Source organism: Kitasatospora sp. NPDC058478, from assembly GCF_042720345.1.
In the GTDB taxonomy this organism is placed as follows: domain Bacteria; phylum Actinomycetota; class Actinomycetes; order Streptomycetales; family Streptomycetaceae; genus Kitasatospora.
The window spans coordinates 25,167-73,299 of record NZ_JBHXML010000051.1 but is presented as its reverse complement, the minus strand read 5'-3'; the positions used below and the strand labels follow the sequence as shown (position 1 = coordinate 73,299).

At 72.6% G+C, this 48,133-nt stretch carries 57 protein-coding genes and 1 pseudogene; 37 read left to right on the top strand and 21 right to left on the bottom strand.

Annotated features, from left to right (window positions below):
* Positions 1–120: 120 nt before the first annotated feature.
* On the bottom strand, positions 121–663 hold the full coding sequence (locus tag ACFWPT_RS26730; RefSeq protein ID WP_380484803.1) for an AAA family ATPase: 543 nt from the start codon (positions 661–663) through the stop codon (positions 121–123).
* 61 nt (positions 664–724) lie between these two features.
* Positions 725–1,372 carry an AAA family ATPase gene (locus tag ACFWPT_RS26725; RefSeq protein WP_380484801.1) on the bottom strand — a complete coding sequence of 216 codons (648 nt, stop codon included), beginning with the start codon at positions 1,370–1,372 and terminating at the stop codon, positions 725–727.
* 173 nt (positions 1,373–1,545) lie between these two features.
* Here ACFWPT_RS26725 and ACFWPT_RS26720 point away from each other — a divergent pair, with 173 nt between their 5' ends.
* Complete coding sequence (locus tag ACFWPT_RS26720) at positions 1,546–2,202, top strand: carboxymuconolactone decarboxylase family protein (RefSeq protein WP_380484799.1); 657 nt, start codon at positions 1,546–1,548, stop codon at positions 2,200–2,202.
* Positions 2,203–2,287: 85 nt separating this feature from the next.
* On the opposite strand, the gene ACFWPT_RS26715 is transcribed toward ACFWPT_RS26720, so the two are convergent.
* Positions 2,288–2,809 (bottom strand): DUF6328 family protein, encoded by a 522-nt coding sequence (locus ACFWPT_RS26715; protein ID WP_380484797.1) that lies wholly within the window; start codon positions 2,807–2,809, stop codon positions 2,288–2,290.
* Between the two features lie 171 nt (positions 2,810–2,980).
* Here ACFWPT_RS26715 and ACFWPT_RS26710 point away from each other — a divergent pair.
* Positions 2,981–3,232: pseudogene (locus tag ACFWPT_RS26710) on the top strand (zinc ribbon domain-containing protein); the annotation flags it as partial.
* Between the two features lie 38 nt (positions 3,233–3,270).
* Here the strand turns inward: ACFWPT_RS26710 and ACFWPT_RS26705 are convergent.
* Complete coding sequence (locus tag ACFWPT_RS26705) at positions 3,271–3,864, bottom strand: MarR family winged helix-turn-helix transcriptional regulator (protein WP_380484795.1); 594 nt, start codon at positions 3,862–3,864, stop codon at positions 3,271–3,273.
* Positions 3,865–3,912: 48 nt separating this feature from the next.
* Between ACFWPT_RS26705 and ACFWPT_RS26700 the strand changes: the two genes are divergently transcribed.
* The 6 genes from ACFWPT_RS26700 (at position 3,913) to ACFWPT_RS26675 (ending at position 10,071) form a co-directional block, all read left to right on the top strand.
* A complete protein-coding gene (locus ACFWPT_RS26700) occupies positions 3,913–4,815 on the top strand; it encodes an EamA family transporter (protein ID WP_380484793.1) in 903 nt (300 codons plus the stop codon).
* Between the two features lie 248 nt (positions 4,816–5,063).
* Positions 5,064–5,960, top strand: coding sequence for a neutral zinc metallopeptidase (locus tag ACFWPT_RS26695; protein ID WP_380484791.1), 897 nt, complete (start codon positions 5,064–5,066; stop codon positions 5,958–5,960).
* 161 nt (positions 5,961–6,121) lie between these two features.
* A complete protein-coding gene (locus ACFWPT_RS26690; protein WP_063352941.1) occupies positions 6,122–6,496 on the top strand; it encodes a hypothetical protein in 375 nt (124 codons plus the stop codon).
* Between the two features lie 341 nt (positions 6,497–6,837).
* Positions 6,838–7,932 (top strand): sugar ABC transporter substrate-binding protein, encoded by a 1,095-nt coding sequence (locus ACFWPT_RS26685; protein ID WP_380484789.1) that lies wholly within the window; start codon positions 6,838–6,840, stop codon positions 7,930–7,932.
* Between the two features lie 73 nt (positions 7,933–8,005).
* The gene (locus ACFWPT_RS26680) at positions 8,006–8,791 is read left to right on the top strand and encodes an ATP-binding cassette domain-containing protein (RefSeq protein WP_063352939.1); all 786 of its coding nucleotides are present in this window, start codon (positions 8,006–8,008) and stop codon (positions 8,789–8,791) included.
* Complete coding sequence (locus tag ACFWPT_RS26675) at positions 8,788–10,071, top strand: sugar ABC transporter permease (protein WP_380484787.1); 1,284 nt, start codon at positions 8,788–8,790, stop codon at positions 10,069–10,071. The genes ACFWPT_RS26680 and ACFWPT_RS26675 overlap by 4 nt, the downstream gene beginning before the upstream one ends.
* Before the next feature lie 306 nt (positions 10,072–10,377).
* Here ACFWPT_RS26675 and ACFWPT_RS26670 read toward each other — a convergent pair whose 3' ends face one another.
* Positions 10,378–10,935 (bottom strand): hypothetical protein, encoded by a 558-nt coding sequence (locus ACFWPT_RS26670; RefSeq protein ID WP_380484785.1) that lies wholly within the window; start codon positions 10,933–10,935, stop codon positions 10,378–10,380.
* A gap of 13 nt (positions 10,936–10,948) precedes the next feature.
* Positions 10,949–11,389: an ATP-binding protein gene (locus tag ACFWPT_RS26665; RefSeq protein WP_380376121.1), complete on the bottom strand. Its 441-nt coding sequence runs from the start codon at positions 11,387–11,389 to the stop codon at positions 10,949–10,951.
* A 144-nt stretch (positions 11,390–11,533) separates the two neighbouring features.
* Here ACFWPT_RS26665 and ACFWPT_RS26660 point away from each other — a divergent pair, with 144 nt between their 5' ends.
* From ACFWPT_RS26660 to ACFWPT_RS26645, 4 genes are read left to right on the top strand one after another with little or no spacing between them, the layout of a single operon-like run.
* Positions 11,534–12,361 carry a helix-turn-helix domain-containing protein gene (locus tag ACFWPT_RS26660; RefSeq protein ID WP_380376119.1) on the top strand — a complete coding sequence of 276 codons (828 nt, stop codon included), beginning with the start codon at positions 11,534–11,536 and terminating at the stop codon, positions 12,359–12,361.
* Entirely contained in the window at positions 12,354–12,551 is a 198-nt protein-coding gene (locus tag ACFWPT_RS26655) for a DUF397 domain-containing protein (RefSeq protein ID WP_380376117.1), read from the top strand. Before ACFWPT_RS26660 ends, ACFWPT_RS26655 begins: the two co-directional genes overlap by 8 nt.
* A gap of 35 nt (positions 12,552–12,586) precedes the next feature.
* On the top strand, positions 12,587–12,769 hold the full coding sequence (locus ACFWPT_RS26650) for a hypothetical protein (RefSeq protein ID WP_380376115.1): 183 nt from the start codon (positions 12,587–12,589) through the stop codon (positions 12,767–12,769).
* The gene (locus ACFWPT_RS26645) at positions 12,756–13,223 is read left to right on the top strand and encodes an NUDIX hydrolase (RefSeq protein WP_380484783.1); all 468 of its coding nucleotides are present in this window, start codon (positions 12,756–12,758) and stop codon (positions 13,221–13,223) included. Before ACFWPT_RS26650 ends, ACFWPT_RS26645 begins: the two co-directional genes overlap by 14 nt.
* Positions 13,224–13,326: 103 nt before the next feature.
* On the opposite strand, the gene ACFWPT_RS26640 is transcribed toward ACFWPT_RS26645, so the two are convergent.
* Positions 13,327–13,512, bottom strand: a complete 186-nt coding sequence (locus tag ACFWPT_RS26640; protein WP_380484781.1) for a hypothetical protein — start codon at positions 13,510–13,512, stop codon at positions 13,327–13,329.
* 445 nt (positions 13,513–13,957) lie between these two features.
* On the opposite strand from ACFWPT_RS26640, the gene ACFWPT_RS26635 reads away from it, so the two are divergent.
* Positions 13,958–14,782: a S41 family peptidase gene (locus ACFWPT_RS26635; RefSeq protein ID WP_380484779.1), complete on the top strand. Its 825-nt coding sequence runs from the start codon at positions 13,958–13,960 to the stop codon at positions 14,780–14,782.
* A gap of 137 nt (positions 14,783–14,919) precedes the next feature.
* Here the strand turns inward: ACFWPT_RS26635 and ACFWPT_RS26630 are convergent, their stop codons facing one another.
* On the bottom strand, positions 14,920–16,557 hold the full coding sequence (locus tag ACFWPT_RS26630) for an alkaline phosphatase D family protein (protein WP_380376111.1): 1,638 nt from the start codon (positions 16,555–16,557) through the stop codon (positions 14,920–14,922).
* A gap of 512 nt (positions 16,558–17,069) precedes the next feature.
* Between ACFWPT_RS26630 and ACFWPT_RS26625 the strand changes: the two genes are divergently transcribed.
* Positions 17,070–17,519, top strand: coding sequence for a hypothetical protein (locus ACFWPT_RS26625; protein WP_159398753.1), 450 nt, complete (start codon positions 17,070–17,072; stop codon positions 17,517–17,519).
* 132 nt (positions 17,520–17,651) lie between these two features.
* On the opposite strand, the gene ACFWPT_RS26620 is transcribed toward ACFWPT_RS26625, so the two are convergent.
* Positions 17,652–18,647 (bottom strand): helix-turn-helix transcriptional regulator, encoded by a 996-nt coding sequence (locus ACFWPT_RS26620; protein WP_063352933.1) that lies wholly within the window; start codon positions 18,645–18,647, stop codon positions 17,652–17,654.
* Positions 18,648–18,821: 174 nt separating this feature from the next.
* Between ACFWPT_RS26620 and ACFWPT_RS26615 the strand changes: the two genes are divergently transcribed.
* From ACFWPT_RS26615 to ACFWPT_RS26580, 8 genes are all read left to right on the top strand, one after another.
* The gene (locus ACFWPT_RS26615; RefSeq protein WP_380484777.1) at positions 18,822–19,136 is read left to right on the top strand and encodes a hypothetical protein; all 315 of its coding nucleotides are present in this window, start codon (positions 18,822–18,824) and stop codon (positions 19,134–19,136) included.
* Positions 19,137–19,331: 195 nt separating this feature from the next.
* Positions 19,332–19,643: a hypothetical protein gene (locus ACFWPT_RS26610; protein WP_380484775.1), complete on the top strand. Its 312-nt coding sequence runs from the start codon at positions 19,332–19,334 to the stop codon at positions 19,641–19,643.
* Between the two features lie 183 nt (positions 19,644–19,826).
* On the top strand, positions 19,827–21,593 hold the full coding sequence (locus ACFWPT_RS26605; RefSeq protein WP_380376104.1) for a hypothetical protein: 1,767 nt from the start codon (positions 19,827–19,829) through the stop codon (positions 21,591–21,593).
* Positions 21,594–21,726: 133 nt separating this feature from the next.
* Positions 21,727–23,157, top strand: a complete 1,431-nt coding sequence (locus tag ACFWPT_RS26600; RefSeq protein ID WP_380484773.1) for a transglycosylase family protein — start codon at positions 21,727–21,729, stop codon at positions 23,155–23,157.
* Between the two features lie 319 nt (positions 23,158–23,476).
* A complete protein-coding gene (locus tag ACFWPT_RS26595) occupies positions 23,477–24,346 on the top strand; it encodes a sphingomyelin phosphodiesterase (protein WP_380484771.1) in 870 nt (289 codons plus the stop codon).
* 72 nt (positions 24,347–24,418) lie between these two features.
* Positions 24,419–25,576 carry a hypothetical protein gene (locus ACFWPT_RS26590; RefSeq protein WP_380484769.1) on the top strand — a complete coding sequence of 386 codons (1,158 nt, stop codon included), beginning with the start codon at positions 24,419–24,421 and terminating at the stop codon, positions 25,574–25,576.
* Between the two features lie 251 nt (positions 25,577–25,827).
* Entirely contained in the window at positions 25,828–26,370 is a 543-nt protein-coding gene (locus tag ACFWPT_RS26585) for a hypothetical protein (RefSeq protein WP_380376098.1), read from the top strand.
* A gap of 135 nt (positions 26,371–26,505) precedes the next feature.
* Positions 26,506–27,192 (top strand): 2OG-Fe(II) oxygenase, encoded by a 687-nt coding sequence (locus tag ACFWPT_RS26580; protein ID WP_380484767.1) that lies wholly within the window; start codon positions 26,506–26,508, stop codon positions 27,190–27,192.
* A 3-nt stretch (positions 27,193–27,195) separates the two neighbouring features.
* Here the strand turns inward: ACFWPT_RS26580 and ACFWPT_RS26575 are convergent, their stop codons facing one another.
* On the bottom strand, positions 27,196–27,768 hold the full coding sequence (locus ACFWPT_RS26575) for an SMI1/KNR4 family protein (protein WP_380376095.1): 573 nt from the start codon (positions 27,766–27,768) through the stop codon (positions 27,196–27,198).
* Between the two features lie 175 nt (positions 27,769–27,943).
* On the opposite strand from ACFWPT_RS26575, the gene ACFWPT_RS26570 reads away from it, so the two are divergent.
* Positions 27,944–28,684, top strand: coding sequence for a hypothetical protein (locus ACFWPT_RS26570; RefSeq protein WP_363378152.1), 741 nt, complete (start codon positions 27,944–27,946; stop codon positions 28,682–28,684).
* Positions 28,685–28,693: 9 nt separating this feature from the next.
* Positions 28,694–29,125 carry a hypothetical protein gene (locus ACFWPT_RS26565; RefSeq protein WP_380484765.1) on the top strand — a complete coding sequence of 144 codons (432 nt, stop codon included), beginning with the start codon at positions 28,694–28,696 and terminating at the stop codon, positions 29,123–29,125.
* Between the two features lie 31 nt (positions 29,126–29,156).
* Here the strand turns inward: ACFWPT_RS26565 and ACFWPT_RS26560 are convergent, their stop codons facing one another.
* On the bottom strand, positions 29,157–29,900 hold the full coding sequence (locus ACFWPT_RS26560; RefSeq protein ID WP_380484763.1) for a class I SAM-dependent methyltransferase: 744 nt from the start codon (positions 29,898–29,900) through the stop codon (positions 29,157–29,159).
* A gap of 270 nt (positions 29,901–30,170) precedes the next feature.
* Here ACFWPT_RS26560 and ACFWPT_RS26555 point away from each other — a divergent pair, with 270 nt between their 5' ends.
* Positions 30,171–30,485, top strand: coding sequence for a hypothetical protein (locus ACFWPT_RS26555; RefSeq protein ID WP_380484761.1), 315 nt, complete (start codon positions 30,171–30,173; stop codon positions 30,483–30,485).
* Here the strand turns inward: ACFWPT_RS26555 and ACFWPT_RS26550 are convergent.
* Positions 30,469–30,960 carry a Ser-Thr-rich GPI-anchored membrane family protein gene (locus ACFWPT_RS26550; RefSeq protein WP_380484759.1) on the bottom strand — a complete coding sequence of 164 codons (492 nt, stop codon included), beginning with the start codon at positions 30,958–30,960 and terminating at the stop codon, positions 30,469–30,471. The genes ACFWPT_RS26555 and ACFWPT_RS26550 overlap by 17 nt on opposite strands.
* A gap of 241 nt (positions 30,961–31,201) precedes the next feature.
* Between ACFWPT_RS26550 and ACFWPT_RS26545 the strand changes: the two genes are divergently transcribed.
* The gene (locus tag ACFWPT_RS26545; RefSeq protein WP_380484757.1) at positions 31,202–31,462 is read left to right on the top strand and encodes a hypothetical protein; all 261 of its coding nucleotides are present in this window, start codon (positions 31,202–31,204) and stop codon (positions 31,460–31,462) included.
* Between the two features lie 50 nt (positions 31,463–31,512).
* Here the strand turns inward: ACFWPT_RS26545 and cynR are convergent, their stop codons facing one another.
* The gene (gene cynR, locus ACFWPT_RS26540; protein ID WP_380484755.1) at positions 31,513–32,421 is read right to left on the bottom strand and encodes a transcriptional regulator CynR; all 909 of its coding nucleotides are present in this window, start codon (positions 32,419–32,421) and stop codon (positions 31,513–31,515) included.
* A 123-nt stretch (positions 32,422–32,544) separates the two neighbouring features.
* Here cynR and ACFWPT_RS26535 point away from each other — a divergent pair, with 123 nt between their 5' ends.
* The 3 genes from ACFWPT_RS26535 to ACFWPT_RS26525 all read left to right on the top strand — a co-directional run bounded on the left by ACFWPT_RS26535 (position 32,545) and on the right by ACFWPT_RS26525 (position 34,265).
* The gene (locus tag ACFWPT_RS26535; protein ID WP_380376084.1) at positions 32,545–33,159 is read left to right on the top strand and encodes a carbonic anhydrase; all 615 of its coding nucleotides are present in this window, start codon (positions 32,545–32,547) and stop codon (positions 33,157–33,159) included.
* A gap of 89 nt (positions 33,160–33,248) precedes the next feature.
* On the top strand, positions 33,249–33,719 hold the full coding sequence (gene cynS / locus ACFWPT_RS26530; RefSeq protein ID WP_063352917.1) for a cyanase: 471 nt from the start codon (positions 33,249–33,251) through the stop codon (positions 33,717–33,719).
* Positions 33,720–33,764: 45 nt separating this feature from the next.
* On the top strand, positions 33,765–34,265 hold the full coding sequence (locus ACFWPT_RS26525; RefSeq protein ID WP_380484752.1) for a nucleoside deaminase: 501 nt from the start codon (positions 33,765–33,767) through the stop codon (positions 34,263–34,265).
* A 126-nt stretch (positions 34,266–34,391) separates the two neighbouring features.
* On the opposite strand, the gene ACFWPT_RS26520 is transcribed toward ACFWPT_RS26525, so the two are convergent.
* The 3 genes from ACFWPT_RS26520 to ACFWPT_RS26510 all read right to left on the bottom strand — a co-directional run bounded on the left by ACFWPT_RS26520 (position 34,392) and on the right by ACFWPT_RS26510 (position 35,801).
* A complete protein-coding gene (locus ACFWPT_RS26520) occupies positions 34,392–34,583 on the bottom strand; it encodes a DUF397 domain-containing protein (RefSeq protein WP_380484750.1) in 192 nt (63 codons plus the stop codon).
* A 185-nt stretch (positions 34,584–34,768) separates the two neighbouring features.
* Positions 34,769–34,975 carry a DUF397 domain-containing protein gene (locus tag ACFWPT_RS26515; protein WP_063352952.1) on the bottom strand — a complete coding sequence of 69 codons (207 nt, stop codon included), beginning with the start codon at positions 34,973–34,975 and terminating at the stop codon, positions 34,769–34,771.
* A complete protein-coding gene (locus ACFWPT_RS26510; protein ID WP_380484747.1) occupies positions 34,965–35,801 on the bottom strand; it encodes a helix-turn-helix domain-containing protein in 837 nt (278 codons plus the stop codon). The genes ACFWPT_RS26515 and ACFWPT_RS26510 overlap by 11 nt, the downstream gene beginning before the upstream one ends.
* A gap of 118 nt (positions 35,802–35,919) precedes the next feature.
* On the opposite strand from ACFWPT_RS26510, the gene ACFWPT_RS26505 reads away from it, so the two are divergent.
* The 3 genes from ACFWPT_RS26505 (at position 35,920) to ACFWPT_RS26495 (ending at position 36,911) form a co-directional block, all read left to right on the top strand.
* Positions 35,920–36,120 carry a hypothetical protein gene (locus tag ACFWPT_RS26505; protein ID WP_380484745.1) on the top strand — a complete coding sequence of 67 codons (201 nt, stop codon included), beginning with the start codon at positions 35,920–35,922 and terminating at the stop codon, positions 36,118–36,120.
* Positions 36,120–36,368 (top strand): hypothetical protein, encoded by a 249-nt coding sequence (locus tag ACFWPT_RS26500; RefSeq protein WP_380484743.1) that lies wholly within the window; start codon positions 36,120–36,122, stop codon positions 36,366–36,368. The genes ACFWPT_RS26505 and ACFWPT_RS26500 overlap by 1 nt, the downstream gene beginning before the upstream one ends.
* Before the next feature lie 75 nt (positions 36,369–36,443).
* On the top strand, positions 36,444–36,911 hold the full coding sequence (locus tag ACFWPT_RS26495; RefSeq protein WP_380376074.1) for an NUDIX domain-containing protein: 468 nt from the start codon (positions 36,444–36,446) through the stop codon (positions 36,909–36,911).
* A 175-nt stretch (positions 36,912–37,086) separates the two neighbouring features.
* Here the strand turns inward: ACFWPT_RS26495 and ACFWPT_RS26490 are convergent, their stop codons facing one another.
* Positions 37,087–37,809, bottom strand: a complete 723-nt coding sequence (locus tag ACFWPT_RS26490) for a histone deacetylase (protein ID WP_380484740.1) — start codon at positions 37,807–37,809, stop codon at positions 37,087–37,089.
* Between the two features lie 323 nt (positions 37,810–38,132).
* On the opposite strand from ACFWPT_RS26490, the gene ACFWPT_RS26485 reads away from it, so the two are divergent.
* From ACFWPT_RS26485 to ACFWPT_RS26470, 4 genes are all read left to right on the top strand, one after another.
* Entirely contained in the window at positions 38,133–42,116 is a 3,984-nt protein-coding gene (locus ACFWPT_RS26485; RefSeq protein WP_380484737.1) for a Pls/PosA family non-ribosomal peptide synthetase, read from the top strand.
* 97 nt (positions 42,117–42,213) lie between these two features.
* The gene (locus ACFWPT_RS26480; protein ID WP_063352910.1) at positions 42,214–42,426 is read left to right on the top strand and encodes a DUF4287 domain-containing protein; all 213 of its coding nucleotides are present in this window, start codon (positions 42,214–42,216) and stop codon (positions 42,424–42,426) included.
* Positions 42,427–42,746: 320 nt separating this feature from the next.
* Positions 42,747–43,334, top strand: coding sequence for a hypothetical protein (locus ACFWPT_RS26475; RefSeq protein WP_063352909.1), 588 nt, complete (start codon positions 42,747–42,749; stop codon positions 43,332–43,334).
* 101 nt (positions 43,335–43,435) lie between these two features.
* The gene (locus tag ACFWPT_RS26470; RefSeq protein WP_380484735.1) at positions 43,436–43,942 is read left to right on the top strand and encodes a DUF6882 domain-containing protein; all 507 of its coding nucleotides are present in this window, start codon (positions 43,436–43,438) and stop codon (positions 43,940–43,942) included.
* 83 nt (positions 43,943–44,025) lie between these two features.
* On the opposite strand, the gene ACFWPT_RS26465 is transcribed toward ACFWPT_RS26470, so the two are convergent.
* The 4 genes from ACFWPT_RS26465 to ACFWPT_RS26450 form a co-directional block, all read right to left on the bottom strand.
* Positions 44,026–44,667 (bottom strand): flavin reductase family protein, encoded by a 642-nt coding sequence (locus ACFWPT_RS26465; protein ID WP_380484733.1) that lies wholly within the window; start codon positions 44,665–44,667, stop codon positions 44,026–44,028.
* 196 nt (positions 44,668–44,863) lie between these two features.
* Positions 44,864–45,496 carry a carbonic anhydrase gene (locus tag ACFWPT_RS26460; protein WP_380484731.1) on the bottom strand — a complete coding sequence of 211 codons (633 nt, stop codon included), beginning with the start codon at positions 45,494–45,496 and terminating at the stop codon, positions 44,864–44,866.
* Positions 45,497–45,724: 228 nt separating this feature from the next.
* Complete coding sequence (locus ACFWPT_RS26455) at positions 45,725–46,363, bottom strand: PASTA domain-containing protein (RefSeq protein WP_380484729.1); 639 nt, start codon at positions 46,361–46,363, stop codon at positions 45,725–45,727.
* Positions 46,363–46,902, bottom strand: a complete 540-nt coding sequence (locus tag ACFWPT_RS26450) for a SigE family RNA polymerase sigma factor (RefSeq protein WP_380376134.1) — start codon at positions 46,900–46,902, stop codon at positions 46,363–46,365. Before ACFWPT_RS26450 ends, ACFWPT_RS26455 begins: the two co-directional genes overlap by 1 nt.
* Positions 46,903–47,248: 346 nt before the next feature.
* Between ACFWPT_RS26450 and sigK the strand changes: the two genes are divergently transcribed.
* Positions 47,249–47,842, top strand: coding sequence for an ECF RNA polymerase sigma factor SigK (gene sigK, locus ACFWPT_RS26445; protein ID WP_380484807.1), 594 nt, complete (start codon positions 47,249–47,251; stop codon positions 47,840–47,842).
* The last annotated feature ends 291 nt before the right edge of the window (positions 47,843–48,133 follow it).

Genomic DNA, 48,133 nt, shown 5'->3' with positions numbered 1-48,133 from the left:
ACCACGACTCAACCTGCTCAACCGTCAACCCATAGGCACACAGTCAAGACAACGAACACCTACACCCACAGTCACGCCCAGATGCGGTTGCAGTACTAGGCCGAGCAGTTCGACAGCCCGTCAGGTTCCGGTGCCGGCACCGGCACCGGTGGCGAAGGCGGTGATGTCCGCCAGCGGCGGCCGGTAGCCGTGGGTGGTGTCCACGTGCAGGTGCGGCACCGGCAGGGACGGCGGGGTGAAGTCGTCCAGCAGGTTGCCCGGGCCGGGCGGGGCGGCGAGGAGCGCGCGGTCGGCGTGCGCGGCGCGGCGCGGGTGCGTCGTCAGGCGGGCCCGGATCCGGGCGCGGGCCACTGCCGGGTCCACCCGGCAGTGCACGATCCGCAGTTCGGCGTGCTCGGCCAGCGGGGTCAGGCCGGGCCGCCACAGCCGGTCCTGGAACGCGGCCTCCGCCACCACGCTCACCCCCGCGCGCACCAGGACCTCCAGGACGTCGAAGAACGCCGCGCGCACCGCCTCGTCGGGGTTCCCGGCCCGGGTGCCCGCGTGCACCAGGCCCTCCTTCAGCTCGTCCCGGCACACCGCCGGGCAGCCGAGGGACTGCGCCAGCGCGTGGGCCAGCGTCGTCTTCCCGCTGCCCGGCCCGCCGCTCACCACGATCAGCACCTGTGGACCCCTTTCGTCAGGTCGGGCCAGGTCAGCTCAGGCCACGTCAGGCCAGGTCAGGTCAGGCCAGGGCGCGGAGCAGGCGGTCGGCGAGGGTGGGGTAGGGGCGGCAGTCCAGGACGGGCAGGTGGTGGGTGCGGGCCTGGTCGGCGAGCCAGTGGGAGTAGCGGGCGCTGACGGCGGCGCGGCGTTCCTGCGGGCCGCAGTCGGGCTCCCGCCGGGCGTAGTTGGCGCTGATGCCGGCCGCGTCGCCCTCGTGCAGGAACACGGCGCGCACGACGCGGCCCTGCCCGGAGGCCTCGGCGGCGGCGCGGGCGGCGGCGGCCGGGGTGAGGTAGTCGCCTTCGACGATCGCGGGCACGTCGACGGTGAGGCGGTTGCGCACCACGCCGAGCAGGGCGTCGTCCAGGGCGCGGGCGGTGGCGATCTGCAGTTCCAGGACGCGGTCGGCGGGCAGCGCGTCGGGGTCGTCGAGGCCGTCGAAGTGGTGCAGGCCGGGGTGGCCCTCGGCGGTGGTGGCGGCGTGCAGGGCGGCGACGACGTCGTCGAACTCGACCACGAACGCGCCGCTGTGCCGGGCGAGTTCGGCGGCGGCGCGACTCTTGCCGAGGCCGGAGGCGCCGCCGAGCAGCAGGACGTCCCAGGTGGGGGCGCTGCCGTCGCCGTCCCCGTTGACGCTCCCGCTGCCGTTGGTGCCGTTGCTGTGCATCCGGGCACGGTACCCGCCGCGCGGGGTGGGGCGGTAAGCGGTTTCGGTGGCGGGCGGGCTCTGAGGGGTGAGGGAGGTGTGGGCCTTCCCCGCCTGGCCCCCGGCGCCCGACAGCCGGCCCCGGCCCGGTCCCGTCCGTCACCCGCGCCGCACCCGCCCCCGGCGCGGCGCGGGTGACGGGAAGCGGGTCGCGGGAGGCGGAAGCGGGCGTCAGGCCTCAGACGCCGCGCGGCGCCCCGTGCCCCGCCGGCGCGGCCCCGAGGCTCGCGCCGCGGCCCGCCTCCGAGGTCGCCGCCCTGGCCGGACGCCTGGAGGGCCCCGCGGCGCAGGTCCTCGCCGGCGGCGCCGGGCCGCTGGCGGGCCGTCCGGTGCTCAACGTCCTGGCGACCATCGGCCACCACCCCGACCTGCTGGTCGCCCTGGTGCCCCTGCTCACCCAGCTCGCCCAGGGCCTGATCCCGCCCCGCGAACGGGAACTGGCGATCCTGCGCACCGCCCACCGCACCGGCTGTGCCTACGAGTGGCACCACCATGCCCGCCTCGGCGCCGCCGCCGGCCTGACCGGGCCCGAGATCGCCCGCGTTCTCGGCGGGCCGGACGCCCCCGGCTGGAGCGAGGGCGACCGGGCGCTGCTGCGGGCCGTGGACGAGCTGTGCGGGGACCGCGCGCTGTCCCCGGCCACCTGGCGTGAGCTGGCCGCCCGCCACTCCACCCCGCAGCTGCTGGAACTGCTCGCCCTCGTCGGCGCCTACGCGCTGGTCGCGGGCATCGTCAACAGCTGCGGCGTCCCCCTCGACGACTGGCTCACCCCGCCCGTGGCGGCGGGCTGACCGTCGTCGACCGCCGTGTGGGGAACCGGAGTTCACCACACGGCGCGCCCGCGGACCGGCCCGCGGTTCGGCCGCCGCGTCCGGTTCAGTCGTCGTGCAGCGGGCGGCGCACCGCCCAGGGCAGGACGAACCACAGCCCGGCGAAGATCAGTGCGACGACGGAGGTGATGGCCAGGGCCGTGGCGGTCCCGAGCACGACGTCCAGGACGAGCAGCACGGCGCCGGTGAGCGCGCAGGCCAGCAGCACCAAGCCCAACTGGGCGATGTGGACGGAGACCTTGACGATCCGCGCCTTGCCGGGGTGGCGGAACAGCCCGCGGTGCAGCGCCACCGGGGTGGCGAACACGGCCGAGGAGATGACGGCCAGCAGCAGGGTGGTGACGTAGACGTCCTGCTGGCCGTCGGTGAGGGTGGCGAAGCGCGGGGTGAAGGCGACCCCGAGCAGGAACGCGAACACGATCTGCACGCCGGTCTGCAGCACCCGCAGCTCCTGCAGCAGTTCCACCAGCCGCCGGTCGGCCCGGGCCCCCGGGCTCTCCGGGCCGGACGGGGACGGGGCGACGGGCGGCCCGGGTTCGGGCTGGGGCGGCGGCGGGGTGCTGGTCATGCGTCACCTTGATGTCGGAGGATGCCCCGGCCTTCAGGTCGGGGAGGAGCTCGGTTTTCCGCGTGGCGGGTCGGGGGCGGCCGTTTTGCCGCTCACCGGGCCGGTGTCCACCGCCCCGGTCCAAGCACCTTTGTCAGACCGTCAGGCTATGTTGCCGGTCATGGCGATCACGGCGCAGGACACGGACGGGTGTACCGGGCATACCCGGTACACCTACCGGCTGCGATGGACTGCGCGCACTGCGATGCGAGAACCAAGCACGCACTGCGGCTGGGACTGCGCACCTATACCTGCACCACGTGCGGAGCCGTGTCCCCCAGGGACAAGAACTCCGCTTACGTGATGCTCAACCGGGCAGGTCTGAACCCGGCTGACGCTGATGGCAGAAGACCTGCCGGGACGCCGTCCCGGAAGGCGGCCTGAGTCACCAATCCACCCGACAGAAGCCGGAATCCCCGGCGTCAGCAGGGGGAGCAGTCAAATTCTGCTGGCCCGCCGCCCGGTGCGGTGCCGCCCGGCGCGGTGCCGTCCAGACGGTGCTGCCAGGCGGTGAGGAGGGTCTGCAGGGCGGCGGCCTCCTCGGGGGACAGGAGGGCGAGCAGGCGGTGCTCGTTGCGCAGGTGGGCGGTGAACGCCTCGTCGATCAGCCGCAGTCCGGCGTCGGTGAGGGCGACGACGCGCCCGCGCCGGTCGCCCTCGGCGAGGCGGCGGGTGACGAGTCCGGCGCGTTCGAGGCGGTCGATCCGCTTGGTCATCGCGCCGGTGGTGACCATGGTGTGGGCGGCGAGTTCCCCGGGGGCCCGTTCGTAGGGGGCGCCGGTCCGGCGCAGCGCGGCCAGGACGTCGAAGTCGCCCTCGCCGAGGCCGTAGCGGGAGTAGACCAGGGCGAGTTCGCCAGTCAGCCGGGCGGCGAGGCGGTGCAGGCGGCCGATGACGGCCAGCGGGGAGACGTCGAGGTCGGGGCGTTCGCGCCGCCACGCGGCCTGGATCAGCGCCACGTGGTCGGCGTCCGCGTCCGGCGGGGAGGGCGTCCGGGGGTGCTGCTGGTGCTCCATGGGGCCATCCTACCGCCAGTACCTTCCCGGGAAGGTATATTGCCTTCCATGGAAGCCAATCTGCGGTGGGTCCTGCTGACCGCGGTCGCGCCACTCGCCTGGGGCGCCAACTACTACGTCACCCACGCCTACCTGCCCGCCGACCGGCCCCTGTGGGGCGCGGCCCTGCGCGCCCTGCCCGCCGGACTGGTCCTGCTCACCCTGTCCCGCCGCCGCCCGCACGGGCCCTGGTGGTGGCGCAGCGCCCTGCTCGGACTGCTCAACACCGCGGTGTTCTTCGTCCTGCTCTACCTCGCCTCCCAACTGCTGCCCACCAGCACCGCCGCCACCGTCATGGCCGCCTCCCCGCTGGCGATGCTGCTCACCGCCTGGGCACTGGCCGGGCAGCGCCCGCACCGCGCCCACCTGGTCGGCGCGGTGGTGGGCCTGGGCGGGGTGGCGCTGACGCTGCTCGGCGTGGGCGGCGCGGTCAGCGGGGCGGGGCTGGCGGCGTCGGCGGCGGCGATGCTGGTCTCCTGCGTCGGCTACGTGCTGGCCGCCCGCTGGCGCGAGGGCGCGGACCCACTGGCCGTCACCTCCTGGCAGCTGACCGCCGGCGGCCTGATGCTGCTGCCCCTGGCCGTTGCCGCGGAGGGCGCGCCCCCGGCGATGGACGCCCGCACACTCCCGGCCTTCGGCTACGTCGCCCTGGTGGCCACCGCCCTCGCCTTCGCCCTCTGGTTCGCGGGCCTGCGCCACCTGCCGGCCGGCACGGTCGGGCTGCTCGGCCTGCTCAACCCGCTCGCCGGCGTCCTGCTGGGCGCCGGCCTCGCGGGGGAGGGGCTCGGCACGCGCCAGGTGTGCGGGCTGGCCCTGGTCCTGGCCGGCGTCCTGCTCGGCCACCCCCGCGGGCCCGCCCGCCCTGCCGAGCTCTCCTTCGCGGCCGAATCCGGTACCCGCGTCGGGAATTGACGATCCGTCAGTCCATCGGCCGGGTCGGATGGTGATCCAGGACGGCACACGCGGCCCCGGGGGAGCGGTGCCCGATCGCCACGGCCACGGCCACGTCCGCAGTCGCCGCCCGACCCCGCCCCCGCCCGGCCCCTGCCGCCCGCGCCCCCGCTGCGCCGCGCCGGCGCCCGCTGCCCGTAGGCTGGGCGGGCCGTCACCGGCACAGACCGTCACCAGTACTGACAAACACGATAGAAGCGGGCAGGGGCATGCAGTTCGACGACCAGGGCGACCTCGACACCTCGCAGGTGGACGACCGGCGCGGGATCCCGGGCGGGAAGGTCGCCATCGGCGGCGGGGCGGTGGGCCTGATCGTCGTGCTGTTCGCGGTCGTCCTGGGCGTGGACCCCCAGCTGCTGGGCCTGTCCTCCGGCGGCGGCTCCACCACCTCCAACGGCGCGCACACCGCCGGCGAGGTGCAGCAGGCCTGCAAGACCGGTGCGGACGCCAACCGGCGCCAGGACTGCCGGATCGTGGCGGTCACCAACAGCGTGCAGGAGTTCTGGCGCGCCGAACTGCCCAAGCGCACGGGCGCCGCGTACCGCAACGCCGAGACGGTGCTGTTCACCGGTCAGGTCTCCACCGCCTGCGGCCCGGCGACCTCCGCCGTCGGCCCGTTCTACTGCCCCGGCGACCGCAAGGCCTACTTCGACCTCGGCTTCTTCAACGAGCTCTCGGCCCGCTTCGGCGCCAAGGGCGGGCCCTTCGCCGAGTCCTACGTCGTCGCCCACGAGTACGGCCACCACATCCAGAACCTCCTCGGCACCATGCAGAAGGTGGGCAGCGACCGCCAGGGCGCCAACAGCGCCTCCGTGAAGCTGGAACTCCAGGCCGACTGCTACGCCGGGGTGTGGGCGCACCACGCCACCACCACCCCGCAGCCCTCCACCGGGCGGCCGCTGATCGCCTCCCTCACCGACCAGGACATCGCCCAGGGCCTGGACGCGGCCGCGGCCGTCGGTGATGACCGGATCCAGAAGCAGGCCACCGGCCGGGTCAACCCGGAGGGCTGGACCCACGGCTCCTCCGAGCAGCGCAAGACCTGGTTCACCACCGGCTACCGCACCGGCGACCTCGCCCAGTGCGACACCTTCGGCAAGCTCTAGCCCCGCGAGCTCTAGCCCAGCGAGCCGGCGGGCCGGCTCCCGGAGTGCGGCGGCGCGCCCCTGTCAGATGTCAGGGACCGCCGCCGGGCCCGCGTTCCTAGGCTGCTGAGCACCGGCCGGACCCCACGTCAGGCCGCCCACCAGCCAAGGGAGAACCATCCATGCGCAGGATCACCCACGCCGTCGCCACCCTCGCCCTCGCGACCGCGGCCCTGACCACCCTGACCACCCTGGGCGCCGGCAGCGCCGGCGCCGCCGACGGCTCCTGGGCGGGCTGTCCGTACGGGGCGGTCTGCGTCTACCCGCAGAACCAGAACCCGGCCTCGGCCCCGAGCGAGGTGTACTGGAGCTACGGCGCGCACAACCTGAGCAACCAGTACGGCAACCACTGGGTCCTCAACAACCAGTCCGGCGGCGCCCACGCCCACCTGTGCAAGGGCTCCGGCGGCGGCAGCTGCGTCTACGACATCCCGGCGCAGAACGGCGTCTGGTACGACCTGGGCCCGATCAACTCGATCACCCTCGACCGCCCCTGACGCGTCGTTCCCGACGCACTGCCCCTGACGCACCGGTACCACCGCGCACCGGTACCACCGCGCACGGGGGCGCCCGCCGCACGGGGGGCGGCGGGCGCCCCACCTCCCTGACACCTCGACAGGTTGATCGACTCTTGAACGGCGGGCCCCGCAACGGGCGCCGCCGTTCCGTCATTTGGAGCTTCCTCCAGGTTTCAACTCCCCGTCAGTGTTCATGAAGATAACGAGTAGAGGCGCATCGCCCGCAGTCTGAATTTACTTATTGACGTCATGTACGCGTTCAGGTTTAACTCCCCCCACCCCGCCGCAGAGCCGCGGCGACGTCAGGGAGAGGCACCCCCATGAACGCAGCACTGCGTCGCGTCCTCATCGCCACCACCGGCATCTCACTGGCCCTGTCCATGGCCGCCTGCGGCAAGGCGGGCGGCGACAAGAAGGACGCGGCCGCCGCCGGAGACGGCAAGTCCATCGGGCTGCTCCTACCCGAGAACGCCTCCTCCACCCGCTACGAATCCTTCGACCGCCCCTTCGTCGAGGCCAAGGTCGCCGCCCTGTGCGCGGACTGCAAGGTCCTCTACAACAACGCCGAGGGCAGCGCCGCCAAGCAGAAGCAGCAGTTCGACACCCTCCTCGCCCAGGGCGTGAAGGTGATCATCCTGGACCCCTACAACGCCAAGTCCACCCAGGGCTGGGTCCAGGAGGCCGCCGCCAAGGGCGTCAAGGTCGTCGCCTACGACCGCCTGGCCACCGGACCGGTGGCCGCCTACGTCTCCTTCGACAACGAGAAGGTCGGCGAACTCCAGGGCCAGGCCCTCGTCGACGCCCTCGGCCCGCAGGCCGCCGACGCCAACGTCGCCATGATCAACGGCGACGAGGCCGACCCCAACGCCGCCGACTTCAAGACCGGCGCCCACAAGGTCCTCGACGCCAAGGTCAAGAAGATCGTCTACGAGCAGTCCGGCCAGTGGGACGCCACCATCGCCGGCCAGAAGATCGGCGCCGCCGTCACCCAGCTCGGCAAGAACGGCTTCCAGGCCGTCTACTCCGCCAACGACGGCATGGCCGGCGCCATCATCACCCAGCTCCAGGGCGCCGGCATCAAGGTCCCCGTCGGCGGACAGGACGCCGGCCTCGACGCCATCCAGCGCATCGTCAACGGCGACCAGGCCTTCACCATCTACAAGGCCTACCGCCCGCTCGCCGACTCCGCCGCCGAACTGGCCGTCGCCCTCCTCAAGGGCAAGGACGTCAAGACCGTCGCCACCGCCACCGTCGACAGCGCCACCGACAAGGCCATCCCCGCCAAGTTCCTGGACGCCAAGGTCGTCACCAAGGCCAACATCGCCACCACCGTCGTCGCCGACGGCCTCTACAAGGTCTCCGACATCTGCACCGCCGACTACGCCGCCGCCTGCGCCGCCGCCGGCCTCAAGTAGCCCGGCCCGCCCAGCCCGCCCGGCCGCCCAGCTCGACCCGGGTCCAAGTCCACCACCGCAGAAGAAGGTTCACTTGACAGGCGCACCCGTCCTCCAGCTGCGCTCGGTCTCCAAGCGCTTCGGTGCCGTCCAGGCCCTCACCGATGTCGGCCTCGACGTCCACCCCGGCGAAGTCCTCGCCCTCGTCGGCGACAACGGCGCCGGCAAGTCCACCCTCGTGAAGACCATTGCCGGTGTTCACCCCGTCGACGAGGGCACCATCACCTGGCACGGCGAGCCCGTGCGCCTGACCCGCCCCCAGGACGCCCAGGCCCTCGGCATCGCCACCGTCTACCAGGACCTCGCCCTGTGCGACAACCTCGACGTCATCGCGAACCTGTTCCTCGGACGCGAGAAACGCCGCCACGGGCTCCTGGACGAGGTCGCCATGGAGCAGCACGCCCGCGAACTCCTCGACACCCTCGCCATCCGCATCCCCGACGTGCGCACCCCCGTCGCCGCGCTCTCCGGCGGCCAGCGCCAGGTCGTCGCCATCGCCCGCGCCCTGGTCGGCGAGCCAGCCCTCGTCATCCTGGACGAGCCCACCGCCGCCCTCGGCGTCGAACAGACCGCCCAGGTCCTCGACCTCGTCGAGCGGCTGCGCGAACGCGGCCTGGCCGTCGTCCTCGTCAGCCACAACATGGCCGACGTGCGGGCCGTCGCCGACACCGTCGCCGTCCTGCGCCTGGGCCGCAACAACGGCGTCTTCCCCGTCGCCGGCACCACCCAGGAGCAGATCGTCTCCGCCATCACCGGAGCCACCGACAACGCCCACGCCCGGCGCCAGGCCCGCCACACCGAGGAGGAGGACGCCGCATGACCACGCCCAGCACCCCCGCCGACACCCCCGCGGCCCCCGGCGCCGAGCCTGCGGCCCCCGGTGCCGACCCCCGCCTGCACACCCGGGCCGCCGGCCCCGCCGGCTACCTGGAGGCCGCCCGCCGGCGCCTGGCCGCCGGCGAACTCGGCTCCCTGCCCGTCGTCGTCGGCCTCATCCTGATCGCCGTCATCTTCCAGTCCGTCACCGGCCACTTCCTCCAGGCCGACAACCTCACCAACATCACCCGCTTCATCGCCGGCCCCGGCCTCATCGCCGTCGGCGTCGTCTTCGTCCTCATCCTCGGCGAGATCGACCTCTCCCTGGGCTCCGTCGCCGGCGCCAGCGCCGCCCTCGCCGCCGTCCTCGCCGTGCGCCAGGGCATCGCCGAATGGCTCGCCGTGCTCGCCGCCCTCGCCGCGGCCACCGTCATGGGCCTGCTGCACGGCCTCTTCTTCGCCCGCGTCGGCGTCCCCGCCTTCGTCGTCACCCTCGCCGGCATGCTCACCTGGAGCGGCCTGCAGGAGTACGTCCTGGGCGACCTCGGCACCGTCAACAACCGCCACGGCGGCCTCATCGCCACCCTCGACACCACCTTCCTCGGCGACGGCGACATCGCCTACGCCTGGGCCCTGGCGGTCCTCGCCCCCGCCCTCTACCTGCTCGCCCACCTGCGCACCGCCCGCCGGCGCACCGCCGCCGGCCTCACCGCCCGCCCCACCGCCGACACCGCCATCCGCACCGGCGCCCTGGCCGTGCTCACCCTCGCCACCGCCTACGCCCTCAACCAGGACCGCGGCCTGCCGCTGCCCCTGGTCGTGCTGGTGGGCGTCGTCGTCCTCACCGACTTCGTCCTGCGCCGCACCTCCTACGGGCGGCAGATCTTCGCGGTCGGCGGCGGCGTGGAGGCCGCCCGGCGTGCCGGCGTCAACGTGGCCCGGGTGCGGATCTCCGTCTTCATGCTGTCCGCGTTCCTGGCCGGCCTGGGCGGGCTGTTCTACGCCTCCCAGCAGGGCTCCGCCGACAAGCAACTGGGCGGCGGCAACGTCCTGATGAGCGCGATCGCCGCCGCCGTCATCGGCGGCACCAGCCTCTTCGGCGGCCGCGGCAAGACCTGGTCCGCGCTGCTGGGCATCCTGGTGATCCAGTCCATCACCACCGGCCTGGACATGGTCCACGCCGCCCAGGCCATCCAGTACATGATCACCGGCGCCGTCCTGCTCGCCGCCGTCGTCCTGGACTCCCTCTCCCGCCGCACCCGCGCCACCGCCGCCCGCACCTAGCGAAGCCCGAAAGACCCGGGCCCCCTCTCCCGGCCCGGCGCCCCGCCGCATCGCGGGGCCCGGGCCCCTGTGGAAGGTCCCAGACCTCCACAGCACGCCCGAACCCGATCCTTTGCCGGAAAGCGGCAAAGGATCGGGTTCGGGCATTTTCGATGCGGGTGGCGGTCGATCAACCTTTGGGCAATTAATGGGAGTTGACGCATGAACTTACGAGTGGAGGGGGCACCGGCCAGTCACCTCAGTCGAGCCGACCGCGCTGCGCAGGAAGTCGGCGGGCCCGACTTCCTGCGCACGGTCGGGTGTTGCTCAAGAGCGGGTGGCTTGGGCTTGGGTGCGGCAGTGGGTGAGGGCAGGTTTGATGCGGGGGTCGGGGGTGGGGGCGGCGACGAGGAGTTCGCCGGCGGTGACGAGGGCGGTCCAGTAGTGGGCGGGGTCGCCGATGGTGGGGCGGGGGCGGGCGGCCGCGAGGGAGAGGTAAGCGGCGGTGAGGTTCCCGGTGGTGAACCAGCGGGCCAGGCCGTGCTGGTGGCCGGCGCGGATGCCGCCCATGGCGTCGATGGCGGCCAGGAAGAGGTCGACAACGGCGAGTTCGGTGGCGTCGAGAGGCTTGGGGATGTCGAAGACGCCGAGGGCTTCGAGGAGTTCGCCGGTGTCGGCCTCGGAGCCGGGGCGGGGGCTGGCGAGCAGGGCGTCGTAGCAGTCGTTGAGGCGGCGTTGGGTTTCGGCGGCGGGGATGCCGAGGGCGGTGCAGACGGCGCGGGCGGATCGGAGGGGGTGGCGGGTGTGGCGGGCGAGGGTGGCGTAGGTGTCGGCGGGGGTGGAGCCGGTGTCGAACAGGTGGCGGGCGGTGAGGGGGAGTCGCATGGTGGGCACCTGTTCAGACGGTGAGGAGGGTGACGGGCGCGGGGGCGATGAGGGCCCAGACGAACTTGCCGACCCCGCCGGCGCGGGGGCAGCAGCCCCACTTCTCGGCGAGTTCGTTGACGAGGAGCACGCCGCGTCCGTGCTCGTCCTCGGGTGTGGGGGTGCGGAGGGAGGGGTGGCCGGTGCCGGCGTCGTGGACTTCGAGGCGTAGGCGGTCGCCGGTGAGGGAGAAGCGGACTTCGATGAGGCGGTCGGCGGGTGCGTCGGTGTGCTGGACGGCGTTGGCGAAGAGCTCGCCGAGGAGGAGTTCGGCGGTGTCGGAGTAGCGGTCGCCGGTGGGGAGCGCGGCGAGGTAGGCGCGCAGCAACTGCCTTGCGACGGGGGTGGATTCCGTGCGGGAGTCCAGGCGTGCCGCGAACGTGCGGGGGCGGGGAGCGGTACGGATTTTGAGCATGGCGAAGCACCTCAAGGGAAGGCGTATGCGAATGGAGTGCGCCCACTTCGGTCAGTAGTCGAATGACTACCAGGATGGCTCAGCCTGCTCTAGGATCGAAAGAGTTTCAAATCTCTAGTCCAGCGGATTTTAAAGAAGGCGATCTTGGTTCGTCGCACACTTGACCCAACGTCATCCCCGTTGGAAGCCCTGGCTGTTCAGATCAGCCGGTCGCGCCAGGCCAAGGGGATGACGCAGATCGAACTCGGCGTGCGAGTCGGGTACTCCAACGTCTACATCTCGAACGTGGAGCGAGCTAAACAAGCGCCGTCTTTAAAGTTCGTAGAACGCGTGGACGCCGCCCTCGATGCCGGTGGCGCCCTGACGGGACTGTGGTGGAGCTGGAAGAACGGCGCTCTGTTGCCGGGGTTCTCCGAGTACCTTCGCCGGGAGCGCGAAGCGATCACAGTCAGACTGTTCGACACGGATATGGTGTCGGGCATACTCCAACACCCGGACTACAGCGCGGCCTACGAGGCAGGCATCGTCCGCCGAGGGGAAGCGACGCAGGAGCAAGCCGACGAGAGGCTCGCCCTGCTGGCGCAACGTCAACTCATGCTCGACAGGGGCACGACGATCCACGTCGTCCTGGACGAGGGAGCCCTGCGTCGACCGATCGGCGGTCGGGAGATTATGGCCATGCAGCTCTCTCACCTGGAGAGCCTGTGTGATCACCCGAATGTGATCATCCAGATCTCTCCGTACCGCCTCGCCGAAGATCGGCCGCTGTCCCACCCCGTCACGCTCTTGACCCTCCCCAATCGTGCTTTGGTCGGGTACACGGAGACGCTTCAACGGGGATACCTGGAACAAGATGCCGAGACGGTGGCCCGATGGGTCGATAGATACGATCGACTCCAGGTCAACGCGCTCAGCCAGCCGGACAGTTTGGCTGTGATCCGGGAGACAGGGAAGGAACTGGACCATGCATGACCCAACGGGCGCCAAGTGGCGCAAGAGCACCTACAGCAACGGCGGGGGTGGTTGCGTAGAGGTTGACGATGCGCACCCGGGCAGGGTCCGTGACTCCAAGGACCCCCAGGGCCCAACGCTGGCCTTCTCGGCCGAGGGCTGGGACTCGTTCGTTGCCGCTGTCCGAAGCGGCGAGTTCGGCGAAGTCTGAACCCGAGGCCTCTGCATTCGTCGCCCCGTTTCGACATGATCGTCACGCCGATGCTGCCCGGTAGGATCGGCCACGACGCCCCGATGATGCGCTTCAGGCGGGCCCAGGACGACGGCGTGTTCGATCGATTCGCCGGTCACGTCGAGGACTTGTGGGCACGAGGGCGTGACGTGTGGGCGATTTCGGCAGTGGAGGCGGTGGATCATGCCCAGGCGTGATTACGAGGACGATCCGGACGCTCCCGAGGCGAACTCGTTGGTCCCGGCCGCGTCCGTCGTCGTGGTCGACGATGCGGGCCGCGTCCTGCTCCAGCGCCGCACCGACAACGGGATGTGGGCCCTGCCCGGCGGCAGGATGGACATCGGTGAGTCGATCGCCGGGTGCGGTATCCGCGAGACGCGCGAGGAGACCGGACTCGATGTCGAGATCACCGGGATCGTCGGCACCTACACCGACCCCGGCCATGTCTTCGCCTATGACGACGGCGAAGTCCGCCAGGAGTTCTCCGTCTGCCTCCTCGGACGTCCGGTCGGCGGGGAGCTGCGGGTGTCCGACGAGTCCCACGAGGTGGCGTGGTTCACCCCGGCTGGGACGGACGAGCTGCCGATGGTGCCGAGCATCCGCAAGCGGCTCATCGACTGGCGCTCCGGGGCGACTCCCGTGGTGCGCTAGCCGCCGGCCGTCCTGCGCGAGGCCACCCGGCGGCCCCGGGAACGGTTGGTGCCGTCCCGGGGCCCGCCGCCCCCGTGAGCGGCGGGACCCGGGGGGTGGCGGGTCAGGCGGGGCGGATGCCCGGGTTGCCGGCCTCGGTGACGAAGGAGGCCGCGGTGGTGATGGTGCCGCCGGGGCGGGTGATGTGGGAGAGCGCCCGGCAGCCGGCGCGGACCTGGTGGCGTTCCAGGGTGAGTGTGGTGCAGCCGCGGCGGCCATCGTAGAACTCTCTGTGCGGGCTGGCCGGCATCAGGTTCTGCCAGTTGGACGGCCGCTCCTCGCCGTCGCGGTCGCTGCTGATCGAGCTCTCGGTTCGTGGTGTGTGGTGCCGAGGCGAGTGGAGGTGGAGGGTGTCGGCGGATGGCGGCCCTGAGGTCCGGCCGCCCCGGGCGCCACTCGCATGTCCGCGAGTGGCGCCCGGCTGACCTGGACGAGCCGACCGCGCTGCACAGGAAGTCGGCGGGGGCGACTTCCTGCGCACGGTGGGGTGTTGCTCATGGGTGGGCGGCTTGGGCTCGGGCTTGGGTGCGGCAGTGGGTGAGGGCGGGTTTGATGCGGGGCCGGGGGAGGGGGTGACGGTGAGGAGTTCGCTGAGAAACCGCTGGGCATCGGGTCGGCCGTGCCCTACGATCGCGCGAATGATCACTCATGGAGCGATACTCGACACCGCCCTCGCCCGGATCACCGCTGGTTACGTGTTCCCCGAGAAGACGGCGGCCATTGAAGTGGCGATCCGGAACCGGCTGGCGGAAGGCGCTTATGAGGGCCTGGACGAGCGGGGGCTGTGCGAGCGGGTCACGGAGGACTTGCAGGGGGTGTGTCCGGACAAGCACCTGCGGCTGTTGTGGAGCGAGGAGCCGCAGTCGATGGACGAGGAGCCGGAGGACGTCGCCCGGGCCCGGTTCGAGCGGTACGCCCGGGAGAAGAACTACGGCATCCGGCGGGCAGAGCAACTCGACGGCAACATCGGCTACCTCGATCTGCGCATGATTCCCCCGGCCGGGGTGGGCGGTCCCGCGATCGCCGCCGCGATGCAACTGGTCGCTTCCACCGAGGCGTTGGTCATCGACCTGCGGCAGTGCAGCGGCGGCTCACCGGAGGGCGTTCAGCTGTGGTGCAGCTACTTCTTCGCTGACGACGAGGTGCACCTCAACGACATCTACGACCGGGCTACCGACTCCACCCGCCAGTACTGGACCCTCGGGCACCTCGCCGCGCCGCGCTATTCGGACCGGCCGGTGGCGGTGCTGACCAGCGACTTCACTTTCTCCGGTGGGGAGGAGCTGTCGTACAACCTGAAGGTGCTCAAGCGGGCGACGCTGGTCGGGCAGACGACGCGTGGTGGCGCCCACCCGACGGCCCGTATTCCTGTTGCGCCGCATGTGACGGTGACCGTGCCGGCGGCCCGCTCGATCAACCCGGTCACCGGCACCAACTGGGAGGGCGTTGGCGTGGAGCCGGACGTGGCGGTTGCCGCTGAGGACGCGCTGGAGAAGGCACTGGAACACCTTCGCGCGTAGTTGAGTCCCCCGGCTGCTCAGTCCTGAGCAGCCGGGGGGCCTATGCGAGGCAACTGGTGCGGCGCGGTCACGCTCAAGGCTCTCAGCCACCCCGGGGCCCGCCGCCCCCGTGAGCGGCGGGACCTGGGGGTGGCGGGTCAGGCGGGGTGGATGCCCGGGTTGCCGGCCTGGGTGACGAAGGAGGCGGCGGTGGTGACGGTGCCGCCGGGGCGGGTGATGTGGGAGACGGCGCGGTAGTCGGCGCGGACCTGGTGGCGGTCCAGGGTGAGCGTGGTGTAGCCGCGCCGTCCGTCGTAGAACTTCATGTGCGGGTTGGCCGACATCAGGTTCTGCCAGTTGGACGGCTTCTCCTCGCCGTCGCCGTCGCTGCTGATCGAGGTGCCGACGAACTCCACGCCCACGGTGCGCGAGTCCGGCTTGTCGAAGTCGCGCTTGACGTCCAGGGCGTAGGCGACGTGGACGTCACCGGTCAGGAGCACCAGGTTCTCCACCCCGGCCCGGTCGACGGCGGTCAGGAAGCGCTCGCGGGCGGCCGGGTAGCCGTCCCAGGCGTCCATGGAGAGCTTGGAGCGCTCGGCGGTGGTGTTCTTGCGGCGGGAGAAGACGACCTGCTGCGGCACGACGTTCCAGGTCGCCCGGGAGCGGTGCAGGCCCTCGGCGAACCAGCGTTCCTGGGCGGCGCCCATCAGGGTGCGCCGCGGGTCCTCGGACTCCGGGGTGGGGTACTGCCAGCCGTCGCCGTTGGCCTGGTCGTCGCGGTACTGGCGGGTGTCGAGGATGTCGAACTGCGCCAACTGCCCGAAGTGGACACGCCGGTAGAGGGTGAGCTCGGTGCCGCGCGGCTGCGGCATCCGCAGCGGCATGTTCTCCCAGTACGCGCGGTAGGCGGCGGCGCGGCGGGCGATGAACGGCGCCGGGTCCTGGCCCTTCTCGGGGATGCCGGCCGCGTAGTTGTTCTCCACCTCGTGGTCGTCCCAGGTGACGTACCAGGGGTGGGCGGCGTGCGCGGCCTGGAGGTCGGGGTCGTTCTTGTAGAGGGAGTAGCGCAGCCGGTAGTCCTCCAGCGTGGCGGTCTCGTGGTTGAACAGCGCCGGCAGGGTGCGGTCGGTGTACTTGCGGTCGCCGCCCGCCGCGTCGATGCCGTACTCGTAGATGTAGTCGCCGACGTGGAACACCGCGGCCAGGTCCTCGTCGGCCAGGTGGCGGTAGGCGGTGAAGTAGCCGTCCTCGTAGGCCTGGCAGGACACCAGCCCGAAGCGGACGGCGTCCAGCCGGCGCCCGCGCTCCGGCGCGGTACGGGTGCGGCCCACGGGGCTGCTCCAGGCGCCGACGGTGAAGCGGTACCAGTACACCCGGTCCGCGTCGAGGCCGTCGACGTCCACGTGCACCGCGTAGTTGAACTCGGCGTGCGCGCGGGCGCTGCCGCGCCGCACCACCTTGCGGAACCGCTCGTCGCGGGCCAGCTCCCAGCCCACCCGCACCGAGCCGGCGGGCGGCAGCCCGGCGCCGGGCTCCAGGGGGCGCGGCGCCAGGCGGGTCCACAGCACGACGGCCCCGGGCAGCGGGTCGCCGGAGGCCACGCCGAGGGTGAACGGGTTGCCGGTGATGGCGCGCGGTCCGAACTCGGCGTCCTCGGCGTGCGCGGACGGCAGGTTGACGGTGAACGCCAGCGCGGCGGCGGCCGAGGTGACGGTGAGGAAGCGGCGCCGGTCCAGCCGCGCGGCGGCCTCGCGCAGCTGCTGGTCGGGGGAGGGGCGGTCGGCAGGGCGGGTCATGGGGTGAAGGCCTTTCGCTGCTCGGCGGTGTGCGAAGGAATTCGAGTGGACCGCGCCGTACGCCAGGGGTCGGAATTCCGGCAGCCGAGTGATTATCTGATGGGGGAACCGTGAAGGTCCGACAAATCCCCCCGGGTGGACGGAAATGGACGCGCGTAGCGCCCCCCGCGCGAACCGGTCCACTTGGCCCGCGACCGCAGACCGTCCCGCCCCCGACCGGGCCCGCCGCCGGCCCCGGCCCGCCCGCAGGACCCGCCCCGCAGTCGGCCGGCAAAACCCCGAACCCGCACGAGGGGGCGGCTGCTCCGTACCCGGAACGGGCCGCGCGACCCGGGCCGCCCCGCACTGCACAGGGCCGCTGGCAAAGTCAAGAAAAACCACCCGAACGGGTGGGTCCACTTTTACGCCGGAGCGCGGTCGTGATGTACAACACGCTGGCACCCCAAGCGAGTTGACTGATAGGAATCACCCCGGGGGACCCGCCCATCAGCTCACACCTCTGGGAGGGAACCATGAAGAACCGCTTTGTACGTCGTGCGGGTGTTGTGGTGGCCGGCCTCGCCGTCCTGACAGTCGGCTTCGGCAGCACGGCGGCCATGGCGGCCGCCCCGGCCCCGGCCCCGGTCGCAGTGGTCCAGAACGTCACGCCCGCCATCACGGACGTGCAGACCTGGACCTACGTCACCGGCCCGCTGGAGACCACGCTCACCCTCGACACGACCGCCCGCTCCGCGTCCATCGTGGTGTACGCGAACGTGCCGTTCCTCGGCAAGGTCAAGGTCGGCAGCGCCTCCGGCAGCCTGACCGAGGGCATCACCTTCCACCTTGGCCTGTCGCCGTTCGTCAACGGCACGCAGAGGTTCTACCTGGTCGGCGACGACGTGCACCTGTACTACGACTTCGACGCGCTCGGCAAGCACTACACGGGCGACGTCAAGCTCGGCACGCTCCCGCCGTTCTAGCAGCCCCGCTCCACACCACCGGCGCCGCCCGCCGCCCGCCGCCCCCGCGACCCGGGGGCGGCGGGCGGACCCACACCCGCACCCGCACCAGCCGCCCGGCTCCCGCCACGGCCACCCGCGCGAACGCCGGCCCTACAACTGCTGCGGCAGCCAGCCGTTCTGCACCGCCCGCATCCCGAACTCGAAACGACTGCGCGCACCCAGCCGCTCCATCAGATCCGTCGCCACCCGCCGCGCCGTCCGCGACGACACCCCCAGCCGCTTGGCGATCGCCTCGTCCGTCAGCCCCTGCGCCAGCAACCGCACCACCGTCGCCTCCGGCGCACTGAGCCCGCCCTCGTCCCGCACCGCCGACGGCCCCAACTCCCGCGCCTGGCCCCACACGTGCTCGAACAGCGCACACAGTGCCACCAGCGTCCCGTGACCGGTCAGCACGACCGCCCCCGCCCGGGTGTCCTCCCCGCTGACCGGGATCAGCGCCGTCGCCCGATCGAAGATGATCATCCGGGTCGGCAGCTCCGGCGCCGTCCGCACCTCCCCGCCCAGCTCCGCCAACCAGCCCACATACGCCACCGTCGGCTGGCTGTTGCGCACACTGTCCAGGTACACCGTCCGCATCCGCACCCCCCGGCCCAGCAGATCCCGGTCATGCGGCCGGGACGCCTCGATGCTCTCCGGAGAATGCCCGCCACCCGGCGCGAACGTCATGATCTCCGCCGTCAGACCACGGGCCAGCGAAGCGATCCGGTCCCGGATCTGGTCCAGGCCCACCAACTGCTCCACCCCCGCGTGCGAGGCGGCCGGCCGCAGATCCGCGTACTCCGCGATCAACTGCGCAGCCGCCGCCCGGGACGCCTCGATCCGCAGCTGCTGCGCCGCCAGATCAGCCTGCTGACGAGCCATCAGCAACTCCATGCCGACCTGCGGCGACACCGCACGCAGCTCGCCCTCCCGCTCGTAGGAGGGCCGGATCAGCGCCAGCTCGCTCAGCAGGTCCAGACAGCGCCGGACCTCCTCCTCGCTGCGCCCGAGCCGCTCCGCCAGCGCCCGCACCCCGTCGCCGGGATGCGCGAGCATGCTGCGGTAGACGCTCTCTGACACGGCATCCAGCCCGAGTGCGGTCAGCATGCCTCGTTACCCCCCGGTGTGTAAGGCCTGAATCGCCAATCGCTGCGTACGCGATCATCGCACGCGAGTGCGAGAGGGGGCCAGCAAGGGCCCTTGGACGGTTCCGGACACCGCCGGAACCGTCCAGGTTGATCCTCTATGCCGGGATGTCGACGGTTCGGCAGAGTCCGTTCCATGTACCTGATTCACGCCGAGATCCAGGCCCCGGCCCCGGCCCCGGCAGCGGCGCTCGCGCCCGACACCGCCGGGGCGCTGCTGGCGAGCGCGCGGCCCCAGGAGCGCATCGAACACGTCGCCGTGCACGAGGGCGCCGGCCCCGGCGCCGTCCTCGGCGTCTACCTGGTCGCCGGCCGGCTGAGCGCCGCCGAGACCGTCGTCGACACGTTCTGCCGGCGCGCCGTCGAGACCGTCCCCGCGCTGCACGGCTGGACGCTCACCCGCGTCGGCGCCCCGCTCGTCGCGCCGTTCTACGAGCGCCTGCTGGACTGATCCGGCCCGGCTGGACGGATCCGGACGCTGCCGCTTCCGTCCACCGGAGAGCCCTTCCACCCGCCCTGAACTGCGACGAAGCTAGTACTCGCCAGCAGGGCCCACCGCCCGGAGGCAAACCGGCCGAGCGTCTACCGCGGGACGCGACACCGGACCCACCGTCACCCGCCCAGTTCTCGAAAGAGGTCCACCCCCATGCTTCGCACCCCGCTCGCCAAGGCCGCCGCGGTCGCCACCCTCGCCCTCGCCGCCGTCCTGCCGATCGCCGGCCAGGCCTCGGCCAACACCATCTGGGACGGCCCCACCCCCGCCCCGGCCGCCACGACGGCGAACACCATCTGGGACGGCCCCACCCCCGCCCCGGCCGCCACGACGGCGAACACCATCTGGGACGGCCCCACCCCCGCCCCGGCCGCCGCGACGGCGAACACCATCTGGGACGGCCCCGCGCCGGTCACCACCCCCGCGCCGGTCACCGTCACCCCGGCCAACACCATCTGGGACTGACCCGACCCACGCCGGCCACTTCCGTGAACACCATCCGGGACTGACCCGCCCCGTGCCGCCCGAGGCCACCCGACCGCTGCTCCTGCAGGGCAGCCGTCCGCCTCCCTCCGGGCCACGCCCCTCGACTTCCCGCGCCCGCACCGGGCGCCCACCGCCGCTCTCACACCGTCAGGACGTGTCGTCATGCCCTCCGCGCTCTCCAAGCTCGCCCGCATCACCCTCGCCGCCTCCATCGCCGCCTCCGGCGCGATAGCCGCCACGGCCGTCACCACCACCGCGGCCCACGCCGCCGCCTCGTCCACCGTCGGCGGCCAGATCACCCGGTCGGAGATCCTCTCCCGCGCCCAGTACTGGTTCAACCAGAACCCGGGCCTCACCTACAACCAGGGCGCGACCTTCCCGGACTCCAGCGGCCGCTACTACCGCAAGGACTGCTCCGGTTACGTCTCCATGGCCTGGCACCTGGGCTACAGCGCCACCACCCAGTCCATCGCCACCGACGAGAGCTACGAGATCCCGCGCAGCGACCTGCGCCCCGGGGACGTCCTCAACAGCTTCTACGACCACGTCCTGCTCTTCGAGAAGTGGGACGACCCCGGCCACACCACCTTCTCCTACTACTCCTTCGGCTCCACCCCGGTGAAGCACATCACCGGCGCCTCCATCAACGCCGCGAAGTTCGACTCGCACCCCAACGGCGACTACAAGGCGCGGCGCTACAAGAACGTCGTCGAGGACGTCAGCACCTCCCCGTCCTCGCTGCCCTCCGGCACCCTGGTCAAGTCCCCGAACGGCGCCTCGGTCAAGGTCATCATCAACGGCGCGGGCCTGCCGGTCGCCGGCTCCGACGTCGCCCCCGACGGCTACGACCTGAGCAAGATCGTCCAGGTCGACGACGGCGCCTTCAACGCCCTGCCCACCGTGCCGCCGCCCGGCACCGTGGTCCACGACCAGGCCGGCGGCTCCTCCCGCTACGTCGTGGTCGGCGGCGCGGCGCTGGTCATCTCCGGCTCGGACTGGACCGCCGACGGCTACAACACCCGCGCCGACATGGGCGTCCCGTCCAGCTGGCTGCAGGGCGCGATCAACACCGGCCCGGCCACCGGACTCGTCGTGATGGACCAGTCCGGCACCGACGCCGGCCGCTACGTCGTCGTCAACGGCACCGCCATGCACATCTCCGCCGCCGAGTGGACCGCCGACGGCTACAACACCCAGTCCCTGATGGGCGTGCCCAGCGACTGGCTGAAGGCCGCCATCGCCAAGCCCATGCCCAACGGCACCGTCCTGATGGACCAGTCCGGCACCGACCCCAGCCGCTACGTCGTCGTCGGCGGCGCCGCCCTGCCCATCTCCGCCGCCGAGTGGACCGCCGACGGCTACAACCTCCAGTCCCTGATGGGCGTGCCCGGCGAGTGGCTCAACACCACGGCCAGGAAGACCGTCCCGGACGGCACCCTGATCAAGGGCCAGGCCGGCACCGACCCGTCGATCTACGTGATGGTCAACAACTCCGCGCTGCCGATGACCAGCGCCGAGTTCACCACCACCTACGCCAACCAGCCGGTCCTGGGCGTCCCGGAGGCATGGGAGGCCGCTGAGGTCGCCCGCCCGCTCGCCAACGGCACCCTGATCACCAACGCCGCCGGCACCGACTCCACCGTCTACGTGATGGCCGGCGGCCTGGCCGTCCCGCTCACCTACGCCGACTTCACCGGCTACGGCTACGACAAGCTGCCGCTGCGCGGCGCCCCCGGCAGCTGGGAGCAGGCGGCCGCCGCCAAGAGCGCCCCGGCCGACGGCACCCTGCTGCAGTCCTCCGACGGCCCCACCGTCTGGCAGGTCGTCAACGGCGGCGGCAAGAAGGCGGCCGCGCCCGGCTCCTACAACGCCGCCGACGTGGTGAAGGTCCCGACCGCGCTGACCGCCAAGCTCCCCACCGTCGCCTGACGCGCCCACCCCGCCAGGGCGGCCCGGCCACCGCCGGCCGGGCCGCCCGGCACCCGCACACCTGCTCGCACACCCGCTCGCACACCCGCCAACCCGCTCGCCAACCCGTACCTGCCCCAGGGGGAATTCCGTCATGACCGCCGCCGCCCGCAAGACACCGGCCCTCGCCGCCGCCACCGGCCTGCTCGCCCTCGCCGCCCCGCTCGCCCTCGGCGGCCAGGCCTCCGCGGCCTCGGTGTCCACCTGGGACAAGGTCGCCCAGTGCGAGAGCGGCGGCAACTGGAGCATCAACACCAACAACGGCTACTACGGCGGCCTCCAGTTCTCCCAGAGCACCTGGCTCGCCTACGGCGGCAGCCAGTACGCCCCCTACGCCAACCGGGCGACCAAGCAGCAGCAGATCCTGATCGCCGAGAAGGTCCTCGCCGGGCAGGGCCAGGGCGCCTGGCCGGTCTGCGGCCCGGGGGCCAACCTGGGCGCCGACCACGCCAACCCCTACCCGGCCGGCACCTCCTACCCCGACCCGGCGTCGCTGCCCACCGGCACGCTCGTCAAGTCGCCCAACGGCTCCTCGGTCAAGGTCCTGATCAGCGGCGCGGGCCTGCCCGTCGCCGGCTCCGACGTCGCCCCCGACGGCTACGACCTGAGCAAGATCGTCCTGGTGGACGACGCCCGCTTCAACGCCCTGCCCACCACCCCGCCCGAGGGCACCGTCGTCCACGACCAGGCCGGCGGTTCCTCCCGCTTCGTCGTCGTCGCCGGCGCGGCGCTGTCCATCTCCGGCGCGGACTGGACGGCGGCCGGCTACAACACCCGCCCCGACCTGGGCGTCCCCACCGCCTGGCTGCAGAACGCGCTCACCAACACCCTCCCGACCGGCCTCGTCGTCCACGACCAGGCCGGCGGCAACGCCCGCTACGTCGTCGTCTCCGGCGCCGCCCTGCCCATCTCCGGCGCCGAGTGGACCGCCGACGGCTACAACACCCGCGCCGACATGGGCGTCCCCGGCGCCTGGCTCGCCTCCGCCACCCGGGCCACCGTCCCGAACGGCACGGTCGTCAACGGCCAGGCCGGCACCGACCCGTCGATGTACGTCATGGTCAACGGCACCGCCCTGCCCATCTCCGGCAGCGAGTGGACCGCCGACGGCTACAACACCAAGACCCTGATGGGCGTGCCCGAGGCCTGGCTGCAGGGCGCCGTCGCCAAGCCCCTGAAGAACGGCACGGTCCTCACCGACGCCGCCGGCACCAACTCCACCGTCTACGTGATGGCCGGCGGCCTGGCGGTCTCCCTGACCTACGCCGACTTCACCGCGATGGGCTACGACAAGCAGCCGCTCATGGGCGTCCCCGGCACCTGGCTGGGCGGGGCCGCCGCCAAGAGCGCCCCCGCCGACGGCACCCTGCTGCTCTCGCCCGACAGCCCCACCGTCTGGCTGGTCGCGGGCGGCGGCAAGAAGGCCCTCACCGCAGCCGACTTCGGCCCCGGCAAGTACAGCCTCGCCGACGTGGTCAACGTCCCGACCGCGCTGACCGCCAAGCTCCCGACCACCACCGCGTAACCCCGGCCCCCGACCACCCCCGAGCCGCCCGGCCACACCCGCCGGGCGGCTCGGGCGTGTGCCGCCGCCGCGCCGCGTGCCGTGCTTGCTCCCTGCGGTCGGAGGGGCGGCTCCGCACCGGCGTGGAATCGTCCGTGCACGCCCCGACCGGCTCTGCCGCGATCCCGCAGTGCCCCCCGCGCCCCGTGGCATCCGCCGGGGCACCGGCGCGTCGACGCCGGCGGGCGCGGGCCGACCCCCTTGACTTGGGGGGGCGGGGCGCCCCGGACCGGTTCCGCCGTGTGTGCGCCCCGCGCCCGCCGGTTCGGAGAGGACGGCCTTGAAGGTTCTGACGCACAACGTGATGTTCCTGTCCGGGCTGACGCAGAAGAGCGAGGGCGACTGGAACAACGCGGCGCGCTCGCGGCTGATCGCCGAGTCCGCGTATGTCGCGGACCACGACGTGCTGGTCTTCCAGGAACTCTTCGACCCCGGCCCCTCCGAGGAGTTGATGCAGGGCCTGGAGGGCCGGGGGTACCGCCACCGCACGCCGGTGGTCGGGGTGGACGAGTCGGGCTGGGCCGCCACGCACGGCCGGCAGATCTCCCCGCTGCACGCCCGCGGCGGGGTCGCGATCGTCAGCCGGTGGCCCATCCTGCGGATGGAGCAGTACGTCCACGACGTGGCCTGCGGCTGGGACGCCGAGGCCGCCAAGGGCTTCGCCTACGCCGTACTGGAGGTCGACGGCCGGCGCGTGCACGTGGTGGGCACCCACCTGCAGTCCGACGACGGCGCGTGCCCGACCGGCCGGGCGAGGATCATGCGCCGCTCCCAGCTGCGCGACATCGACGTCTTCCTGACGGACCGCCGGATCCCGGCGCACGAGCCGGTGATCGTCGCCGGGGACTTCAACACCGACCGCCACTCGCCCGACTTCCAGGACGTCCTGGGCTTCGGGAACCTCCAGGAGGCGGGCCCCCGGACCGGCTGGAAGTACTCCTTCGACACCATCGCCAACGACGCCGCCCTGCACCGCCACCCGGCCGACCCCGCCGAGGACACGGACCACGTCCTGCTCCGCAAGGGCCACGCCCCGCCGTGCGACGCCTGGACGAGCGAGGTCCTGAAGACCGCCTCGCCGGCCTGGGAGGCGGGCGGCCGGGCGTTCACCGACTACAGCGACCACTACCCGGTGACCGCGGGCCACTGAGTCCGGGCCGCTGAGCCCGGGCCCTGGGGCGGTCGCCCGGCAAGCGCGAGTCGTCCGACAGGAGGAGCGGAAATGAGCTATTCGGCACCACAGCAGTTCGGCGAACTCACCTTCGTCTTCAGCACCGGCGAGACGAGACCGCCCGAGGGCTACCACGCCCTGTGCAGCGTCATCCCCGACGACGCCCCGATGACCTGGGTGCGGGGGAGCACCGGCGGCTCGGCCGCGCTGGCCGAGCCCAGGCAGTGGCGCAAGGTCACCGACTCGGACGGGGTGCTGCGCGGCCTGGTGCCGGTGGCCCCTCCCGGGTACCGGGCGCTGAGCGCGCTGTGGTCCTCGGACACGGTCCACGGCCCCCGTGACGTCCTGCGCGACCTCGGCGGCGCGGCCTTCGTCGCCCAGGGCGACCTGCGCTGCGTGAAGGAGGAGATCGGCGGACGCCCCTACGTGGCCGTCGGCGCCTGGCGCGGGCGCGGCGGACTGGAGATCCCCGAGACCGTCCGCCCCGAGACGATCCCCGGCGGCACGGGCTGCCTGCTGACCCCCGGCATCGCGACCTGGATCTCCTACTTCGACGGCGACTACGAGGGGGAGGACCCCGGCGACGTCCACGTGCTGGACGTGCCGATGCGGCAGGTCCGGCAGGGGACGGCGAAGGGCCCGGCCGTCACGGACGGAGGCGACGCGCCCGAGCGGACCGAGCCCGTCGTCGACCGGGAGGTGGTCCTCCCGTGCACCGCCGTCCTCGACCGGGGCGCGTCCACGGAGTGGATCCTGCGCAACTCGCCGACGTACACGGTGCGGCGCCAGCGGTTCTACACCCGGGTCGCGGTCACCGACCTGCGGGAGGACCCGGGCCCGGGCACGGTCGGCGCCACCGTCCCGTGGGGGGTGGACGAGGCGCAGTCACAGGCCTGCCGCGAAGCCGTCGGCCTGTCCGTGGGGTTCGAGGCGGGCGTCGAGATCGAGGGCCGCGGAGCCAGGGCGGCCGCGTCCCTCAGCCGCGAACTCGGCTACGACAGCACGCGTTTCGTCACCGCCATGACCCGGGAACGGCAGGAGGTCCGCGCCCCCGCGCCGGGCCTGCACCTCACCGCGCTGTACGTCGAGAGCCACCGCATCGAGGTCGTCCGCAACGACCCGGACCACACGCCCCCCTCGGACCGGGCGGGCCTGACGTTCAACGCCCACGCGTCCTGGACGGCGCCCACCCACCCGCCGCGCCACTGAGGGGCCGGCGCCGCCGGCCCCTCGGCGCACCGGCCGGTGCGCCCCGAATGCCGCCGTCACCACTCTGTTGACTGTTCATCAGATCTTGCGAACTCGTGGCCGTCGGCTGGTTGGGCCGGACGGGCGGTGGCTACGCTCGGCCGTGTCGTCCGATGGGGGGCGGCACCCGTCGCGTGCCGCGCGCGCCCGGCCCTCGTGGCCCTCGGGCGTCGGAGCGGAGCACGCGCGGGCGGTTCCCACGGGAGTGGATCATGAGCTCTGTTGGTCGCAAGACCGTCGCGGTGATGGCCGCGGCCTTGGCCTCGCTGGGTGCGGGGAGCGCGGTCACCGCGTCCGCGGCCGCCTCGTCGGCCCCGTCGTGCAGCGGGGCGGCGGAGTGCCCCAGCCTCAAGCCGACCAGGCTCACGACCAGCCAGGCGAGCCTGAACGTCACCCAGATGCAGCTGGAGAACATCCACGCGATGGCCTCCGACGCGGTGACCGGGGAGCCCATCCGCGGTGCCCGGATCGTGTTCGCCACCGTGGGCGGCCGGACGCTGGGCGCGGCCTACACCGACTACGACGGCATCGCCGCGATCACCGCCCCCGAGAACCTGGGCCCCGGCACCTTGCAGGAACTGCTGGGCGGCTACGAGGCCGCGATGGTCGGCGACGGCGTCCACGCCCCGGCCGGCGCGCACGGGGCCATCACCATCGGCACCGACCAGGGCCCCGGCGTCCCGGGAGGCCCGTGTGCCGTGTGCAGCGACCGCGGGCTCAAGCAGGACGTGGTCCCGGTGGACTGGAGCCGGTAGGGGCGCTGGTGCGGCACCGGCCGATGCGGCCCCGGGCGTGAGCGCGTCCGAGGCCGCATGACGACGAGAGGGCGGGACACCATGACAGGGCCGGACACCGCGACGGAGCGGGGTACTGCGACGGATCGGGACACCGTGACGGAGCAGCCGTCGCCGGTGAGCACGGACGCGATCTGGCGGCTCCCAGTGACGGTCTGCCGCATCACCGGGCTCCTGGGCGAGCGGACGGCCGGCGCCCTGCTGGCACGCGCCGTCGCCGTCGCCTCCGCAGGTGAGGCGTTGCAGCCCTCCCTGATCGGGGACCGGGAACTGGCCCCCGACTTCCGCCGCTCCCGCTCGTGCCGGGAGTTCGCCGCGCCCGAACTGCTGGCGGCCATCGACGAGGTGCTGGAGGCGGTCGAGCACACCCTGGGCGTCTCCTGCTGCAACACCGAGCCCGACTACACCCTCAACGTGCACAACGACGGCGACTTCTACCGGCCGCACCAGGACACCAGCGCCGAGTTCTCCCCCCGGCGCCTGCTCACCTTCGTCTACTACCTGCACGGAACGCCCCGGCCGTTCGGCGGCGGCGAGCTGCGCGTGTTCGACGCCGCCCTGCCGCTGTACGGCGGGACGACGGGGGAGTGGGAGAAGCGCACCTGGCGGGACTGGGAGCCCGAGCACGACAGCATCGTGTTCTTCCGCCCCACCGCCTGGCACGAGGTGCGCCCGGTGCAATGCCCGAGCCGGCAGGCCGAGGACAGCCGCTTCGCCGTCAACGGCTGGCTGTGCAGCCCCGATCCGGCGAACGGGGCGAGTGGGGCGAGCGGGGTGCGCTGACGCTCAGTCCTTCAGCATCACCAGCGGCAGTCCGCTACCGTCCCAGGCGCGGCGCGTCTCGTCGGCCCGGTAGCGGTCGGCTTCCAGGTCGGCGGCGAAGGCCTCCAGGAACTCCCGCAGGCCGGCGGCCTCGTAGCAGGCCCGCCAGCCCTCGTGCGACCAGTCGATGATCTGGCCGCGGCGCTGCGGGGCGGGCGGGTCCAGGTCGATGCAGATCACGTCGCCGTTGCCGATGGAGATGAAGGGGATCCATCCGGCGGACCAGGCGACGTCCCGGCGGATCACGCCGTCCTCCGCCCGCTCGTCCCAGGGCGGGTCCCCGGCGTCGGCGGACCGTTCGCGCCAGTCGTCCACCATCGCGTCGAGCGGGTGGAGCGCGGTGTGTAAACCGATCAGGACCCCCGGCAGGCCGTCGTGGCAGCGGTAGGACTCCCGGACGTCCGGCGGGAGTTCCACCCCCATCGCGGCCTCCGCCGCCCGGATCTGCCCGTCGGTGGCGCCGGGCGGCATCGCGGCCGCCACCTCCGGGGCGATCCGTTCCAGCGCGGCCTCGATCCGCGCCCACAGCTGCTGCATCGGGAAGCCCCCTTCGTCGTGTCGAGTGATCGAGTCGAGGACCGGAACGTAGCACCGGCCACCGACAGTCATCAGTCATCGGGCGGTGCCAGGGCTCCTGTCAGAGCCACCTGGTAGGAAGGGGCTGATCGTCAGCCGACCGGCCGTCGATGCGTGGTCACCGTAGGAGGTCCGGATGTCCGTGGAAGACACTCCCGTGCGGGAGGACGTCATGACGGCCGGGGCGGCCCTGCGGATCTACCCCGATCCGGCGGACGTCTTCGTCGCCGACCAGGCCGAGTTGGCCCGGCACCTGCACCCGCTGGTATCGATCGACCTGGCCCAGGTCAACCCGGCCTGGCACGGGTGGATCCACCTGCTGAGCCCGCTGGAGCCGTCGGAGGGCTGCATCGGCGACCACACCTCGGCCTTCCACACGGGGCTCCAGGCGTCCAACTGGCTCGGCTTCACGCTGGAGGGCGACCGCTTCCGCCTGGCCGGAGACCTGCGCTACTTCGCCCGGGCGGCGGGCCCGGGCGAAGTCCCCGACCCCTGGCCGGGGTTCCACGCCGACCTCGCCGAGCACTGCGAACGCCAGGAGCGCAGTTACCGGGCGCACCGCGACAGCTTCCGCCGCGAGGGCCGGCTCGTCCACCTCGGCGACGACGGCCTGCCGTACCCCGGCAGTACCGGCGAGATGGCGCTCCTGGACCAGCTCGGCGGCTACGCCGACTCCGCCGGCAACTGGATCGAGACCGATGTGTTCCCGCTCGACTACGACGGCGACCGCACCTGGCCGGTCGGCCCGTCCGGCCGCCGCTTCGAGTTCGTGGCGGCGGTGCCCGGCTGGCACTACCGCAGCAGCGGCGCCGACTGGATCATGCTGTTCTTCGAACCCGTCGACCGGCTGGCCCTGTTGACCTTCGACTGGAGCTGAGGCGCGGCGATGCCACCGGAGGAGCGGCAGGGCGGTCAGGGTGGTCAGGGTGCGGCAGGCGCCCGAGCGGCCGCGCAGGACTTCTTCGACGAGATGCGCCGGTGGGAGGAGTGGATGGCCTCCTGCCGGCACGGCACCACGGGCGGCGAGCAACTGGCGGCGGTGAAGGAGGTGTTCGCCAGGCATCTGGCGGCCAGGGCGCTGGCCCGGCACCAGTCGCGCTACGACCTGCTGTGCTTCGGCACGCCGCCGGAGTTCGAGGCGCCGATCCTGCGTGTCGAACAGGAGTCGCCGGTCAGGTGCTGGGTGTACGTACCGGAAGGGCTGATCGGCGGCGAGGCCCGCTACGCGATGGTGCGCGAGGGTGGTGCGTGGAAGGCCGCGTTCAAGGAGGCCGACATCGCCCTGACGGGCCGGTGGAAGAGGTGGCTGGATCTCTGACACCCGGGCCGGGCCGACCGCTCCGGGCCGGTCAGGCGCGGCAGCGCAGCAGTTCCAGCGGCGGGCTGGCGAGGAGGTCCGCCCAGAAGTCCTCGCCGAATTCGCGCAGGCCGGCTTCGGACACCTGGAGTGGGACCCACTCGGCGTCGCCGAACCCGGCGGCCCGCAGGCACTCCTCGTAGACCTCGCGGCGCGGGGCCGCGCCCACGATGCTGATCGGCTGCGGGTCGAGGAGGGCGGTGATCCGCACCTGCGGGCCCGTCTCGATCTCCTCGCCGGTCGGCTCGCAGCGGAACCCGTATTTGTCCAGGGAGGGGCAGTCGAAGCGGTAGTCGGGTTTCTGGGCGAGTACGAAGAACTCCCCGCCCGGTACCAGGCTCCGGTGGATGTTGCGGCACATCCGCTCCATCGCCGCGACGTCCTCGGCGTAGTTGAGGCACTGCACTCCCAGTGCGATGTCGAAGTGACGGTCGAGGGGCCGCAGTTCGGCCACGTCGCCGACCTCGTAGCGCACGCCCAGCGGGTCGCGCTGCTCGATCGTGCGCGCGGCGGCGACCATCTCGGCGGAGATGTCGACGCCGAGGACGTCGGTGGCGCCGCGCCGCTTGAACTCCCTGCTGTAGAAGCCGGTGCCGCACGCCAGGTCGAGGACCGACCGGCCGGCCACGTCCCCGACCAGGCCCAGGAAGCTCGGCACCTCCCCGTAGCGGATCAACGGCAGGGACTTGAACCCCTCGAACGCCTCGCCGATCCCGTCGTACTGCTGCACGCCCACGTGCCGCCCCTCCTGTGTGTCGCCCGCCGGGTCGCGGCCGTGGCGGAAAGTCTCCTCCGCCCCGCCGGGCCGCCGTACTGGCAGATGACACAAAGAAGTTGGCCGGTGGCGGCGGCTCGGGGTGCGCACCCTCCTATCGCCCGACACCACTCTTCGGGGGGCGGGGAAACGCCGTCGAAGGTCCATTCGGGTGACGTCCCGCGTCCTCGCGCGTCCGAACGGCCACACTGGCAGCGCTGAGGAAGCCCGCCGTTCAAAGGAGACGAGTCCGTGAAGAGCCTCGGAAGGACGCTGGTCACCGTCGGTGCCGCTGCGGTTCTGTGCATCGCGGTCCCGGCCAACGCCCAGGCCGCGGAGGGGACTTTCACCTACATCAGCAACAACCAGGAGCACACGCTGGAGAACCCCGAGGGTGACCGGTGCTACGACCTCGGCCGCCGTGTCGCCGAGCTGTACAACGACACCGACGCGGAGGCGGCCGTCTTCCTCGGCGCCGGTTGCCGGGACGAGATCGGGACCATCAGGTCGGGTGGTTCGAGCACCCGAAGCGGCATCGGCTCGGTCAGTTTCACCGACGACGAGTAGCCGGCGCACCCGGCGGCGGGGCGGCCCGGCCGTCCGACGTGATCGTGAAGGGCTCGGACCAGTTGCCGGAATCACCGGACAGGACGACCCGGTAGTCGTCTCCAGGGGGGACGTCCGGCACGGTCACCTCCATCCGTCCCAGCAGGATGTCGAAGTCACGGGCGAGGACGCGGTCGAGGAGGGTGACGCCGCCTGCGCGCAAGGCGATGGACCCCGTGCGGTTGGTGATCTGCGCCGGCGGATCCGAGACGTCCCAGGTGACTTCGACCCGCTCGCCGACCCGCCAGAGCGCCCCCGCCCGAGGGGAGAGAATGCGCGGCACGTAGACGTCGCGCCGGGACGTGCGCTCGGCGGAATGGGCGGCCACCGCCAGGCCGGCGGCCTGCGCCTGCGCCGGCACCGTGGTGAGCAGGCTCGGCATCGCGGCGGCGGCCAGTGCCACCACGCCCAGGACGGGTCCGTTCCAGATCCTCATGGCCCCCAGTGTCTCGGTTCGGCCCCCGACGAGCGCACGGACGGGCGCCCCTTCCCTCGATCGGGGGAACGGCTGTCGGTGACGAACGGCCCGTGAGGGGGGCGTGGCCCGGGGCCTGAGGGCGGCAAGCGGCCCGTCAGCCGCGTGACGGGGTGTGAGGTGAGGGCGTCACGGCTCCTTTTCCGGTGCGGGTCGGTCGCCTACGGTGGGTCACCCCGAAGACGAGGAGCGGAGGTTCCCTGTGGCGGACGAGGCGACGACGCAGTACCGCAGCTATGCCTGGGAGGACGAGCACGGCGTCAAGTACGTGGCCGCCTACCCGGGCGACGAGGAGGCCGACGAGGAGCGCAAGGCCGAGCTGCGGGCGTTGGGCGCCCGCGTGTCGGCGGACCTGGTGGCCGAACAGGAGGCCGAGCGGGAAGCCGAGCGGCGCAGGGCCGGGCGAGGGGCCGGGCGTGCGGGGCCGGCGCTGCGGATGATCCGTGGTGAGGGTTCGTCCTGAGTGCGCGACCGGGCCCGCCGGTCCGCAGGGCGCGGACGGGCGGGCCCGCTTCAGGCCGGGCCGTCGGGGGTGTGGTCGAAGGTGTGGGCGCGGTGCCGGGCGAGGTCGCTGAAGGAGCGGGCGGCGGCGCTCTGGTAGGCGGTGTCCCGGCGGAGCAGGGCGACGGCGCGCGAGGGGAGCGGCGGGTCGACCGGGACGGAGCGCAGGTGGGGGTGTTCGCGGGTGGTGGCGTCGGGTAGCACGGTGGCGAGGCCGGTGCGTTGGACGATCGCGACGAGCGCGCTGACGGAATTGGCCTCGATGGCGATCCGCGGCCGGACCCGGTGGTCGGAGAGGAACCGGTCGATGTGCTGCCGGGTCGCGAAGTCACCGCTGAGCAGGGCGAGTTGCTGGTCGCCCAGTTCGCGGACCGGGAGCGGGCCCGAGTGGGCCGCGTACGGGTGGTCGGAGGCGACGACGAGGCCGAGGTGCTCGGTGAACAGGGTCGTGGCGGTGACGGCCGGCAGGTGCGCTCCGCCGAAGGCGATGCCGAGGTCGAGCTGGTCGGCGGCCAGCTCGGACTCGATGCGTTCCTGTGCCATCTCGCGGACGTCCAGGCTGATCCCGGGGTGGCGCGCGTGGAAGTCCCCGATGAGCGGCCCGGTCAGGTAGGCGGTGAAGGTCGGGGTCACGGCCAGGCGCAGGGTGCCGCGTGAGAGGTCCTTGACGTCCCGCACCGCGCGCTCGGCCGCCGCGAGGTCGCGCAGGGCCCGGCGCGCGTAGTGGGCGTAGGCCTGGCCGGCGTCGGTGAGGCGCACGGTGCGCCCGGAGCGGTCGAGGAGCTGCACGTGCAGAGAGCCCTCCAGCTGCTTGATCTGCTGCGAGAGGGTCGGCTGCGAGACGTGCAGGGCTTCGGCGGCGCGGGTGAAGTTGGCGTGCTCGGCCACGGCGAGCAGGTACCGGAGGTGGCGCAGTTCCATGAGCCAACTATAGGCAGCACTGATGGCAATGATGGATACCGCGTCTTGGACACTATAGGGCCAGGTCATGCATCGTTGAGGTCATCGGCAGGCACCAACGGTCGTCGAAGAAGGAGTGACCTCATGAACGAGATGGCGCAGGGTTTCCAGCGGTTCAGCCGGGAGGTGTTCCCGGCCCGGGCGGCACTGTTCAAGAGGCTCGCCACCACCCATCAGCCGACCGCGCTGTTCATCGGCTGCTCGGACGCCCGGGTCGTGCCGGAGCTGATCACCCAGACCGATCCGGGCGAGCTGTTCGTCATCCGCACCGCCGGCAACCTCGTGCCCCCGTACACCCGGGGCGCGGACGGTGTCGCGGCGAGTATCGAGTACGCGGTCGGCGTGCTCGGGGTCACGGACGTGATCGTCTGCGGGCACTCCGCGTGCGGCGCGATGACCGCCCTCGCCTCCGGCGGCGACCTCACCGGCCTGCCCGCCGTCGCCACCTGGCTGCACCACGCGGACGTCGCCAAGGCCCGCACCGACGCGGGCGGGCACCCGGCCGGCGCGGAGCGGGTCGCCGCCCTGGTGAAGGACAACGTCCTCGCCCAGCTGGCCAACCTGAAGACCCACCCGTCGGTGGCCAAGGCCCTGGTGCAGGGCAGGTTGACCCTGCACGGCTGGGTCTACGACATCGGATCCGGCTCCGCCGAGACGCTCGACACCGACAGCGGACGGTTCGTCGCCCTGGCAGGCTGACCACCGCGTCCCCTCCGACCACTCCCTCCCACCACCCCCAGACCAGGTCCGGGCACCCGCCCCGGACCCATCCCCGAAAGGCTCACCCCATGGTGCACGCGCAGTTCGACCAGACCGCCCGTCAGCAGCTCGCCCTGGAGGTCGTCGACGCCAAGATCCGCAAGGACCTCACCTGGCAGGAGCTCGCCGACACGACCGGCCTGTCCGTCGCCTTCGTCACCGCCGCCCTGCTCGGCCAGCACGCCCTGCCCGCCGACGCGGCCAAGGCCGTCACCGAGCTCCTGGGCCTGGACGAGGACGCGGCCCGGCTGCTCCAGACCATCCCGCTGCGCGGCAGCATCCCCGGCGGCATCCCCACCGACCCGACCATCTACCGCTTCTACGAGATGCTCCAGGTCTACGGCACCACCCTCAAGGCCCTGGTCCACGAGCAGCTCGGCGACGGCATCATCAGCGCCATCAACTTCAAGCTCGACGTCAAGACCGTCGAGGACCCCGAGGGCGGCCACCGCGCCGTCATCACCCTGGACGGCAAGTACCTGCCCACCAAGCCGTTCTGACCCCCGGCCCGCCGTCCCGCCCCTGACCAGCAAGGAACCGCCACCGTGGACTTCGCCCAGCACACCATCGACCTCGCCCGCCGCAACGTCGCCGAAGGCGGGCGCCCGTTCGCCACCGTCATCGTCAAGGACGGCGAGATCCTCGCCGAGAGTGCGAACAAGGTCGCCCAGACCGGCGACCCCACCGCGCACGCCGAGATCCTCGCCATCCGCGACGCCTGCACGAGGCTCGGCACCGAGCACCTGACCGGCACCACCATCTACGTCCTCGCCCACCCCTGCCCGATGTGCCTGGGCTCGCTCTACTATTGCAGCCCCGACGAGGTCGTCTTCCTCACCACCCGCGACGACTACGAACCGCACTACGTCGACGACCGCAAGTACTTCGAACTCGCCACCTTCTACAGTGAGTTCGCCAAGAACTGGGACGAGCGCCGGCTGCCGATGCGCTACCTGCCCAGCGACGCGGCCATCGACGTCTACCGGGCGTGGCGCGAGCGCAACGGCGGCGAACGCCGCGTCGCCGGCGCGCCCGTCGCGGCCTGACGAGGGCGCACACGATGCCCGAGCCGATCGAGAAGGCCGCGTGGATCCGGCCGGAGAACGGCCGGGTCCACGCCGCAGCCGGCTTCCTCCTCCGCAGGCCACGGGGCACTTCGCCGAGAGGCGGGTCTACCGGTCGTCGAACTCGCCGGCGCGGGTGGCGGTGACGAAGGCCTGCCAGGCGGGGGCGGGGAAGAGGAGGACGGGCCCGTCGGGGTCCTTGGAATCGCGCACGGGCTGCACGCCGCTGAAGCCGTCGGCGATCTCGATGCATTCGCCTCCGCCGCCGCTGTGCGAACTCTTGCGCCAGGTGGTTGCCATCGCGTTGCCTCCTGCGGGTGGAGTGGGAAGTCGATGGGGATGACTTCCCACTCCGGCGTCAGATAGGCCTAGAAGCCTCTTGAAGATCTTGCTCTGGCTGCCCGACTCACCCCAGATTGCCGGTAAATGTCAATCAGGTCGAACTGGTACAAGCCGGGCGCGCTTTCAACATCTTCATCAGTCTTCTAGTTGGCGTCGAACTCGCCGGTGCCGACGGCGGTGACGAAGGCCTGCCAGGCATCGGTGGGGAAGAGGAGAGCAGGCCCGTTGGGGTCTTTGGAGTCGCGGACCGGGACGATGCCGGGGAAGTCGTCGGAGACCTCGACGCACTGGCCGCCTTGTCCACTGCGCGTGCTTTTGCGCCAGCGAGCGCCGGATAGGTCAAGGTGCACTTTCAAATTCCTTCCGTACTAAGCGGATCAGCTCAAGCGACGGGGCCAGAGGCAGCGCCTCGGCTTGCAGCCGATCGTACTCCCTGGCCCAGCCCGCGAGGCTTTCGGCGTCGCGTTCCAGAAGACCACGTAGGTGGCTCTCCGAATAGCCGAGCAGCGAACGATTCGGCATCGTCAGAAGTGTCACCGGGTGTGCGAACGGCCGGTGCTCTCCGAGGCTGAGCGGGGCTACCTGGATGGTCATGTTCGGCCGGTTAGCCAGCTCTTCCAAGTGAGCCAACTGGCGTGCCATCACCGCTGGTCCACCGATCGGCCGTCGCAGGCTCCACTCGTCGAGTACGGCCTGGACGTACGGCGGAGACGCTCGGTTGATCCGTTCCTGTCGGGAGAGGAGGAACCGCACTCGCTCGTCGGCTTGCTGCTGCGTAACGGTCCCACGCTTGACGGGTGCCTGTTCGTAGGCCGCTGCGTAGTCCGGAGTCTGGAGGAGTCCTGCGATGACTCCGCTTTCGAAGAGCCGGATGGTGTTCGCTTCGGCTTCCTTCTCTGCGTACTCAGGGAAACCCTCTATCAGGATGCTGTGTTCAAGCTGGTCGAGCATCAGGCCGAGGGTGCCGCCGGTGGCGAGGTGCTCGTCCACGAGATCGACGAATCGGCGGCTCGGTGCGCGGATGCCGCGCTCGATGCTGGAGATGTAGGCACCGGAGTAGGCGATGGCCTCTCCGAGTTCCGTCTGGGTCAGGCCGCGTGCCTCGCGTGAACGGCGGAGCTGAATCCCGAGGGTCGCGTAGGGAGATGACGCAGGATCAAGCTTCTTACGGTTCATGATGCTTCCCAACTGAACCATGCTGAACTGGCGACTTCAGATGCTTCCCTAGGAGGGGGTCGTTCCGCAAGTCTTTCCCACACAGAACGTGAAGGATCGACAGCGGAAGGTTACTCCCATGGGTGATGTCCAAGTGCCCCGGCTGCACGGCTACGGGGTGCGCTGGGACCCGGAGGGCCGGTGTTACCGGGTGCGGAACGAGACGACGGGGGAGTGGCTGCGCAGCGGTACCTCGGGTGATTTGGCTTCCTTCTCCTCGTTCTCCGCCGCCTTCAGTGCGTGGCGGGGGTTCGAGGTTCGGCGGCAGGTGGGGGCGTGATGGGGGAGAAGGTCTACCGCGCCACTGTCGACCAGCGGCGGCAGGCGGCCGACGTCCTGGACGACCTGACCACCGTCCTCGCCCTGTCCGGGGTGAAGTTGCCGTCCGTCGAGGTCGACTGGGAGCACGGCCGCAGAACGGGCTGCTACCTCATCGGCCTCGGCTGCGCCCGTCCGTCCGAACTCCTGCGGGTCGTCGACCTGTTGCGCAAGGGCCTGCGTTACGAGCGCCTGACGCGTGACGGCTGAACTCCTGGTCCGCCTGTTGTGGTGGGCGGGCTTCTCCCTCGTACTCCTTGCCGCCCTCAGGAAGTGAACCCCCCGATGCGTGACCCCCGTCTGCTCGCCAAGCCGCCGGTGTGCCGGCTCGGCTGCCTCGTCCTCGTCCGCAACCCGCGCGGCGACGTCCTGCTCGTCGACCCGGACTACATGGACGGGATGATCCTGCCCGGCGGCGCCGCCCAACCCAACGAGCCCCCCAACCTCGCCGCCGCCCGCAACCTCCACGCCGAGACCGGCCTCAACCTCCGTCTCGCCGACGTCCTGGCTGTCGACTTCACCCCCGCCGACCGCTACCTGGAACGCCTCAACCTCGTCTTCGACGGCGGCACCGTGCGCGACGACACCCGCCTCACCGTCCCACCCCGGCACCACAGCGGCCTGTTCGGCGCCCGCTTCGTCCCCGCCCACGAACTCCCGGACGTCATGGCCCCCGCCCAAGCGGCCCGCGCCGCCGAAGCGCTCGCCAACCGCGCCGTCCCCCTCCTCCTGCACGGCCAACGCTCAAGCTGAAGGGCGTGATCTTAAAACCGCCTTTGACGAAGCCGCCGGGTGGCCGCCGCCGGCCGCCGCCACCCGCCGGCGGGAAGCGCCGGGCCGTCCGTGCGGTGGCCTGGCGTTTCCTTTGCCTGATGTGGCCGGAACCCGCGCAGTTGTCACCGTACGGTCACCACGGGGTGAACAACACCTAAAGGTCCAGACCACCGCCCAGTGCGGCCAGGACGTCCGCCGGGTTCCAGTGCCCGGCTGCGCCCGGGCGGGAGGCCAGGTAGTCGGCGCAGTGGCGCGCGTTCCAGCCGTGGGACTCGGCCAGGCCTGCGGCCAGGGTGCGCAGATAGGGCGCCGAGGGCGGATTGAGTGCGGCGCCGGCCAGGCCTTCGGGGGCGGTGAAGGTCAGCAGCGGGTGCCCGTCCAACTCGCCCGCGTGTACCAGCGTCTCGTACCGGCCGGGCCCGAGCCGGTCGCGTCCGTGCGTGAGGGTGCGGGTGAGGTCGAGGTCGGTGTCGGGGGAGCGGCGCATCTCCTGGGCGGCGATGTCGCTGAACTGACTGACCGTCATCAAGTAGATGCGGCAAGGAAGTTCGCCCGGTGCGTCCGGATCGTAGAAGCCGCTGCCGCCGCCCCACACCGCCGACTCCCGCGCGAAGTACAGCGTGCCGGGCAGGGTCGCGGCCACGTCCCGGCGCGGCGGGTGGTGGTCGCGGCAGCCGGGGTAGGTGTGCGCGCCGCCGTCGGGGCGGCCGCCGCGCAGGTAGCAGGCGAGCCGGGCGGCGTGCAGGTTCGACCCGTACGCCGCGTACCAGACGAGCCGCACGCCGCCCTCCGCGCCGCCCTCCGCACTGCCGGACGCGCCGTCCCCGAGGCCGCCCCCACCCCCGGCGGGCCACCGGCGGGATCCGGCCACCATCATCGCTAAACCTCCAGATTTGGTGGGTCCGCTTTCACTACCGGTAGCGTCCCCGCCGCTATGGCGTAGACCACTCTTCGCCTTCCCGTCATATGCCTCCTGCCTCCGGCGATTACCCTTCGCCACCGAAAGCGATCGAAAAACCCCGAAATGACTTTCGAATCGTTCCCTGATGCCCCCATATGTCGCCGAAAATGAAAAGTTCCTTTGACTCCACCTCCACGGCATCCAGCGGGCTCCCAGTGGAGTCATGGTGAGTGAGGCACCACGCAAGGTGACTCCCCGCATTCATCCTTAATGACTACTCCCAGCCGAGGACACTCCTTATGGACGCACGCCAGGACATGGCAGGCCCGGGAACGCTGAACCGTCCCGGGCCCGCTCACGCCGCCGGTTGGCCGGCCGTCCGGCCCGCGCACCCCCGCAGCCTGCTCGACATCGTCACCGCCACCGCCGACGCCCACCCGCACGCACCCGCGCTGGACACCGGCACCGCCGTACTCGACTACCGCGCCCTCATGCACGAGGTCGACACCCTCGCCGGCGTCCTCGCCGGGCACGGCATCGGCGCCGGGGACCGGGTCGGCGTGCGCATCCCCTCCGGCACCGCCGACCTGTACGTCGCCATCCTGGCCGTGCTGCGCTGCGGCGCCGCCTACGTGCCCGTCGACGCCGACGACCCCGACGAGCGCGCCGACATGATCTGGCAGGACGCCCAGGTGTGCGCCGTCCTCGGCGCCGAACGCCGGCTCGCCCCCGGCTCCGGGGCCGGGCCCCGCGGCAACCCCGCCTGGCCCACCCCCGCCGACGACGCGTGGATCATCTTCACCTCCGGCACCACCGGCCGCCCCAAGGGCGTCGCCGTCACCCACCTCTCCGCGGCCGCCTTCGTCGACGCCGAGGCCCGCCTCTTCCTGCGGCAGCAGCCGCTGGGCCCCGGCGACCGCGTCCTGGCCGGCCTGTCGGTGGCCTTCGACGCCTCCTGCGAGGAGATGTGGCTGGCCTGGCGCCACGGCGCCTGCCTGGTGCCCGCCCCCCGCTCCCTCGTCAAGGCCGGCACCGACCTCGGCCCCTGGCTCGTCGAACGCCGCATCACCGCCATCTCCACCGTCCCCACCCTGCTCGCCCTGTGGCCGCAGGAGTGCCTGGACGCCGTGCGCCTGATCATCGTCGGCGGCGAGGCCTGCCCCGCCGAACTCGTCGAGCGCCTCGCCACCCCCGGCCGCGAGTTCTGGAACACCTACGGCCCCACCGAGACCACCGTCGTCGCCACCGCCGCCCGCATGCTCCCCGGCCAGCCCGTACGCATCGGCACCCCCCTGGACGGCTGGGAGATCGCCGTCGTCGACGCCGCCGGCCACCCCGTCCCCTGGTACGAGACCGGCGAACTCCTCATCACCGGCATCGGCACCGCCCGCTACCTCGACCCCGCCAAGGACGCCGAGAAGTTCAGCGCCCACCCCGCCCTCGCCTCCCCGCGCGTCTACCGCAGCGGCGACCTCGTGCGCAACGACCCCGAAGGCCTCGTCTTCGTCGGCCGCGCCGACGACCAGATCAAACTCGGCGGCCGGCGCATCGAACTCGGCGAGATCGACGCCGCCCTCCAGGCCCTGCCCGGCATCCGCGCCGCGGCCGCTGCCGTCCGCAAGAGCCCCGCCGGCGCCGACCTGCTGGTCGGCTACCTCGTCGCCCAGCCCGGCACCACCCCCGACCTCACCGCCGCCCGCCAGCACCTGCTCGGACGCCTGCCCGCCCCGCTCGTGCCCGTCCTCGCCCTCGTCGACTCCCTGCCCACCCGCACCTCCGGCAAGGTCGACCGCAACGCCCTGCCCTGGCCGCTCGCCACCACCGGCACCGCCACCCCCGGCACCGCCGCCCCTCTGGACGGCACCGCCGGCTGGCTCGCCGGCCGCTGGGAGAGCATGCTCGGCACGGCCCCCGGCCACGGCGACGACTTCTTCGCCCTCGGCGGCTCCAGCCTCACCGCCGCCCGCCTCGTCTCCGAACTGCGCACCCGCCACCCCGGCGTCTCCGTCGCCGACCTCTACGCCCACCCCGTCCTCGGCGACCTCGCCGACTACCTCGACAACCTCGCCGGCCCCCCTCATACCGGCGGCGCCGCACACACCCCCACCCCCGCCCCCGTCCGCACCGTGCGCCGCACCCCCGCCAGCGCCGGCCTGTGGCAGACCCTCATCCTGCTCGGCGTCTTCGGCATCTCCGGACTGCGCTGGATCCTCGCCCTCACCGCCTTCGACAACCTCATCGGCAGCCAACTCAGCTGGGCCCCGCACAGCTCCTGGTGGCCCGTCGCCGCCGGCCTCCTCCTCTTCTACAGCGCCCCCGGCCGCACCCTCCTCGCCGCCGGCACCGCCCGCCTGCTCACCGCCGGCCTGCGCCCCGGCAGCCACCCCCGCGGCGGCCAGGCCCACCTGCGACTGTGGGCCGCCGAACGCGCCGTCACCCTCTTCGGCGTCGGCGCCCTCGCCGGCACCCCCTGGGCCCGCCGCTACGCCCGCGCGCTCGGCTGCCGCATCGGCACCGGCGTCCTCCTGCACACCCTGCCCCCCGTCACCGGCCTCGCCCGCATCGGCGCCGGCGCCACCGTCGAACCCGAAGCCGACATCGCCGGCTGGTGGCTCGACGGCGACACCCTCCACCTCGGCCGCATCGACATCGGCGACGGCGCCCGCATCGGCGGCCGCTCCACCCTCATGCCCGGCGCCCGCATCGGCGCCGGCGCCGACATCGCCCCCGGCTCCTGCGTCACCGGCGCCGTACCCGCCGGCGAACACTGGCACGGCTCCCCGGCCCGGCCCTCCACCGAGGCCCGCACCACCTGGCCCGCAGCCGCCGCCACCCCCCGCTCCCGCTTCTGGAACCTCGCCTACGGCGTCGGCCTGACCGTCTTCGGCCTCCTGCCGATCATCGCCGCCCTCCCCGCCCTCGCCATCGTCTTCACGATGGTCGACACCGACCGCACCCTCACCGCGGCCCTCCTCCAACTCCTGCCCGCCACCATCCCGCTGGCCGCCCTCACCCTGGTGTGCCACGCCACGCTGATAGCGATCATGGTCCGCCTCCTGTCCATCCCGCTGCGCCCCGGCTTCCACCCAGCCCACGGCCGCGTCGCCTACTGCGCCTGGGCCGTCACCCGGCTCAGCGACACCGCCCGGCGCACCCTCTTCCCCTTCTACGCCAGCCTCTTCACCCCGGTGTGGCTGCGCCTGCTCGGCGCCAAGGTCGGCCGCCGCGTCGAAGCCTCCACCGTCCTCGCCCTGCCCGGCCTGATGCGTGTCGACGACGGCGCCTTCCTCGCCGACGACACCCTCGTCGCTCCCTACGAACTGCGCGGCGGCTGGCTGCACATCGGCCCCTCGCACGTCGGGCGCCGCTCCTTCGTCGGCAACTCCGGCATCGTCGGCCCCGGCCGCCGACTGCCCGACAACTCCCTCGTCGGCGTCCTGTCCGACACCCCCGTCAACGCCCCCGAAGGCTCCTCCTGGCTCGGCCGCCCCGCCTTCGCCCTGCCGCGCGTCGCGGCCGCCGGCGGCGACGCCCGCACCTACAACCCGCCCCGGCGCCTGATGTGGGCCCGCGCCGGCGTCGAACTGTGCCGCCTGCTGCCCATCGTCCTCGCCGCCCTCCTCGGCGACCTCGTCCTCGCCACCCTCCAGGAACTGCGCGACGACTACGGCCTGCCGCGCGCCCTCGCCGCCGCCGGCCTCGTCCTCATCGGCGCCGCCCTCATCGCCTGCCTGGTCACCACCGCCGCCAAGTGGCTCCTCGTCGGACGCTTCCGCGTCGCCGAACACCCCCTGTGGTCCACCTTCGTGTGGCGCAACGAGCTCTACGACAGCTTCGTCGAGGAACTCGCCATGCCCTTCGGCGGCTCCAGCATCACCGGCACGCCCTACCTCAACGCCTGGCTGCGCAGCCTCGGCGCCCACATCGGGCGCGGCGTGTGGTGCGAGACCCACTGGCTGCCCGAGAGCGACCTCGTCACCGTCGAGGCCGGCGCCAGCGTCAACCGCGGCACCGTCCTGCAGACCCACCTCTTCCACGACCGGGTCATGCGCCTGGGCCCCGTCCACCTCGGCCCCGGCTCCACCACCGGCCCGCACTCCATCGTCCTGCTCAACTCCTCCCTCGGCGCCGGCACCACCGTCGGCCCCGCCTCCCTGGTCATGCGCGGCGAGAACGTCCCCGGCACCACCCGCTGGCTCGGCAACCCCGTCGCCGCCTGGAACGCCGACCCCGCCCTCGCCCCCGTCGCCGGGCGGCGGGCCAAGCGCAAGGTCGGAGTATGACGCAGATCACTTTGGCCGGGCGATGAGTTGACGATGCGGTCGCGGTCCTACCTGGGTAGACCGCGACCGCATCCGTTCCCGAAAGGGCGTACCGACCATGACCGCCACCCCCGCCAAGGGCCCCGCCAGCTACTTCCCGTCCATCGAGAAGAAGTACGGCCGACCCGTCGCCGAGTGGAAGGACCTCATCCGGGCCTCCCCGCTCGGCAAGCACATGGAGCTCGTCGCCTGGCTCAAGACCGAGCACGGCCTCGGCCACGGCCACGCCAACGCCCTCGTCGCCCACACCCTCGCCGAAGCGGCGGCCTGAGCCCGCCGTGCGGCTCTGCCGGTGACGCCCGGCCCCCGGCCTGCTGGTGACGCCCGCCTGCGCTCCGTGGCGGGTGGTGGGCCGGCGGACGACGACGGGGCCGGGGCCGCCTGCGGCACGATCGGGAAGCAGGCGGCCCCGGACCCGGGTCGTTCCGTACGGGCGGGGCATCGACCGCGATGCCCGTACGGCTGCGGTCGGGACCCATTCGACGACTTCAACAGCACTTGAAGTCAAGCCCCCGGCGGCCCGAGGCGCCGGAGGGCGGGGTAGCCTCGCTCCCGGCGGGGGCCGGCGGACGAGGTTTCAGGGGCGGTCGAATGGAACAGCAACAGCGCGGCTACTGGCGGGTCGCGGACGGTTCGGCGGTCAGCTCAACCCAGGCCCAGGTCGCCTGGACCAGGGCCGCCTACCCGGCCCTGGTGGACGTGGCCCGCCGCTACCACGCGGTGATCACCTACTCCGAACTGGCCGAGACCGTGCAGGAGGCGGCCGGCGTGCGCACCCGGGTGCACCAGCGCACCTGGATCGGCAAAGTCCTGGCCCTGGTGGTGCGCGAGGCACACCGCCGCGGGGACCCGCCGCTGACCGCACTGGTGGTCCACTCCACCGACGGCATGGTCGGCGTCGGCTACCAGGAAGTACTGGCCGTGGCCGGACAGCCGCCGCTCGCAGCGGACATGGACCGCGAACACCACGCCGCCGCCGCCCGCCTCGCCTGCTACCGGCACTTCGGCGCCCAACTGCCCGCCGACGGCGGCACCCCCGCCCTGGCCCCGCGCCTGCAAGCGGCCGTCAACCGCAAGGCGGCCGCCGCCACCCCGCCCCGCCCCCCGGCGATCTGCCCCTCCTGCTTCCTCCAACTGCCCGCCACCCGCATCTGCGACTCCTGCGGCGCCAGCGCGTAGGGGCTCTCTTCCGGATCACGCCGGGGTGGGGCCGACGGGCCCGGACGGAGCAGCAGGCCGGATGGGATGATCTTGCCGGCAGTTCCGTACGAGGAGGCACGGTGGACGACCACTCGAAGCACGACCACTCCCGGTGGGAGGGCGTCGTGATCGCGGCCCGCGAACGTGCCCGCGCGCGGCAGGCCCTCACGGTCGAGCGCTTCGGACTGTCAGGCGACGTGCAGTACCACTGGTCGATGGACGACGCGCGGATCACCTGGTCGCGCAAGAGGAAGTGGTCGCGCAAGAGCGAGGTGTTCCTCACCGGCCGGCTCACGATGATCGGCAGCGTCAGCCTCGCCCGGCAGACCTGGCTGTGGTCCTGGGCGAACGAGTCGCTGCCGCCCGCCGTCCTGGGCGACATCGAACAGGTACGGCGCTTCGGCGAGGACAACGACTTCCCCGTCCTGCCGTGGCCGGGCTTCGACTCCCACCCCGAACTCGTCGCCGAGGCGCGGGTGGTCGCGGCCTCGGTGCTCGACGCCGACGGGCTGTGGGCGGAGTCGACGGACGACACCGAGCTCCACTTCCTGCTCCACGACCTGGTGCCCGCCGCGGCGGGCGACTAGGCGGTCGGGCGGTCGGGAAGCCAGACGGCCGGGAAGCCAGACGGCCGGGCGGGCGGCGGGGCTCGCGGACCTGCGGCGGGGCGTCAGGCCCGGACGCCGGCGGGCAGACGGCCCGGCATCTGCCAGCCCTCGGCGAGGCGGGAAGGGGCGAGCCGGCGCCCGTCGCCGAAGAACTCGCAGAACTTCATGATCAGCGGATCCCAGCCGAGCGGGTCCACGTAGTGGTCCGTGCCGGGCACGATCAGGCGCTCCTCCACGTGCGCGCGCACCACGGTGACCTCGAAAGCGGTGCACTGCGGGTTGCCCGCCAGCGGCGTGGCCGCCTCCAACCGGCACTCCAACTGGACCGGGCACTCGGCGACGCGCGGCGCCCGCACCAGCTCCGACGGCTGCTCGGTGAGCCCGGCGGCGGCGAACTTGCCCCGCTCGAAGCGGTAGCCCTGCTGGCGCCGGCGCTCGGTCAGATCCGGGTTGGCGGTCAGCAGCGCGAGGGCGTCGACGGCGTCGACCTGCCCGGAGGAGGGCAGGTTGAGCACGCACTCGCCCTCGCGCCGCAGGTTGACGGCCGTCTGGGCGGTGTTGCCGAGGCCCAGCACGCAGGACTGCCCCAGCCACCACGCCGAGGACATCGGCGCCAGGTTGGCGCCGCCGTCCTCGTTGCGCGAGCTGATCAGCACCACCGGGGTGCCGAAGTAGAGGACCTTGAGATCGGTGGCCTTGTGCACGGGAATGCCGTCCTTGGGTGGGAAACCGTTGCCGGCCTCCGACTCTGCCCCCGCCCGGGTGCGGGCGCTGGCGGTGATCGGACACGGCGTTCCCGGCCCCGGCGGACGGCCCTGTACGCGGGGCGGCCCTACGTTGGCCGGCCCTACGCGCCGGTTCGGCCGTACGGGCCGGTTCAGCACCCGTACGGGCCGACGGTCAGAACGCGGCGCTGACCGCACCGCGAGCGGCCACCGTACGGGCCTGGCCGTCGCGCAGCCGGTAGGACAGGCCCACGACGGCCGCCGCGCCCTCGGCCACCTTGGCGGCCAGCAGCTGGGAACGCTCCAGCAGCAGGTCCACGGTCTGGCGGATGTGCTCGTCGACGATCCCGTCCGGGTCCTCGATGCCCGCGGCCCGGGCCGACACCACGCTCGGGGTGACCCGCTCCACCACGTCCCGCACGAAGCCGCCCGGCAGCCGCCCCTGGTCCAGCGCCTCGATCGCCGCGCCCACCGCGCCGCACGAGTCGTGCCCCAGTACCACCACCAGCGGGCACTCCAGCACACTCACCCCGTACTCGATGCTGCCCAGCGCCTCCGCCCCGGTGACGTGCCCGGCCGTCCGCACCACGAACAGGTCGCCCAGCCCCCGGTCGAAGATGATCTCGGCCGCCAGCCGGGAGTCCGAACAGCCGAACAGCACCGCGAAGGGCCGCTGCGCCGGCGCGAGGGCGGCCCTGCGCCCGGCGTCCTGGTTGGGGTGCTCCGGGCTGCCCGCGACGAAACGGGCATTGCCCTCCATCAGCACCTGCATCGCCTGGTCGGGGCCGGATATCGGTGAGGAGATCATGCCTGCACCCTAGATCGCCGCAGGTGGGGCCCGCAGCAGGGGGGCCGGGGCAGGGGGCCGCCACCGCGTCGCTCCTCACCCGGCCGGCCCAGTCCACGGCCCAGTCCACGGCCCGCCCACCCTGCTGCGCACGGCCTTGCCCGGCCGCTTCGCCGCCCGTGTGGCGGGAGGCCGGAGGATATCGTCAACTCGCAGCTTGCGTAGCGGCGTTGGACGCGACAGTGCCGGTCATCGGCCCGGCCTGCCCTTGGAGACGAACACCTGGACCGTCGAGTGCGCAGGTACGGTGTGGCCGGCCTGCGGCACGGAGTTGATGACCGACCCGGCGGGCACGTTCCAGTCGGTGAACTCGTGCACCTCGTAGCGCAGTTCCGCCGTCTCCAGCGCCCTGATGGCCGCGTCCTTGGCCAGATTGGCGACCGGCGGCACACTCACCTGCACCCCGTCGGTCGGCTGCATCGGCGGCGGCGTGGGGGTGCCGAAGGCCATCGAGGGCCCGGGCGCGGGAGCGGACCCGGCGGGGGAGGGCGTGCCGGAGGACATCGGCGCCGAGGCGTTCGCGGGGCCCGCGGGCAGGCCGCCGGAGGGCGACGGACCCGAACCCGGCGCGAGCAGTGCCGCACCCGTGCCGATGGCGACCACCGCGGCCGCCGCCGCCGCGCCGCTGAGCACGGTGCGACGGCGCACCGTGCGCCGGATGGCGAGGGCGTCGATGACGGGGGCCGGGGTGTTGTCGGCGAATGCGGTCATGGCGGCGAGGAGTTCCTTGTCGAAGTCGAAGTCGAAGTCGGGGTCGAGGCCGGGGTCGGGGTCGGAGCCGGGGTCGTGGGAGGGGTGGTCGGGATCGTGGGACGGGAAGCGGGTCATCACGCACCTCCGCGCGAGGTCGGCGGCGCGGACGGGACGTCCTGCCGGGGCAGTGCGGACCGCAGTTTCGCGAGGCCGCGGGCGAGTTGGGAGCGCACGGCGCCGGGGGAGATGTCCAGCGTCTGCGCGATCTCCTGGTCCCCCAGGTCGTGGAGGTAGTACAGGACGACCACGGTGCGCATCCCCATCGGCAGCGTGTGCAGCGCCGTGACGAGCTCCGCGCGCAACTCCACCGACCGGTAGGCGTCGCGCGGGTCGGCGTGCTCGGCGCCGGGCGCCGCGCCGGGCCGCTCACCGGAGCGGCTCAGCCGCCGCCAGCGGTCGTTGACCAGGTTCACCAGGATCCGGCGCACGTACGCCTCGGGCGCCTCCGCGGCCGCCACCCGCCGCCAGTTGCGGCAGGACCGTTCCAGCGCCTCCTGGACGAGGTCCTCCGCGGTGTGTGCGTCCCCGGTGAGCACGTACGCCGTCCGGAACAGCGCGCCCGAACGCTGCTGTACGAACTCGACGAAGTCGATCCCGGGACTGGCCCTGCGCAGCCTCACCCGCTGCCCTCGCTCTCTTCACTCTTCTCACTCTTCCGCCGTCGCCTTCGCCCCCATGACGGCCCCCGGCGCCGCCCTGCTGCACCGCCACCGCGAAAGTGACGCGGCTCACAACGCTTCGAGGCCGAACGGGTCGAACGGGCCGGGACCCGAGGCAGCCCGGGGGCGCGCGGGCACAACGATGCGCAAACGATGCGAGTAGCCCGGGCGATGGCCGCTCCGAGACGGTCGCAGTGTGCACGCACTGATCGACCGGCCGGCCACCCGGCCCCCGGCAGACAAAACTCCCGGCACCGAACCCCCCGGCAGTGAACCCCCGGGCGACGGCGGGCAGGCCGGGCTGCGCGCCCTGGCGGCACGCGTTTCCGGCGGCGACGAGCGGGCCTTCGAGGAGCTGTACGCCGCCACCGCCGGAACCGTCCTGGGCCTCGTGCTGCGGGTGCTGCGCGACCACGCCCAGGCCGAGGAGGTCACCCAGGAGGTGTTCCTACAGGTGTGGCGGGAGGCGGCGCGCTACCGCCCCGAACGCGGCGAGGTCCTGCCCTGGATGCTCACCCTCGCCCACCGGCGCGCCGTCGACCGGGTCCGTTCCGCCCAGGCCACCGCCGACCGCGACCGCACCGCAGCCCTGCGCGCCTACACCCCGGTCTTCGACGAGGTCGCCGACCAGGTCGAACGCGACCTGGACCGCGGCCGGGAACGCGAACGGGTCCGCCGCGCCCTGGCCACCCTCAGCGACATCCAGCGCGAATGCCTGCTGCTGGTCTACTACGGCGGTCGCACCCAAGCCCAGGCCGCCGAAGCCCTCGGGGCCCCCCTCGGCACCGTCAAGACCCGCATCCGCGACGCCCTGCTACGCCTGCGCACCCAACTCGCCGACCCCCCGCCCCACCCGGCACAGCCCCGAGCCCGCACCTGCCTACCGAATCTGTAGACCGACCTACATATTCTCCCCGGACCTGCGGTCGTGGTGCGCACAGGAAGTCGACGGGTCCGACTTCCTGCGCGCGGTGGCGGGATGGTTCTGTGCCTGGGCCTGCCCTGCCGGGGTTCTCGGCGCGCCGGGGGGCAAATCTGTAGACCGACCTACATATTCCCTCCAGGTCGGCAGCTGCGGTGGGGGGGGGGGGGGCGGGGGGGGGGGGCGACAAGCCCCCCCCCACGCGCGCGCCCGCCGGGCCCCCCCGGGGGCCCCCCCCCCCCCCCCCCCCCCCCCCCCCCCCAC

Coding starts and splice junctions, on each gene's coding strand:
- ACFWPT_RS26600 (WP_380484773.1), top strand. CDS start 21,727: ATGACCGCCGCCGCCCGCAAGACACCGGCCCTCGCCGCCGCCACCGGC.
- ACFWPT_RS26690 (WP_063352941.1), top strand. CDS start 6,122: ATGCGCAGGATCACCCACGCCGTCGCCACCCTCGCCCTCGCGACCGCG.
- ACFWPT_RS26490 (WP_380484740.1), bottom strand. CDS start 37,809: ATGATGGTGGCCGGATCCCGCCGGTGGCCCGCCGGGGGTGGGGGCGGC.
- ACFWPT_RS26455 (WP_380484729.1), bottom strand. CDS start 46,363: ATGACCCGCTTCCCGTCCCACGATCCCGACCACCCCTCCCACGACCCC.
- ACFWPT_RS26700 (WP_380484793.1), top strand. CDS start 3,913: ATGGAAGCCAATCTGCGGTGGGTCCTGCTGACCGCGGTCGCGCCACTC.
- ACFWPT_RS26475 (WP_063352909.1), top strand. CDS start 42,747: ATGGAACAGCAACAGCGCGGCTACTGGCGGGTCGCGGACGGTTCGGCG.
- ACFWPT_RS26630 (WP_380376111.1), bottom strand. CDS start 16,557: ATGACCCGCCCTGCCGACCGCCCCTCCCCCGACCAGCAGCTGCGCGAG.
- cynR (WP_380484755.1), bottom strand. CDS start 32,421: ATGGAACTGCGCCACCTCCGGTACCTGCTCGCCGTGGCCGAGCACGCC.
- ACFWPT_RS26610 (WP_380484775.1), top strand. CDS start 19,332: ATGCTTCGCACCCCGCTCGCCAAGGCCGCCGCGGTCGCCACCCTCGCC.
- ACFWPT_RS26665 (WP_380376121.1), bottom strand. CDS start 11,389: ATGCTCAAAATCCGTACCGCTCCCCGCCCCCGCACGTTCGCGGCACGC.
- ACFWPT_RS26520 (WP_380484750.1), bottom strand. CDS start 34,583: ATGGCAACCACCTGGCGCAAGAGTTCGCACAGCGGCGGCGGAGGCGAA.
- ACFWPT_RS26685 (WP_380484789.1), top strand. CDS start 6,838: ATGAACGCAGCACTGCGTCGCGTCCTCATCGCCACCACCGGCATCTCA.
- ACFWPT_RS26715 (WP_380484797.1), bottom strand. CDS start 2,809: ATGACCAGCACCCCGCCGCCGCCCCAGCCCGAACCCGGGCCGCCCGTC.
- ACFWPT_RS26695 (WP_380484791.1), top strand. CDS start 5,064: ATGCAGTTCGACGACCAGGGCGACCTCGACACCTCGCAGGTGGACGAC.
- ACFWPT_RS26675 (WP_380484787.1), top strand. CDS start 8,788: ATGACCACGCCCAGCACCCCCGCCGACACCCCCGCGGCCCCCGGCGCC.
- ACFWPT_RS26495 (WP_380376074.1), top strand. CDS start 36,444: ATGCGTGACCCCCGTCTGCTCGCCAAGCCGCCGGTGTGCCGGCTCGGC.
- ACFWPT_RS26510 (WP_380484747.1), bottom strand. CDS start 35,801: ATGAACCGTAAGAAGCTTGATCCTGCGTCATCTCCCTACGCGACCCTC.
- ACFWPT_RS26460 (WP_380484731.1), bottom strand. CDS start 45,496: ATGATCTCCTCACCGATATCCGGCCCCGACCAGGCGATGCAGGTGCTG.
- ACFWPT_RS26725 (WP_380484801.1), bottom strand. CDS start 1,372: ATGCACAGCAACGGCACCAACGGCAGCGGGAGCGTCAACGGGGACGGC.
- ACFWPT_RS26575 (WP_380376095.1), bottom strand. CDS start 27,768: ATGCAGCAGCTGTGGGCGCGGATCGAGGCCGCGCTGGAACGGATCGCC.
- ACFWPT_RS26650 (WP_380376115.1), top strand. CDS start 12,587: ATGATCGTCACGCCGATGCTGCCCGGTAGGATCGGCCACGACGCCCCG.
- ACFWPT_RS26590 (WP_380484769.1), top strand. CDS start 24,419: ATGAGCTATTCGGCACCACAGCAGTTCGGCGAACTCACCTTCGTCTTC.
- ACFWPT_RS26615 (WP_380484777.1), top strand. CDS start 18,822: ATGTACCTGATTCACGCCGAGATCCAGGCCCCGGCCCCGGCCCCGGCA.
- ACFWPT_RS26550 (WP_380484759.1), bottom strand. CDS start 30,960: ATGAGGATCTGGAACGGACCCGTCCTGGGCGTGGTGGCACTGGCCGCC.
- ACFWPT_RS26705 (WP_380484795.1), bottom strand. CDS start 3,864: ATGGAGCACCAGCAGCACCCCCGGACGCCCTCCCCGCCGGACGCGGAC.
- ACFWPT_RS26565 (WP_380484765.1), top strand. CDS start 28,694: ATGCCACCGGAGGAGCGGCAGGGCGGTCAGGGTGGTCAGGGTGCGGCA.
- ACFWPT_RS26625 (WP_159398753.1), top strand. CDS start 17,070: ATGAAGAACCGCTTTGTACGTCGTGCGGGTGTTGTGGTGGCCGGCCTC.
- ACFWPT_RS26655 (WP_380376117.1), top strand. CDS start 12,354: ATGCATGACCCAACGGGCGCCAAGTGGCGCAAGAGCACCTACAGCAAC.
- ACFWPT_RS26605 (WP_380376104.1), top strand. CDS start 19,827: ATGCCCTCCGCGCTCTCCAAGCTCGCCCGCATCACCCTCGCCGCCTCC.
- ACFWPT_RS26585 (WP_380376098.1), top strand. CDS start 25,828: ATGAGCTCTGTTGGTCGCAAGACCGTCGCGGTGATGGCCGCGGCCTTG.
- ACFWPT_RS26535 (WP_380376084.1), top strand. CDS start 32,545: ATGAACGAGATGGCGCAGGGTTTCCAGCGGTTCAGCCGGGAGGTGTTC.
- ACFWPT_RS26670 (WP_380484785.1), bottom strand. CDS start 10,935: ATGCGACTCCCCCTCACCGCCCGCCACCTGTTCGACACCGGCTCCACC.
- ACFWPT_RS26570 (WP_363378152.1), top strand. CDS start 27,944: ATGTCCGTGGAAGACACTCCCGTGCGGGAGGACGTCATGACGGCCGGG.
- cynS (WP_063352917.1), top strand. CDS start 33,249: ATGGTGCACGCGCAGTTCGACCAGACCGCCCGTCAGCAGCTCGCCCTG.
- ACFWPT_RS26505 (WP_380484745.1), top strand. CDS start 35,920: ATGGGTGATGTCCAAGTGCCCCGGCTGCACGGCTACGGGGTGCGCTGG.
- ACFWPT_RS26620 (WP_063352933.1), bottom strand. CDS start 18,647: ATGCTGACCGCACTCGGGCTGGATGCCGTGTCAGAGAGCGTCTACCGC.
- ACFWPT_RS26480 (WP_063352910.1), top strand. CDS start 42,214: ATGACCGCCACCCCCGCCAAGGGCCCCGCCAGCTACTTCCCGTCCATC.
- ACFWPT_RS26645 (WP_380484783.1), top strand. CDS start 12,756: ATGCCCAGGCGTGATTACGAGGACGATCCGGACGCTCCCGAGGCGAAC.
- ACFWPT_RS26500 (WP_380484743.1), top strand. CDS start 36,120: ATGGGGGAGAAGGTCTACCGCGCCACTGTCGACCAGCGGCGGCAGGCG.
- ACFWPT_RS26485 (WP_380484737.1), top strand. CDS start 38,133: ATGGACGCACGCCAGGACATGGCAGGCCCGGGAACGCTGAACCGTCCC.
- ACFWPT_RS26640 (WP_380484781.1), bottom strand. CDS start 13,512: ATGCCGGCCAGCCCGCACAGAGAGTTCTACGATGGCCGCCGCGGCTGC.